Source organism: Isoptericola sp. NPDC055881 (assembly GCF_053615895.1).
Genome location: NZ_JBSHCR010000020.1, coordinates 1 through 56,682 on the forward strand (window position 1 = coordinate 1; position 56,682 = coordinate 56,682).

General features: G+C 74.7%; 50 protein-coding genes. 17 read left to right on the top strand and 33 right to left on the bottom strand.

Features of this window, described 5'->3' with window-relative positions:
• Window positions 1–161: 161 nt before the first annotated feature.
• The 3 genes from ACWGKI_RS08365 to pgsA all read right to left on the bottom strand — a co-directional run bounded on the left by ACWGKI_RS08365 (window position 162) and on the right by pgsA (window position 1,885).
• Window positions 162–509 (bottom strand): helix-turn-helix domain-containing protein, encoded by a 348-nt coding sequence (locus tag ACWGKI_RS08365; RefSeq protein WP_380242657.1) that lies wholly within the window; start codon window positions 507–509, stop codon window positions 162–164.
• 234 nt (window positions 510–743) lie between these two features.
• Window positions 744–1,286: a CinA family protein gene (locus ACWGKI_RS08370; RefSeq protein ID WP_452186190.1), complete on the bottom strand. Its 543-nt coding sequence runs from the start codon at window positions 1,284–1,286 to the stop codon at window positions 744–746.
• On the bottom strand, window positions 1,283–1,885 hold the full coding sequence (pgsA, locus tag ACWGKI_RS08375; RefSeq protein WP_380242661.1) for a CDP-diacylglycerol--glycerol-3-phosphate 3-phosphatidyltransferase: 603 nt from the start codon (window positions 1,883–1,885) through the stop codon (window positions 1,283–1,285). Before pgsA ends, ACWGKI_RS08370 begins: the two co-directional genes overlap by 4 nt.
• A gap of 127 nt (window positions 1,886–2,012) precedes the next feature.
• On the opposite strand from pgsA, the gene ACWGKI_RS08380 reads away from it, so the two are divergent.
• Window positions 2,013–3,311: a CapA family protein gene (locus ACWGKI_RS08380; protein WP_452186192.1), complete on the top strand. Its 1,299-nt coding sequence runs from the start codon at window positions 2,013–2,015 to the stop codon at window positions 3,309–3,311.
• 15 nt (window positions 3,312–3,326) lie between these two features.
• Here ACWGKI_RS08380 and ACWGKI_RS08385 read toward each other — a convergent pair whose 3' ends face one another.
• The 5 genes from ACWGKI_RS08385 to dapA all read right to left on the bottom strand — a co-directional run bounded on the left by ACWGKI_RS08385 (window position 3,327) and on the right by dapA (window position 10,817).
• Window positions 3,327–6,155, bottom strand: a complete 2,829-nt coding sequence (locus ACWGKI_RS08385) for a DNA translocase FtsK 4TM domain-containing protein (protein WP_452186194.1) — start codon at window positions 6,153–6,155, stop codon at window positions 3,327–3,329.
• 121 nt (window positions 6,156–6,276) lie between these two features.
• A complete protein-coding gene (gene add / locus ACWGKI_RS08390) occupies window positions 6,277–7,299 on the bottom strand; it encodes an adenosine deaminase (RefSeq protein WP_452186196.1) in 1,023 nt (340 codons plus the stop codon).
• Window positions 7,300–7,327: 28 nt separating this feature from the next.
• Window positions 7,328–8,086, bottom strand: a complete 759-nt coding sequence (locus ACWGKI_RS08395) for a DUF4328 domain-containing protein (RefSeq protein ID WP_452186198.1) — start codon at window positions 8,084–8,086, stop codon at window positions 7,328–7,330.
• 84 nt (window positions 8,087–8,170) lie between these two features.
• Window positions 8,171–9,856, bottom strand: a complete 1,686-nt coding sequence (locus tag ACWGKI_RS08400) for a ribonuclease J (protein ID WP_380243813.1) — start codon at window positions 9,854–9,856, stop codon at window positions 8,171–8,173.
• Window positions 9,857–9,878: 22 nt separating this feature from the next.
• The gene (gene dapA, locus ACWGKI_RS08405; RefSeq protein ID WP_380243814.1) at window positions 9,879–10,817 is read right to left on the bottom strand and encodes a 4-hydroxy-tetrahydrodipicolinate synthase; all 939 of its coding nucleotides are present in this window, start codon (window positions 10,815–10,817) and stop codon (window positions 9,879–9,881) included.
• Between the two features lie 156 nt (window positions 10,818–10,973).
• On the opposite strand from dapA, the gene ACWGKI_RS08410 reads away from it, so the two are divergent.
• The 4 genes from ACWGKI_RS08410 (at window position 10,974) to ACWGKI_RS08425 (ending at window position 14,101) form a co-directional block, all read left to right on the top strand.
• The gene (locus ACWGKI_RS08410) at window positions 10,974–12,440 is read left to right on the top strand and encodes an NAD-dependent succinate-semialdehyde dehydrogenase (protein ID WP_380243815.1); all 1,467 of its coding nucleotides are present in this window, start codon (window positions 10,974–10,976) and stop codon (window positions 12,438–12,440) included.
• Window positions 12,441–12,498: 58 nt separating this feature from the next.
• Window positions 12,499–13,209, top strand: a complete 711-nt coding sequence (locus ACWGKI_RS08415) for an AzlC family ABC transporter permease (RefSeq protein ID WP_380243816.1) — start codon at window positions 12,499–12,501, stop codon at window positions 13,207–13,209.
• Window positions 13,206–13,526 (top strand): AzlD domain-containing protein, encoded by a 321-nt coding sequence (locus ACWGKI_RS08420; protein WP_380243817.1) that lies wholly within the window; start codon window positions 13,206–13,208, stop codon window positions 13,524–13,526. The genes ACWGKI_RS08415 and ACWGKI_RS08420 overlap by 4 nt, the downstream gene beginning before the upstream one ends.
• Before the next feature lie 65 nt (window positions 13,527–13,591).
• A complete protein-coding gene (locus ACWGKI_RS08425) occupies window positions 13,592–14,101 on the top strand; it encodes an N-acetyltransferase family protein (RefSeq protein WP_452186201.1) in 510 nt (169 codons plus the stop codon).
• 72 nt (window positions 14,102–14,173) lie between these two features.
• Here ACWGKI_RS08425 and ACWGKI_RS08430 read toward each other — a convergent pair whose 3' ends face one another.
• Together ACWGKI_RS08430 and ACWGKI_RS08435 are read right to left on the bottom strand one after the other, a co-directional pair.
• Window positions 14,174–14,797 (bottom strand): response regulator, encoded by a 624-nt coding sequence (locus tag ACWGKI_RS08430; RefSeq protein ID WP_452186203.1) that lies wholly within the window; start codon window positions 14,795–14,797, stop codon window positions 14,174–14,176.
• Window positions 14,794–16,125, bottom strand: a complete 1,332-nt coding sequence (locus ACWGKI_RS08435; RefSeq protein WP_452186205.1) for a sensor histidine kinase — start codon at window positions 16,123–16,125, stop codon at window positions 14,794–14,796. The genes ACWGKI_RS08430 and ACWGKI_RS08435 overlap by 4 nt, the downstream gene beginning before the upstream one ends.
• A 157-nt stretch (window positions 16,126–16,282) precedes the next feature.
• Here ACWGKI_RS08435 and ACWGKI_RS08440 point away from each other — a divergent pair, with 157 nt between their 5' ends.
• Genes ACWGKI_RS08440 through ACWGKI_RS08455 form a run of 4 tightly spaced genes read left to right on the top strand, consistent with a single transcriptional unit; the run spans window position 16,283 to window position 19,983 of the window.
• On the top strand, window positions 16,283–17,377 hold the full coding sequence (locus ACWGKI_RS08440; protein ID WP_452186207.1) for an FtsX-like permease family protein: 1,095 nt from the start codon (window positions 16,283–16,285) through the stop codon (window positions 17,375–17,377).
• A 44-nt stretch (window positions 17,378–17,421) separates the two neighbouring features.
• Window positions 17,422–18,150, top strand: a complete 729-nt coding sequence (locus ACWGKI_RS08445; protein ID WP_452186209.1) for an ABC transporter ATP-binding protein — start codon at window positions 17,422–17,424, stop codon at window positions 18,148–18,150.
• A 4-nt stretch (window positions 18,151–18,154) separates the two neighbouring features.
• Window positions 18,155–19,375 (top strand): MFS transporter, encoded by a 1,221-nt coding sequence (locus ACWGKI_RS08450; RefSeq protein ID WP_452186210.1) that lies wholly within the window; start codon window positions 18,155–18,157, stop codon window positions 19,373–19,375.
• A 56-nt stretch (window positions 19,376–19,431) separates the two neighbouring features.
• On the top strand, window positions 19,432–19,983 hold the full coding sequence (locus ACWGKI_RS08455) for a hypothetical protein (protein WP_452186212.1): 552 nt from the start codon (window positions 19,432–19,434) through the stop codon (window positions 19,981–19,983).
• Here the strand turns inward: ACWGKI_RS08455 and ACWGKI_RS08460 are convergent.
• The 8 genes from ACWGKI_RS08460 to ACWGKI_RS08495 all read right to left on the bottom strand — a co-directional run bounded on the left by ACWGKI_RS08460 (window position 19,961) and on the right by ACWGKI_RS08495 (window position 29,456).
• On the bottom strand, window positions 19,961–20,437 hold the full coding sequence (locus ACWGKI_RS08460; protein WP_380243825.1) for a tetratricopeptide repeat protein: 477 nt from the start codon (window positions 20,435–20,437) through the stop codon (window positions 19,961–19,963). The genes ACWGKI_RS08455 and ACWGKI_RS08460 overlap by 23 nt on opposite strands.
• The gene (dapB, locus tag ACWGKI_RS08465) at window positions 20,434–21,213 is read right to left on the bottom strand and encodes a 4-hydroxy-tetrahydrodipicolinate reductase (RefSeq protein ID WP_452186214.1); all 780 of its coding nucleotides are present in this window, start codon (window positions 21,211–21,213) and stop codon (window positions 20,434–20,436) included. The genes ACWGKI_RS08460 and dapB overlap by 4 nt, the downstream gene beginning before the upstream one ends.
• A 48-nt stretch (window positions 21,214–21,261) precedes the next feature.
• Entirely contained in the window at window positions 21,262–22,590 is a 1,329-nt protein-coding gene (locus ACWGKI_RS08470; protein WP_452186216.1) for a M16 family metallopeptidase, read from the bottom strand.
• Window positions 22,591–22,597: 7 nt separating this feature from the next.
• A complete protein-coding gene (locus ACWGKI_RS08475; protein WP_380243828.1) occupies window positions 22,598–24,841 on the bottom strand; it encodes a polyribonucleotide nucleotidyltransferase in 2,244 nt (747 codons plus the stop codon).
• A 253-nt stretch (window positions 24,842–25,094) separates the two neighbouring features.
• A complete protein-coding gene (gene rpsO / locus ACWGKI_RS08480; RefSeq protein WP_380243829.1) occupies window positions 25,095–25,364 on the bottom strand; it encodes a 30S ribosomal protein S15 in 270 nt (89 codons plus the stop codon).
• Between the two features lie 156 nt (window positions 25,365–25,520).
• Complete coding sequence (locus ACWGKI_RS08485) at window positions 25,521–27,497, bottom strand: peroxidase family protein (protein WP_452186219.1); 1,977 nt, start codon at window positions 27,495–27,497, stop codon at window positions 25,521–25,523.
• A 287-nt stretch (window positions 27,498–27,784) separates the two neighbouring features.
• Entirely contained in the window at window positions 27,785–28,759 is a 975-nt protein-coding gene (locus tag ACWGKI_RS08490) for a bifunctional riboflavin kinase/FAD synthetase (protein WP_380244823.1), read from the bottom strand.
• 103 nt (window positions 28,760–28,862) lie between these two features.
• Window positions 28,863–29,456, bottom strand: a complete 594-nt coding sequence (locus tag ACWGKI_RS08495; RefSeq protein ID WP_452186221.1) for a TetR/AcrR family transcriptional regulator — start codon at window positions 29,454–29,456, stop codon at window positions 28,863–28,865.
• A 113-nt stretch (window positions 29,457–29,569) separates the two neighbouring features.
• Here ACWGKI_RS08495 and ACWGKI_RS08500 point away from each other — a divergent pair, with 113 nt between their 5' ends.
• On the top strand, window positions 29,570–30,688 hold the full coding sequence (locus ACWGKI_RS08500; RefSeq protein WP_452186223.1) for a hypothetical protein: 1,119 nt from the start codon (window positions 29,570–29,572) through the stop codon (window positions 30,686–30,688).
• A gap of 10 nt (window positions 30,689–30,698) precedes the next feature.
• Here ACWGKI_RS08500 and truB read toward each other — a convergent pair whose 3' ends face one another.
• The 7 genes from truB to ACWGKI_RS08535 form a co-directional block, all read right to left on the bottom strand.
• Window positions 30,699–31,667 carry a tRNA pseudouridine(55) synthase TruB gene (truB, locus tag ACWGKI_RS08505; protein WP_452186225.1) on the bottom strand — a complete coding sequence of 323 codons (969 nt, stop codon included), beginning with the start codon at window positions 31,665–31,667 and terminating at the stop codon, window positions 30,699–30,701.
• Between the two features lie 23 nt (window positions 31,668–31,690).
• Window positions 31,691–32,230 carry an orotate phosphoribosyltransferase gene (pyrE, locus tag ACWGKI_RS08510; protein WP_452186227.1) on the bottom strand — a complete coding sequence of 180 codons (540 nt, stop codon included), beginning with the start codon at window positions 32,228–32,230 and terminating at the stop codon, window positions 31,691–31,693.
• Window positions 32,231–32,260: 30 nt separating this feature from the next.
• Window positions 32,261–32,725: a 30S ribosome-binding factor RbfA gene (gene rbfA / locus ACWGKI_RS08515; protein WP_452186229.1), complete on the bottom strand. Its 465-nt coding sequence runs from the start codon at window positions 32,723–32,725 to the stop codon at window positions 32,261–32,263.
• Window positions 32,726–32,832: 107 nt separating this feature from the next.
• Window positions 32,833–35,712 carry a translation initiation factor IF-2 gene (gene infB / locus ACWGKI_RS08520; protein WP_452186230.1) on the bottom strand — a complete coding sequence of 960 codons (2,880 nt, stop codon included), beginning with the start codon at window positions 35,710–35,712 and terminating at the stop codon, window positions 32,833–32,835.
• Between the two features lie 184 nt (window positions 35,713–35,896).
• Window positions 35,897–36,241, bottom strand: a complete 345-nt coding sequence (locus tag ACWGKI_RS08525; RefSeq protein ID WP_452186232.1) for a YlxR family protein — start codon at window positions 36,239–36,241, stop codon at window positions 35,897–35,899.
• 15 nt (window positions 36,242–36,256) lie between these two features.
• Window positions 36,257–37,324, bottom strand: a complete 1,068-nt coding sequence (nusA, locus tag ACWGKI_RS08530; protein WP_380242988.1) for a transcription termination factor NusA — start codon at window positions 37,322–37,324, stop codon at window positions 36,257–36,259.
• A 2-nt stretch (window positions 37,325–37,326) separates the two neighbouring features.
• The gene (locus tag ACWGKI_RS08535; protein WP_452186234.1) at window positions 37,327–37,917 is read right to left on the bottom strand and encodes a ribosome maturation factor RimP; all 591 of its coding nucleotides are present in this window, start codon (window positions 37,915–37,917) and stop codon (window positions 37,327–37,329) included.
• Between the two features lie 190 nt (window positions 37,918–38,107).
• Between ACWGKI_RS08535 and ACWGKI_RS08540 the strand changes: the two genes are divergently transcribed.
• Window positions 38,108–39,226 (top strand): DUF4439 domain-containing protein, encoded by a 1,119-nt coding sequence (locus ACWGKI_RS08540; protein WP_380242984.1) that lies wholly within the window; start codon window positions 38,108–38,110, stop codon window positions 39,224–39,226.
• Window positions 39,227–39,263: 37 nt separating this feature from the next.
• Here ACWGKI_RS08540 and ACWGKI_RS08545 read toward each other — a convergent pair whose 3' ends face one another.
• The gene (locus ACWGKI_RS08545; protein WP_380242982.1) at window positions 39,264–41,069 is read right to left on the bottom strand and encodes a proline--tRNA ligase; all 1,806 of its coding nucleotides are present in this window, start codon (window positions 41,067–41,069) and stop codon (window positions 39,264–39,266) included.
• A 68-nt stretch (window positions 41,070–41,137) separates the two neighbouring features.
• Between ACWGKI_RS08545 and ACWGKI_RS08550 the strand changes: the two genes are divergently transcribed.
• Window positions 41,138–42,028: a DNA-formamidopyrimidine glycosylase family protein gene (locus ACWGKI_RS08550; protein ID WP_452186236.1), complete on the top strand. Its 891-nt coding sequence runs from the start codon at window positions 41,138–41,140 to the stop codon at window positions 42,026–42,028.
• Window positions 42,029–42,085: 57 nt separating this feature from the next.
• Here ACWGKI_RS08550 and ACWGKI_RS08555 read toward each other — a convergent pair whose 3' ends face one another.
• The 4 genes from ACWGKI_RS08555 to ispG form a co-directional block, all read right to left on the bottom strand.
• Window positions 42,086–43,276, bottom strand: coding sequence for a glycine C-acetyltransferase (locus ACWGKI_RS08555; protein ID WP_452186238.1), 1,191 nt, complete (start codon window positions 43,274–43,276; stop codon window positions 42,086–42,088).
• Window positions 43,277–44,362: an L-threonine 3-dehydrogenase gene (tdh, locus tag ACWGKI_RS08560; protein ID WP_452186240.1), complete on the bottom strand. Its 1,086-nt coding sequence runs from the start codon at window positions 44,360–44,362 to the stop codon at window positions 43,277–43,279.
• A gap of 161 nt (window positions 44,363–44,523) precedes the next feature.
• Complete coding sequence (locus tag ACWGKI_RS08565; RefSeq protein ID WP_380242973.1) at window positions 44,524–45,453, bottom strand: GNAT family N-acetyltransferase; 930 nt, start codon at window positions 45,451–45,453, stop codon at window positions 44,524–44,526.
• Between the two features lie 54 nt (window positions 45,454–45,507).
• A complete protein-coding gene (gene ispG, locus ACWGKI_RS08570; RefSeq protein WP_380242996.1) occupies window positions 45,508–46,650 on the bottom strand; it encodes a flavodoxin-dependent (E)-4-hydroxy-3-methylbut-2-enyl-diphosphate synthase in 1,143 nt (380 codons plus the stop codon).
• 228 nt (window positions 46,651–46,878) lie between these two features.
• On the opposite strand from ispG, the gene ACWGKI_RS08575 reads away from it, so the two are divergent.
• The 4 genes from ACWGKI_RS08575 (at window position 46,879) to ACWGKI_RS08590 (ending at window position 50,659) form a co-directional block, all read left to right on the top strand.
• Entirely contained in the window at window positions 46,879–47,775 is an 897-nt protein-coding gene (locus tag ACWGKI_RS08575) for an SIS domain-containing protein (RefSeq protein ID WP_452186242.1), read from the top strand.
• Window positions 47,772–48,722: an ROK family protein gene (locus ACWGKI_RS08580; protein ID WP_452186244.1), complete on the top strand. Its 951-nt coding sequence runs from the start codon at window positions 47,772–47,774 to the stop codon at window positions 48,720–48,722. Before ACWGKI_RS08575 ends, ACWGKI_RS08580 begins: the two co-directional genes overlap by 4 nt.
• Window positions 48,719–49,732 carry a 1-phosphofructokinase family hexose kinase gene (locus tag ACWGKI_RS08585; protein ID WP_452186246.1) on the top strand — a complete coding sequence of 338 codons (1,014 nt, stop codon included), beginning with the start codon at window positions 48,719–48,721 and terminating at the stop codon, window positions 49,730–49,732. The genes ACWGKI_RS08580 and ACWGKI_RS08585 overlap by 4 nt, the downstream gene beginning before the upstream one ends.
• Window positions 49,733–49,816: 84 nt before the next feature.
• On the top strand, window positions 49,817–50,659 hold the full coding sequence (locus ACWGKI_RS08590) for a class II fructose-bisphosphate aldolase (RefSeq protein ID WP_380242964.1): 843 nt from the start codon (window positions 49,817–49,819) through the stop codon (window positions 50,657–50,659).
• 28 nt (window positions 50,660–50,687) lie between these two features.
• On the opposite strand, the gene ACWGKI_RS08595 is transcribed toward ACWGKI_RS08590, so the two are convergent.
• A complete protein-coding gene (locus ACWGKI_RS08595) occupies window positions 50,688–51,473 on the bottom strand; it encodes a DeoR/GlpR family DNA-binding transcription regulator (RefSeq protein ID WP_380242961.1) in 786 nt (261 codons plus the stop codon).
• Window positions 51,474–51,617: 144 nt separating this feature from the next.
• Here ACWGKI_RS08595 and ACWGKI_RS08600 point away from each other — a divergent pair, with 144 nt between their 5' ends.
• A complete protein-coding gene (locus ACWGKI_RS08600) occupies window positions 51,618–54,008 on the top strand; it encodes a glycosyltransferase (RefSeq protein WP_452186248.1) in 2,391 nt (796 codons plus the stop codon).
• A 37-nt stretch (window positions 54,009–54,045) separates the two neighbouring features.
• Here the strand turns inward: ACWGKI_RS08600 and ACWGKI_RS08605 are convergent, their stop codons facing one another.
• Entirely contained in the window at window positions 54,046–55,368 is a 1,323-nt protein-coding gene (locus tag ACWGKI_RS08605; protein WP_452186250.1) for a M50 family metallopeptidase, read from the bottom strand.
• A 121-nt stretch (window positions 55,369–55,489) separates the two neighbouring features.
• Window positions 55,490–56,680 carry a 1-deoxy-D-xylulose-5-phosphate reductoisomerase gene (gene dxr / locus ACWGKI_RS08610; RefSeq protein ID WP_380242955.1) on the bottom strand — a complete coding sequence of 397 codons (1,191 nt, stop codon included), beginning with the start codon at window positions 56,678–56,680 and terminating at the stop codon, window positions 55,490–55,492.
• Between the last annotated feature and the right edge of the window lie 2 nt (window positions 56,681–56,682).

Below are 56,682 nucleotides of genomic sequence, written 5' to 3' on the forward strand. Positions count from 1 at the left end.
GGGGCCCGGGGGGGCCCCCCGCGGGGGGGTCGCCCCCAACTTTGGGGTGCCCCTCGCCCCCGGGGGCGGGCGGCCCCCCCGGGTAACTCCTGGCGCGGTCCCGGGGAGGAAAGCTCGCGGGACCGGCTCCGTGTGGCGCGCTGTGTCAGCCAACCTGAGTCTCAGCCGACCGGGGTGAGGTCCCCTCGCATCGCCTGGTCGGCGTCGCGCGACTCGCCGCGGCTGAGCATGCCGGCGAAGACGTCCGCCGGGATCGTGTCGGGGATGTGCAGCCCCTCAGCCACCGCGATGCGGTCGCTCACCTCGCGCAGCACGAGGGACATCGGCACGTCGAGGGCGTCACAGATCGACGCCAGCAGCTCCGACGATGCTTCCTTCTGTCCGCGCTCCACCTCGCTCAGGTAGCCGAGCGAGACTCTCGCGGCGGACGACACCTCACGCAGGGTGCGCCCCTGGCGCTGCCGCGCATCGCGCAGCACGTCGCCGATCTCACGTCGCAGTACGACCATCTCGCGCCCCCTCTCCGTGGCCGATCGTCCCGGGTTCGGTCCGGTCGTGACCGGGTTCCTCGTCCGTCCTGTCGTTCCCCTGACACCAGGGGTGGCACTACCGTACCGCGCGCGCGGCCCGCCCGGCCTGGTGTGGCGCGGATCGAGACTGGTTCGTGCCCTGTCGGTCATCACGCCAGCACAACGCGCGCACCCGGGGCCTTGTTCCCGAGGGCACAGGCCCCGACAGGCTCGTCACGCGTCCTTCACAGGAGCGCCTGCGGGCGTTCCCGCTGGTGCGGCACCCCAGGCGTCGAGCGTCAGGGCCAGCACGGCGCGGACCGCCGCAGACCGCACGGCGGGCCGGTCCCCCGGGAGGTCGAGCCGGCGCACCCGGTCGCCGGAGGGCGTGCTCACCGCGACGTACACCTCTCCCGGAGGGTGACCGTCCTGCGGGTCCGGTCCGGCGACACCGGTGGTCGCGAGCCCGACGTCGGACCCCAGCACCCGGCGGGCTCCGGCCGCCATCTGGGCGGCGACGTCCGGGTCGACGGGGCCGCGGCGGGCCAGCAGCGCAGGGTCGACGCCCAGCACCGAGGCCTTCAGGTCGGTGGCGTAGGCGACGACGCCGCCCCGCACCACGGCCGAGGCGCCCGGGACGTCGACGAGAGCGGCCACGACGAGGCCGCCCGTGAGCGACTCCGCAGCCGCGACCGTCCAGCCGCGGGCCCGCGCGCCGTCGAGCACCGCCGGCGCGAGATCCCCGGCGGGCATGGCGCCGGCCCGGCCGGCGCTCATGCCGCCCGGCGAGGACCGGCCTGCCGTCGGCCCTCGCCGAGCAGCCGCAGCCCCTGCACGAAGTAGTCGACCCCCGTCACGACGGTGACGACGATCGCCAGCCCGAGCACCACCCAGGCGACGACCAGCACCGCACCGGGCAGCGACGCCAGCGGCAGCAGGAACAGCGTGATCGCCACGGACTGCAGCACCGTCTTGAGCTTGCCGCCACGGGACGCCGGCATCACGGCGTAGCGCAGCACGACCATGCGCAGGACCGTGACCCCGAGCTCGCGCACGAGGATCACGGTGGGCACCCACCAGGGCAGCTCGCCCAGGGGCCAGCAGAGCAGGATCAGGGCAGTGCCGATGAGGGCCTTGTCGGCGATCGGGTCGAGCAGCTTGCCCAGGTCGGTCACGAGGTTGCGCGACCGGGCCAGATAGCCGTCCACCCGGTCGCTCGCGGCGGCCAGGACGAACACGCCGGTCGCGACCAGGCGCCACGTGACGGAGTCGCCGCCCTCCATGAGAAGGGTCCAGGCGAAGACGGGCACGAGCGCGATGCGCACGAGGGTCACCGCGTTGGCGACGTTCCAGGGCGAGGGCGCTTCGTTGACCACCGGAACACCCTATCGGCGCACCGGGCATGCGGGCGCGTCTCGCCCGCCCGGGAAGGACCGGGTGAACTCGGCGGACGTCCTCGCGGGGTGAGCGCACGCGCCACGGCGCCGGCAGTACCCTCCTGCCGTGCCCCACCACGCGTCCGACGACGGGCGCCCCACCCGCCGACGTCTCGTCGTCGCCGCCGGGTGCGGCGTGGTCCTCGGCGTGGCCGGGGCGTTCGGCCTCGGCGCCCTCTTCGGCGCCTCGCCGGGGGTGCCGGGCGCGGGGTCGACGCCCCCGGCGGCCCCACCGACATCCAGCGCGACATCCAGCCCGACATCGAGCCCGTCACCGCGGCCCGCGGTGTTCACGCTCCTGGCAGCGGGGGACGTGCTCCCCCACGGGCCGGTCGTGGACTCCGCGGGCGGCGGCCAGGACCCCGACTTCTCCCCGCTGCTCGCCGGCCTCGACCGCTGGGTGCGGGGTGCCGACCTCGCGCTGTGCCACCTGGAGGTCCCTGTGGCGCCGAAGGGGACCCTGCCGACGGGCTACCCGCTCTTCGGCGCACCGCCGGGGCTGCTGCGCGACCTGCACGAGCAGGGCTGGGACGGCTGCTCCACGGCGTCGAACCACTCGGTGGACCGCGGCTACCCCGGGGTGCGTGCCACGCTGCGACGTCTGGACGCGGAGGGCATGGGCCACGTGGGGACGGCGCGGAGCGCCGCGGAGCAGGACGCCCCCCAGCTGTACGTGCTCGAGCGCGCCGGCCGGGAGATCACGGTGGCGCACCTGGCGGCGACCTACGGGCTGAACGGCCTCCCGATGCCCGCGGACGCGCCGTGGGCGGTGAACCTCATCGACGCCGACCACCTCGTCGCCCAGGCGCGCGCCGCACGCAAGGCCGGCGCCGACGTCGTGGTCGTCAGCCTCCACGCGGGGACGGAGTACACCGAGACGCTCACCGACCAGCAGGAGGACGTGGTCCGTCGTCTGGCGCGGTCACGGCAGGTCGACCTGGTCATCGGGCACCACGCCCACGTGCCGCAGCGCATCGACCGGGTGGGGCGGGGGCCGGGCGGGCACGGCATGTGGGTGGCGTACGGCCTGGGCAACCTGCTGTCCAACCAGAGCAGCGCGTGCTGCGACGCCCGGACGAGCAACGGCGTGCTCCTCACCGCGACGTTCACCCAGGAGGCGCCGGACGAACCGACCCGGGTGTCGGCCCTGCGCTGGACCGGGACCACGGTGGACCTCGCCGCGGGCCACGAGGTCCACGTGCTGCCCGACGTCCTGGACGACCCGGCGAGCACGACCCTGTCCGGTGCGGAGCTCGGGGCACGTGCGGACCGGGTCGCCGACGCGGTGGGCCACGTCGCGCGCGAGCGGCGCCGACCCCCCGAGGCGACAGGCCTGCCCCCACGGGTCGTGCCGCACGGACGGTGACCGACCGGCGCGGACTCAGCGCCAGCCGTGCTCGGGGTCGGTGTCCGCGTCGTCGTGGTAGTCGGTGGCCACGGGCGGGGCGTGCCCGTCCGTGCCGTCCGCGTAGGGGTCGGCGGGAGCTCCGCCTCCCGCGGTGTCGGCGTCCTGGTCGTACGCCTGGGGCGTCTCCCCGCGGATCAGCGCGAGCGCCGAGGGCAGGTCGTCCGGCGTCACGAGCACCTCGCGGGCCTTCGACCCCTCGGACGGCCCGACGATCTCCCGCGACTCCAGCAGGTCCATGAGCCGGCCGGCCTTGGCGAAGCCCACCCGCAGCTTGCGCTGCAGCATGGACGTCGAGCCGAACTGCGTGGTCACGACCAGCTCGGTCGCCTGCAGCAGCAGGTCGAGGTCGTCGCCGATGTCCTCGTCGACCTGCTTCTTGGCCGCGGCCGGTGCGGTGACGTCCTCCCGGTAGACGGGCTTGAGCTGCGCCTTCACGTGCTCGACGACGCTGTGCACCTCGGACTCGGTGACCCAGGCGCCCTGCACGCGCATCGGCTTGGCCGCGCCCATGGGCAGGAAGAGGGCGTCACCCTGGCCGATGAGCTTCTCGGCCCCGGGCTGGTCCAGGACCACGCGCGAGTCCGCCAGCGAGGACGTCGCGAAGGCGAGGCGGGAGGGCACGTTCGCCTTGATGAGGCCGGTGACGACGTCGACCGAGGGCCGCTGGGTGGCGAGCACCAGGTGGATCCCGGCGGCGCGCGCGAGCTGCGTGATGCGCTGGATCGAGGCCTCGACGTCCCGCGGGGCGACCATCATGAGGTCCGCGAGCTCGTCGACGACGACCAGCAGGTACGGATAAGGGGCGATCTTGCGCTCGGATCCGGGCAGCGGCTTCACCTTGCCGGCGCGCACGGCGGAGTTGAAGTCGTCGACGTGCTTGTACCCGAAGGTCGCGAGGTCGTCGTACCGGGCGTCCATCTCGCGCACCACCCAGTCGAGGGCCTCCGCGGCCTTCTTGGGGCTGGTGATGATGGGCGTGATGAGGTGCGGGATGCCCTCGTAGATCGTCAGCTCGACGCGCTTGGGGTCCACCAGCACGAGCCGGACCTGCTCCGGCGTGGCCCGCATGAGGATCGAGGTGATCAGCGAGTTGATGAAGCTGGACTTGCCCGCGCCCGTGGCACCCGCCACCAGGATGTGCGGCATCTTCGCGAGGTTCGCGACGACGTAGCCGCCCTCGACGTCCTTGCCCACGCCCATGATCATCGGGTGCTCGGTGCGGCGGGCGGCCGAGGACCGCAGCACGTCGCCGAGGACGACGGTCTCGCGGTCGGAGTTCGGGATCTCGATGCCGATCGCGGACTTGCCCGGGATGGGCGACAGGATCCGCACGTCGGCGCTCGCCACCGCGTACGCGATGTTGTTCGACAGCGAGGTGATGCGCTCGACCTTGGTCTTGGCACCCACCTCCACCTCGTACCGCGTGACGGTCGGGCCGCGGGTGAAGCCCGTGACCTGCGCGTCGACGCCGAAGTCCTCGAAGACCTTCGTGAGGGACTCGACCACCCGGTCGTTCGCCGCGGACCGTGTCTTGTGCGGCGCGCCCTTGACGAGCGACTCCTCGTCGGGCAGCAGGTAGACGGTGTCGCCGTCGAGCATCGGCTGCTCGGCACGCCCCATCGGCGGCAGGTCGCCGGCCGGGGCCGCGGCCCCCTCGTCCGACCGGGTCACCGTGGTGGCGGCGCCGACCGCCTCCACCGGGGCGGTCGCGGGGGCCGCCCCGACGCGCTGGGTGGCCTTCCCCTGCCCGTTCCTGGCTGCCGCGCGTGCCTCGGCCGCCTCCTTCTCCAGGGTGGCCGCCTTCTCGAAGGCCTCGTCGCCCACGTACTCGTCGAGTCCCGCGGCCTCGGCGGCCTCCGCCGCGCGCTCGGCCTTCGTCTTGCGGGTGCGCTTCTTGCGCGGCGCGGGGTCGGTGCCGTCGTGCCGGGAGACACCCTCGGCGAGGGCGAGCCCGTCGTCGGCGGTCTCGTCCGGGTCGCGGTGGTTGCCCGTGAGCCGGTCGTACAGGCCACGCACCCGCTCCGGGATCCGGTGCACCGGCGTGGCCGTGACGACCAGCAGGCCGAAGAACCCGAGCAGCAGGAACAGCGGCACGGCGACCCACTCGGTCAGGCCCGTCACGACCGGCGTGGCCGCGAGATACCCGATGATGCCGCCTGCGTCCTGGAGGGCGGCGAACCCGTCGCTCGGCGCCGGCGTGCCCTCCGCGATCGCGACGAGCGCGCACACGGACACCACGAGGAAGGCGAGCCCGATGGCGACGCGGGAGTTCGCCTGGGCTCGCTCGGGGTGGCGCATGACGCGGAACCCGAGCCACAGGAGCAGCACGGGCACGGCCACGCCGGCCAGGCCGACGGTGCCGGCGACGACGGCGTGCACGACGGTGCCGAACGTGCCGGAGATCCCCCACCACTCCCGCGCGGCGACGATCAGCGCGAGGGCGATGAGGAAGAAGGCGACGCCGTCTCGGCGGTGCTCGGGTTCCAGGTCTCTTGCTCCCTTGGTGATGCTGCGGGTCAGGCTGCCGAGCCCGTGCGCGACGCCCAGGTACAGGCCCCGCACGGCGCGGACCGGCCAGGACGGCCCCGACCGCGCCGGACGGGCCGGACGGGCCGGTGCACGACGCCCGTTGCCGCCGCGGCCCGTGCCCTTGCCTTTGCCCGTGCTCTTGCCGGAACGGCCGGAGGACGAGCTGCGGGCGGGCGCACGCCGGGTCGGGGCGGCCACGGATGCGGTCCGCCCCGTTCTCGCCGTGCCCCGCGGAGTCCCGGTGATCCTGCGGGCGGGTGTCCGGGTCGCCATGATGCCCTCACGGTACCCGGGGTCCGGGCCGCGACGCCGCAGGTCCCGGGTGCGTGTTGCCGCCTCGGCCCGCGACGGGCACCCCGGCAGCGGCGCTCGGACCGATCCCCGCGAGAGCCGCTCAGCCTGCCGTGCGCCACTCCTCGACGGCCGCCAGGTGCCGCGCGACCTGCGCCGGTGCCAGGAAGGAGCCGCGGAAAGAGGCGGCGGCGAGGTCGGCGCGCTGGTCCCGCGTGAGCCCGAAGGCGGCCGTCACGGCGTCGTCGACCTCGTCGACGTAGCCCCCGAAGTACGCCGGGTCGTCGGAGTTCAAGGACACGGCGAGCCCGGCCGCGAGCATCGCCGGCAGCGGGTGGGCGGCGAGCGACGGCACCGCCTGCAGGCGGACGTTGGAGACGGGGCACACCGTGAGCGGCACCTGGTCCCGCACCAGGCGGTCGACGACGTCGGCGTCCTCCAGCGCGCGGATGCCGTGGTCCACGCGCTCCACGCCCAGCACGTCCAGCACCTCGGTGACGTGCCACGCCGGCCCCTCCTCGGCGGCGTGGGCCGTGCGGCGCAGCCCGTGCGCGGCGGCCTTCGCGAAGGCCGCCGCGAAGGGTGCCGCCGAGAACCCGACCTCGGTGGAGGCGAGGCCCACCCCCGCGACCGGTGCGTCCAGGGCCAGCAGGTCGTCGAGCAGCCCGTCCGCCTCCGTGGCGGGCCGGTGGCGCAGGAAGGCCGCGATCAGCAGACCGGAGACGCCGACCTCCGCCTCGCCCGCGGCCAGGCCCCCGGCGACGCCCGCCACCACCTCTTCCAGCGGCACGCCACGCGCGACGTGGGTCTGCAGGTCGACCATCAGCTCGGCGTGTCGCACGCCGCCCGCGGCGGCGCGCCGCAGGTACGCGACGGTGAGGTCCGCGAAGTCCTCCGCCGTGCGCAGCACCTGCGACGTCGCGTGGTAGAGGTCCAGGAACGACTGGAGGTCCGTGAAGTCGTAGGCCGCCCGGAGCGCGGCGGGGTCCGCGAACGGCAGCGGCACGCGGTTGCGCTCGGCGAGCGCGAACGCCAGCTCGGGCTCGAGGGTGCCCTCCAGGTGCAGGTGCAGCTCGGCGCGCGGCGGGCGCACCGGGGCTCTCGGGCTCGTCGGGATCGAGGTCATGCCAGGCAGGGTACGGCTCGCTCCTGGGTCAGAGGACCGGGGCGAGCCGGGTCTGCAGGCCCCGCGTGATCTCGTGGACCAGCCCGACCCACAGCGCGCAGGCGGCGGCTGTCGCCGCGAAGGAGATCCCCTCGAACACCGGGACGACCTCGGGATCCGTCGCGCGCAGGCCCATCGACACGAGCGACGCCTGGTTGGACGACCACAGCCCGACCAGCCAGCACGCCCACCACCACCCGAGCCGGCGCGACGCGGTGCCCCCGACGGCGGCCGCGCGCACGTCCCGCACCACCTGGTACGGGAACCAGAGGAAGACGAACGGCACGACCCAGCCCAGCCAGACCCACACGGGGCGTCGCACCTGCCGGACGCTCGGAGACAGGGCCGCCGCGAGCCGGCGACCCTGCTGGAGCCACAGGCACCCGACGACGAACATCGCCACCTGCACGGGGAACGCGAGCACCGCGAGCGAGTCGTACGGCGTCACGACGGTCATCAGCGACCTGCGCGCAGCGAGCGCGGCCTCGTAGGGCTCCACTGCCGCGAGCGAGGTGAGGAAGAAGCCGAGCTGCAGCACCGTCCAGACCACCGCCAGCACGGACGCCGCCGCTGCGAGACCCGTCGGGGCGCCGGCGAGCACGGCGGGCACCGTGGGCGCGGGGCTCGGCCCGGGTGGCGCCAAGGCGCCGTACCGCGGCTCCGGCCGGACGGACTGCGCCCGAGCCAGGGTCGAATGCTCCGGCGGCACCACGCCGGACGGCGGGGCGAACGGGTCAGGTCGGGTCATCGAGACCTCCGGGACGGCGGCGGGGCCGCGCCAGCATACTGGCGCGACCCCGTCGCTCGTCACCCCTGACCAGGGGGTATGCCGTCAGGCCTCCACGACCACCGGCACGATCATCGGGCGGCGGCGCAGGCGGCGGTTCACCCACTGGCCGATGACGCGACGCATCACCTGCTGCAGCTGGTAGGTGTCGGTGGCACCGCCCGCGATGGCGGTCTCCAGCGCCGCGACCACGTCGGGCTGGATCTCCTCGAACACCGCGGCGTCCTCGGCCATCCCGCGCGCGAGGATCTGCGGGCCGGCGAGCACCTTGCCCGTGGCGGTGTCCACGACCGCGAAGACCGAGACGAAGCCCTCCTCCGCCAGCGTCCGGCGGTCCTTGAGCTCGTTCTCGGTCACCGCGCCGACGGTCGAGCCGTCGACGAAGACGTACCCGCAGGGCACCGCACCCACGACGGACGCCTTGCCGTCCACGAGGTCGACGACCACGCCGTCCTCGGCGAGGACCACGCGGTCGGCGGGCACGCCCGTGCGGACCGCGAGCGCCGCGTTGGCCACGAGGTGGCGCACCTCCCCGTGCACGGGCATGACGTTGCGCGGCTTGAGCACGTTGTAGCAGTACAGGAGCTCGCCGGCGCTCGCGTGCCCCGACACGTGCACCTTGGCGTTGCCTGAGTGCACGACGCGCGCGCCGAGGCGGGTCAGGCCGTTGATCACCCGGAACACGGAGTTCTCGTTGCCCGGGATGAGGGACGACGCCAGGATCACGGTGTCGCCGTGGCCTACCTGGACCTTGTGGTCGCCGTTCGCCATCCGGCTGAGCGCCGCCATCGGCTCGCCCTGGGAGCCGGTGGACATGTAGACGATCCGGTCGTCGGGCAGGCTGGCGGCCTGCTTCAGCTCGATGAGGACGCCCGGCGGGACGTCGAGGTAGCCGAGCTCCGCGGCGATGCCCATGTTGCGCACCATGGACCGCCCGACGAGCGCGACCTTGCGCCCGTGGGCGTGGGCGGCGTTGAGCACCTGCTGCACGCGGTGCACGTGCGAGGAGAACGACGCGACGACGATCCGCTTCTCCGCCTGCGCGAAGGCGGCGTCCAGCGCCGGGCCGATCTCGACCTCGTTCGTGACGAAGCCGGGGACCTCGGCGTTGGTGGAGTCGACCATGAACAGGTCGACGCCCTTCTCGCCCAGCCGGGCGAACGCGCGCAAGTCGGTGATGCGGCCGTCGAGCGGCAGCTGGTCCATCTTGAAGTCGCCGGTGTGCAGCACGGTGCCGGCGCCCGTCGTGACGGCGACGGCCAGCGCGTCCGGGATCGAGTGGTTGACGGCGACGAACTCGCAGTCGAACACGCCGAACCGTGCGGTCTCGCCCTCGGCCACGACGCGCAGCACCGGCTTGATGCGGTGCTCCTTGAGCTTGGCGTCGACGAACGCGAGGGTCAGCCGCGAGCCGACCAGCGGGATGTCCCGGCGCAGCCGCAGCAGGTAGGGCACGGCGCCGATGTGGTCCTCGTGGCCGTGGGTGAGGACGATCGCCTCGATGTCGTCGAGGCGGTCCTTGATGTAGTCGAAGTCCGGCAGGATCAGGTCCACGCCGGGCTGGTGGTCCTCGGGGAAGAGGACGCCGCAGTCGATGACGAGCAGCCGCCCCTCGTACTCGAGGACGGCCATGTTGCGGCCCACCTCGCCCAGCCCGCCGAGGGCCACGATGCGCAGCCCCTTCGACGGCAGGGCGGGGGGCAGGGGAAGTTCGGGGTGAGGGTGGCTCACGAGGCCTCCAGGCCGGTCGGTCTTACGGAAGTGTGGTGGCGCCCGCGCGGACGCCGTCGTCGAGATAGCCGGCCGTGGCGAGGGCGCCGCGCACCAGCGCGACGTCGTCCTCGGTGGCGGCGGTGTTCGGCAGCCGCAGCTCGCGGTTGTCGAGGGCGCCGAGCGCCTCGAGCGCGGCCTTCGCCATCACGGCCTGCGCGCCGGCGCCGTTCAGCGCCTCGATCACGGGCAGGGTGGGGAGGAAGGCGGCGAGGGCGCCGGCGGTGTCGCCCGCGTCCCAGCGGCGCACGACCTCGGCGAACGCTCCGGCCACGACGTGCGCGGAGACGGAGACGATGCCGGCGGCGCCGACGGAGAGGAAGGGCAGGAGCAGGCTGTCGTCGCCGGAGTACCAGGCGAGCCCGGTCTCGGCGGCGAGGAGGGCGGCCGAGGCGACGTCACCGGTCGCGTCCTTCGTCGCGACGATCTTCGGGTGCCGCGCGAGGCGGGCGTAGGTCGGCGCCGCGATCCGCACGCAGGTGCGGCCTGGCACGTCGTACAGCATGACGGGCAGGTCGGTCGCGTCCGCCACCGTCACGAAGTGGCGGTACAGGCCCTCCTGGCTGGGGCGCGAGTAGTAGGGCGAGACGACGAGGAGGCCGTGCGCACCGGCCTCGGCCGCCTGCTCGGCCATGCGCACCGCGTGCACCGTGTCGTTGGAGCCTGCCCCCGCCAGGACGAAGGCGCGGTCGCCCACGGCGTCCACGACTGCGCGCACGAGGTCCGCCTTCTCGGGCGCGTGCGTCGTCGGCGACTCGCCGGTGGTGCCCGAGAGCACGAGCCCGTCGTTGCCCTCGTCCACCAGCCGCTTCGCCACCCGCGCCGCAGCGTCCAGATCGACGTCGCCCGAGGGCGTCATGGGCGTGACCATCGCGGTGAGGACAGCGCCGAAGGGGCGCGCGGCGGTGGGGGCGAGCGTCATGGGTCAACCGTACCGGGCGCGGCCGTGCGGGACGGACCGGTTCACCCGTCGAGCACCACCCGGACCTGCCGGCTCCGGGGGCAGCGTGGCGGAGAGCGAGCCGGGTCGTGCGACGTTCCCGTGTCGAGCAGGCCGCCCCCTGTGCATACTCGGGGCATGAGCTCGCTGTCCCCCGCGCTCGTCGCCCATCTGCCGACCGGCATGCTCGCCGACGGCCAGTGGACCGCGGCCGCGGGCGGCCGGACCTTCGAGGTGACCGACCCGGCCACCGGCGAGGTGCTGTTCGACGTCGCCGACGCCTCGCCCGAGGACGGGCGGCGGGCGCTCGCCTCGGCCGCGGAGGCCGCGCCGGCGTGGCGCGCGGTGGCGCCCCGGGAGCGCTCGGAGCTGCTGCGGGCCGTGTACGAGCGGATCGTCGCGCGCAGCGACGCCTTCGCCTCGCTCATCACGGCCGAGTGCGGCAAGCCCCTGGCGGAGGCGCGCGCCGAGGTCGTGTACGGCGCCGACTTCCTGCGCTGGTACGCGGAGCAGGCGGTCCGCACCGACGGCGTGGTCCGCACCGCGCCCGCCGGCACGAACCGCCAGCTCGTGCACCGGCGCCCCGTCGGCCCGGCGCTGCTGATCACCCCGTGGAACTTCCCCATCGCGATGGCGACCCGCAAGATCGGCCCGGCGCTCGCCGCCGGCTGCACGGTCGTGATCAAGCCCGCGCACCAGACCCCGCTCACCACCATGCTCGTGGCCGAGGTGATCCGCTCCGAGCTGGCCGACCGCGGCCTGCCGCGCGGCGTCGTGAACGTCGTCCCGACCGCCACCTCCGCCGACCTGGTCGCACCGCTCCTGGGCGACGACCGGCTGCGCAAGCTGTCGTTCACCGGCTCCACCGCCGTGGGCCGGGGCCTCCTGCAGCAGGCCGCGGAGCAGGTGCTGCGCACGTCGATGGAGCTGGGCGGCAACGCGCCCTTCGTCGTGTTCGCGGACGCCGACCTCGACGCGGCCGTGGACGGCGCCACCGTCGCCAAGCTCCGCAACGCCGGGCAGTCCTGCGTGGCGGCCAACCGCTTCCTGGTGCACGACTCGGTGGCACGGGAGTTCGCCCAACGGCTCGCCGACCGGTTCTCGGGGCTGCGGGTCGGGCGCGGCGACGCGGACGGCGTGGACGTCGGTCCGCTCATCGACGAGAAGGCGGTGGCCAAGGTCGCCGAGCTCGTCGACGACGCCTCCGGGCGGGGCGCGCAGGTGCTCACCGGTGGCGGGCGGCCCGACGGTCCCGGCACGTTCTTCGAGCCGACGGTGCTGTCCGGGGTCGGCCCGGACGCCCGGGCGGTGCGGGAGGAGATCTTCGGGCCGGTGGCGCCCGTGGTCGCGTTCGCCGACGACGACGAGGCGATCGCCCTCGCCAACGACACGGAGTACGGGCTGGCCGCCTACGCCTACACCACCTCCCTCGACCGCGCCCTGCGCGTCGGCGCCGAGGTCGACGCCGGCATGATCGGCATCAACCGGGGCATGGTGTCCGACGCGAGCGCCCCGTTCGGCGGCATGAAGCAGTCGGGACTCGGGCGCGAAGGGGGCGAGGCGGGCCTCGAGGAGTACCTCGAGACCGTGTACGTGGCCCTCTGAGCGGCGAGCACCGTCCGCGCGTTTCCCGCGGCACCGGGGCTCGTGGTCAACTACCGGCGTGACACGTGCAGCGCGACCGGACCCGGCGGTGCGGTCCGCCGTCCGCCAGGGGGCCTCGGTGGCCCTGGCGACCGGGCTCTACGGCATCTCCTTCGGGGCGCTGTCGGTCGTGGCGGGCGTGAGCGTGCCGCAGACGATGGTGCTGAGCCTGCTGCTCTTCTCCGGAGGCTCGCAGTTCGCCCTCGTCGGCGTGGTCGCCGCGGGCGGCTCCCCCGTCGCCGCGATCGCGACGTCGACGCTGCTGGGCGTGCGCAACACGCTGTACGGCGCGGTGGTGGCCCCGCTCCTGCAGGTGCGCGGCTGGCGGCGGCTCGCGGCGGCGCACCTCACGATCGACGAGTCGACGGCGGTGGCGGTCGGGCAGCGGGAGCGGGCGGCCACCCGGGCCGGGTTCTGGGTCACCGGGATCGGCGTCTTCGTCCTGTGGAACGCGTTCACGCTGCTCGGGGCTCTCGCCGGCGACGCTCTCGGCGACCCGCGCGCGTGGGGGCTGGACGCCGCGGCCGGGGCGGCGTTCCTCGCCCTCGTGTGGCCGCGCCTCGCGTCACGGCAGGCGCAGCTCGTGGCAGCGGTGGCCGTGGCGGTCACCGCCGCCCTCGTCCCCCTGGCGCCCGCCGGGGTGCCGGTGCTCGCGGCGGCGGCCGCCGCGATCGTCGTCGGGCTCGTCGCGGGCCCGCGCCCCGCAGACCACCGGGAGCAGGCCGCATGACCACCACGGTGCTGTGGGTGACCGTGCTGGTCGCCTCCCTGCTCAGCCTGGCGCTCAAGCTCGGCGGCCACCTCGTCCCCGAGCACTGGCTGGCCACCGAGCGGGTGCAGCGCACGTCGACGCTCGTCACGGTGGCGCTGCTCGTGTCGCTGGTCGTCGTCCAGACGTTCGCGGACGGCCAGTCGCTGGCCGTCGACGCGCGGGTGCCCGCGCTGGCCGTCGCCGCGATCGCGCTCGCGCTGCGCGCGCCGTTCATCCTCGTGGTCGTGCTCGCGGCCGCGACCGCCGCGGGGCTGCGCGCGCTCGGCTGGGGCTGACGCCACCGCGCCCGCCGTCACTCGCTCGCCGTCACTCCCTCGCCGTCACTCACTAGGGTGGCCCGATGGCACTCTTCCGCGAGACGGCCGACGTCTCGGTCCGCCCGGCCGTCCCCGGCGACGAGGACGCGGTGACCCGCGTCCAGGTGTCGGCGTGGCGCGCGACGCACGAGGTCGCGCTCGGCGACGGCGTCGTCGACGCGCTCGACACCGACACGATGCGCGAGCGCTGGGCGCGCGCCATCTCCGCGCCGCCCGGGCCGGGCTTCGCCGTCCTCGTCGCGCTCGACGGCCCCGCGGTCGTCGGCTTCGCTGCCGTCGGCCCGGGCCAGCTCGTCGCCCTCGAGGTGGAGCCGCAGCACCAGCGGGGCGGGCACGGCTCACGCCTGCTGTCGGCCGCGGTCGACCGGCTGCGCACCGACGGTGCCGAGGAGGTCGTCACCTGGGTGCTCGACGACGACTCCGCCCGCGAGCGCTTCCTCTCCTCGGCCGGCCTCGGCCCGGACGGCATGACCCGCACCCTGGCGACCGGCGTGCGGGAAGTCGTGGAGCGGCGCTGGTCGGCCGCCCTCTGAGGCCCGACCGTGTATGACGGGTGAAGGGCGACAGGTGACGGGTGAGCCTGTGCGCGACGCCCGGGCGGGTCGTCAGGCGAGGATGCCGCGCCGCCGCGCCTCGGCCACGGCCGCCGTGCGCGAGGTCACCCCGAGCTTGTCGTAGACGTGCGCCAGGTGGGACTTCACCGTGGCGCGCGTGAGGAACAGCGCGCGGGCGATCTCCTCGTTGCTGCGGCCGGCGGCGACGAGCCCCAGCACCTCGATCTCCCGCAGCGTCGGCGCGACACCGGGCGCGCGCAGGCGCCCCAGCAGCCGGCGCTGCACGGCCGGGCCGAGCACCGCCTGCCCCGTCGCCGCGGCGCGGACCGCCGCCGCGAGCTCGTCGGTCGGCGCGTCCTTGAGGAGGTACCCGGCGGCACCCGCCTCCACGGCGGCGAGGATGTCCGCGTCCGAGTCGTACGTCGTGAGGATCAGCACGGGCGGGCCGCCCAGGGCCACGACCTGCCGCGTCGCCTCGACGCCGCCCAGCCGGCCCTCGCCGAAGCGGAGGTCGACGAGCAGCACGTCGGCCGGCTCGCCGCGGCGCACCCGCGCCACGAGGTCCTCGGCACGCCCCAGCTCGGCGACCACCCGCACGTCGGGCTGAGCGTCGAGGACGGCGCGCAGCCCCGCGCGCACCACCGGGTGGTCGTCGGTCAGGACGACCTCGATCACGCCTCCTCCCCCGCGAGCTCCGCGGACGCGCCGGTCCTCGGCGGCGCGGCCGCGGGCACCGGCAGCTGGACCGCGAGCGCCGTCCCCCGACCCGGGGCGGACTCGACGCTCAACGTGCCGCCCAGCTCGGCCGCCCGCGAACGCATCGCGACCAGGCCGTAGCCGCCGGGCGCGTCGTCCTCTGCCCCGCGGCCTGCCCCACGGCCTGCCCCGCGGCCTGGCCCGGAGGTCGGCGCGAGCGATGCCGGGTCGAACCCGACGCCGTCGTCCACGACGTCGAGGGCGACGGCGTCGTCCAGGTAGCTCAGCGTCACGGCCGCCGCCTGCGCCCCCGCGTGCTGGGTGACGTTCGCGAGCGCCGACTGCGCCACGCGCAGCAGCGCGGTCTCGACCGGCGTGCCGACAGCCCGCGGCGCGCCGGTGACCGTGACCGTCACGGCGACGTCACCCCGGTCCGCGGTGCGCCCGGCGACGCGGCGCAGCGCGGCCGCCAGCGCGGTCTCCCCCGCCCCGGCGAGATCGGTGGGGGCGAGGTCGCGGACGAACCGGCGGGCCTCGGCGAGGTTCTCGCGCGCGACGTCGCGGGCCCGGTCGATCCCGTCGCGGGCGGCGGCGTCGTCGCCGCCCACCTGGGCGCGTGCCGCGCGCAGCAGCAGCTCGATGGCCGAGTAGCCCTGCGCCAGCGTGTCGTGGATCTCGCGCGCGAGGCGCTCGCGCTCGCCGGCGACGGCGCGGTCGCGCTCGGCGTCGGCCAGGTCGGCGCGCGTGGCCCGCAGCTCGGCGAGCATGCGCTGCCGCTCCTGCGCCTCGCGCACCAGCGCCTCGAGCCCGAGGACGACGCCGACGGCGACCGCACCGCCCAGCAGCGGCCCGAGCACCGCCCCGACCACGAGCGTGCCCGACCACCAAGCCCAGGCGGCGACCGCGGCTCCCGCCGTGAGGACCACCGCGACGACGCCACGGTGCGGGCCGAGCACGTGCATCTGCAGCAGCATCAGCGGGAACGCCAGCCACAGGGCCCCCGGTGCCGCGGCCGCCAGCGCGAGCCACAGCAGGCCCAGCGCCAGCATCCACGCCCCGCCGGGCCACCAGGCGCCGCGCGGTGCGCCGACCGGCCGGTCGACGACGTGGACCCGCGCCCGGCCGACCGCGTAGAGGGCGAGCAGCGCGGCCGCGAGCAGCACGACCGTCAGCACCCCGCCGCGCGACCCGCCCGACACCAGCACCTGGCCGACGGAGAACAGCACGAGGCCGCCGACGAGCACGTCGAGACCGACCTGCAGCCCCCGGGTCGTCGCGAGCGCGGGGTGGGCGGGGCGGGCGGGCATGCCTTCACCGTAGCCACGGTGGTGCGCCACGCATCGGCCGAAAGGTGGAGCCGCACCTCCACCTCGCGGCGGCGGCCGACCGGCCGCGGGCCGGATCCCCAGGACGCGGCCGGACGGCAGCCTCGAGGGGTACTCGTCCCCGCACCCGGAGGTCCCTGTGTTCGTCGCCCTGCGCGACCTGCGCCACGCCCGTGGCCGGTTCGCCCTCGTGTCCGTCGTCGTCGTCCTCGTCACGTTCCTCGTGACCTTCCTCGCCTCTCTCACCGCGGGGCTCGCTCGGGAGTCGACGTCCGTGATCACCGACCTGCCCGTCGACCACGTCGCGCTCTCGGTGCCCGACGGCGCCGCGGTCGACCTCGCCGCCTCCCAGGTGGACGCAGACGACGTCGCTGCTTGGGAGGCGCAGCCCGAGGTGACGGCCGCCGAGCCGCTCGGCATCGCCACGACGCGCGCCACGCTCGGCGCGGGGGCGGGCGGCGTCTCCGTCACCGTCCTCGGCGTGCGGCCGGGGTCGGGCCTCGTGCCGGACGGTGCGGACGTGGGTGCCGGGCGGGTGGTGCTGTCGGCCGGGGCCGCCGAGGACCTCGGTGCGCGTGGCGGCGACACCCTCGTGGTCGCGTCCCAGCACCTGCGGGTCTCGCGCGTCGTGCCGGACGACGCCTCCTACGCGCACACCCCCGTGGTCTGGACGACCCTGGACGACTGGCAGGCGGTCGGCGCCGGGCCGGCCGACGCCGGGGCCGGCGACGTCGCGACCGCCATGGCGCTCAGCGACAGCCTCGACGACGACGCCGTGGCGGCGGTCGCGGAGGCCACGGGGACCGTCGTGCTCACTCCCCGCGAGGCCCGCACGGCGGTCGGCTCCTTCGCCGCAGAGAACGGCTCGCTCACCACCATGCAGGCGTTCCTCCTGGCGATCTCCGCGCTCGTCGTCGGGGCCTTCTTCACCGTCTGGACCGTGGGGCGCAGCGGTGACGTCGCCGTCCTCAAGGCCCTCGGCGCGTCGACGGGCTACCTGCTGCGCGACGCGATCGGGCAGGCCGTCGTGGTCCTCGTGGGCGGCGTCGCCCTGGGCACCCTCCTCGCCGCCGGCTCGGCCGCGCTCCTGCCCTCGGCCGTCCCGGTGGTCGTCTCCGTCGCCACCACCGTGCTGCCCGCGGCGCTGCTCGTCGTCCTCGGTGTCGCAGGGGCAGGGCTCGCCGTCGCGCGCATCACCCGCGTCGACCCGCACGCCGCGCTCGCCGCCCGCTGACCGCTCCGCTGCCCCCTGCCCCGCAACCTCTCCGGGAGACCACCATGGACCTGCACCTCGACCGCCTCACGCTCGTCTACCCCGACGGCTCCTCGACCCTCACGGCCGTCGACGACGTCTCGCTCACGGTGCCCGCAGGCACGACGACGGCCCTCGTCGGCCCGTCCGGCTCGGGCAAGTCCAGCCTGCTCGCCGTGGCCGGAGGCCTCACCCGCCCGACGTCCGGCACCGTGACGTTCGGCGCGTGCCCCGACGCGCCCGTGCTCACCCCCACGACGACCGTCGCGGAGGCCACCCGGGTGCGGCGCGACCACGTCGGCATCGTGTTCCAGCAGCCGCAGCTGCTGCCGTCCCTGACGGCCGTCGAGCAGGTCGAGCTGCTCGCCCACCTCCGCGGCGCACGACCCTCCGCCCTGCGCGCCCGTGCCCTCGAGCTGCTCGACGCCGTCGGGCTGGCCGACCAGGCGCGGCGTCGCCCCGCACAGCTCTCGGGCGGCCAGCGTCAGCGCGTGGCGATCGCGCGCGCCCTGGCGACGACGCCGGACGTGCTGCTCGTGGACGAGCCCACCTCCGCGCTCGACCACGACCGCGGGCTGGCGGTCGTCGAGCTGGTCACCTCGCTCGGACGCGAGTGTGGCGCCGCCACCGTGCTGGTCACGCACGACGAGTCGACGCTCGGCCCGGTGGACGCCGTCGTCCGGCTCGTCGACGGCCGGGTCGACCCCGGGCGCGCGGACGCCCCCCTCGCCGCCGGGGCACCGGTGGCAGGATGAGGCGGTGCCCCTCCCCTCCGGCCCCGCACCCGGCCCGGCCCGTGAACCCGCCTCGTCACCGACGCGCACCGTCCGTGACGCCGCGGCCGGGATCGCGGTGCTCGGCGTCGCCAACTTCGTCGCGATCACGACGGAGGTGCTGCCGGTGGGCCTGCTGCCGCAGGTCGCGCGGGGCGTCGGGGTCAGCGAGTCCACGGCGGGGCTGCTGGTCACGGTGTACGCGTTCGTCGTCGCGGCGTGCGCGGTCCCGCTGACGGTCGCGACCCGGTCGCTGGCCCGCAAGCCGCTGCTGCTCGTCACCCTCGCCACCTACGCCCTGAGCAACCTGCTGGTCGCCGTGGCGCCGTCGTACGCCGTGGTGGCGGGGGCGCGGGTGCTCGGCGGGCTCGGGCACGCGGTCTTCTTCTCCGTGTCGATCGCGTACGCCGCCCGGCTGGTCAGCCCCCTCTACACGGGACGCGCGCTGACGCTCGTCACCGCCGGGGGCACCCTGGGCTTCGTGCTCGGCGTGCCTCTGTCGACGTCGCTCGGCGCCGCCGTGGGCTGGCGCTGGTCCTTCGGGGTCCTCGCGGCGGTCTGCGCCGTGACGGCGCTCCTGGTCGCGCGCCTCCTGCCGTCGGTCGCGGTCGAGACCGCCCCGCCGCGCGACGCGGCGGCCGCCCGCCAGGGGCGTGCCCGGCTCGGGCTCGTCGTCGGCACCAACACCGTCCTCTTCGGCGGGCAGTACACCGTCTACACGTACATCTCGGTGCTGCTGCTGGCCGCCGGGCTGTCGGAACCCGCCGTCGGGCCGGCGCTGCTGGTGTTCGGGGCGCTCGGTCTGGTCGGGCTGTGGGGCGCGGCCCGCTACCTCGACCACAGCCCTCGCGCCCTGACGATCGTCGCGATGGCGACGATCGCCGTCGCGCTCGTCGCACTGGCGCTCGCGCTGCCGGCCACCGCCGGGGTGCTCGTCGCGGCGGGCGTGTGGCTCGCCGCGTTCGGGGCGATCCCCGCCACCTTCCAGGCCGCGGCGCTGCGCACGCAGGGCGCGACGCCCGACATCGCGGGCGCCTTCGTGAACGCGACCTCCAACTTCGGGATCGGGCTCGGCGCAGCCGTCGGGGCCGTGGTGGTGGCCGGCCCCGGCCCCCAGGCCCTCGCGCTGACGGGCGCAGGCATCGTCGCCGTCTCCCTGGTCGCGGTGCTCGTGGCCCGCCAGGCGTTCCCCCGCCGGGCGTCGTAGCGGGACCGTCACGACGCCGTGACGCGCCCGTAGCACCGCGGTGCGACGGTGGACGCATGGACCACCCGGGCGGAGCGACGACACCTCGGCCGCCGATCGTCACCGACTACTTCGCGGCACCCAACGACGCGGTCGCCGCGACGGTGGTGCACCAGGAGGCGGGTCCCTCGGTGGTCGCGCGCGGCTCCGGGCAGCCGCTCTTCGACACGGTGCGGCTCCCCGCGGTCGAGCCGTTCGTCGTGCTCGGGCGGATCGCGGCGGCCCTCTGCGGCCGTCCCTACGCGGAGGTCACGGCACACCCGCGGCACGGCGCCGTCGTCGACGGTGCGGACGAGGGGCCGTGGGTGGTGACGGTGTCCGACGAGCTGGCCCACGCCCTCGCCGCGACGCCCCCGGAACGGCTCGCCGCCGTGGCCCGATCCCACGCGAGGCTGTCCGGCCCGGTCCCGGCCGACCTGCTCGTGCCGGCCCTCTTCGCGCTGGGTGAGCTGGCCGACCGTGCCGGTCGGGTGCGCCACGACCTCTACTGCTGGACGCGGCTGACGCCGCCCTCCAGCCGCCGTCCCGCGATGGCCGGCGCGTCCGTCAGGACGCGGCGCCCGGCGTGAACAACGACGACGCGCGGCGCAGCGCCTCGCGCGCCCGGCGCCGGTCCCCGGCCGCGTCGTAGGCGAACGCCAGCTGGTACCAGGCCTTCCAGCTCTCCGGGTCCTGCTCGACGGCGTCGCGACGCACGTCGAAAGCCGCGTCGGCCGCCGCACGGTCGATCCGGCCGCCGGGCGAGCGCGGCAGGTCGTCCACGGGCAGCTCGCCCGCCGCGGCCAGGACGTCGGCCATCTGCTGCACCCGGGTCGCCAGGCGGTACTCCCGGGCGATGAGCACGATGACCAGCAGCGGGATGACGAGCACCGCCACGCCGATGGCGACGAGCACCGGCTCGCCGACGCGGATCATCGCCACGCCGCGACCGGCGATCGCCCAGATGTACAGCGCGAGCAGCGCGGTGACGACGACCGCCCCGACCAGCCCGCGCGGCAGCCGCCGGCGCGGCGCCTCGCTCACGACAGGTCCAGCACGTTCTCGAGACCGACGGTCAGCCCGGGCCGGGACACGACCTCGCGCACGGCGAGCAGCACGCCCGGCATGAAGGAGGCCCGGTCGAACGAGTCCTGCCGGATCACCAGCTGCTCACCGACGTTGCCGAACAGGATCTCCTCGTGCGCGACGAGCCCTCGCAGCCGGACGGCGTGCACGCGTACGCCGTCGACGTCGGCCCCGCGTGCCTCGAGGCCCGACTCCGTCGCGTCCGGCATCGCCGCGAGACCCGCCTCGGCCCGGGCCCGCGCGATCGCGGCCGCCGTGTGCCGTGCGGTGCCCGACGGCGCGTCCACCTTGTCGGGGTGGTGCAGCTCCACCACCTCCGCAGACTCGAAGTAGCGCGCGGCCTTGGCCGCGAACGTCATCGCCAGCACGGCGGACAGGCCGAAGTTCGGGGCGATGAGCACGCCCAGCCCGGACTGGCCGGCGGCCTCCCGCTCCGCGTTGACGCGTCCCAGGTGCTCGGTGACGCGTCCCCGGGACTCGTCGTCCCAGCCGGTGGTGCCGACGACCACGTGGGCGCCGGCGTCCAGGACGGCGTGCACGTTGCCCTCCGTCGCCGCCGGGACGGTGAAGTCGACGACGACGTCCGCGCCGGCCAGGCCGGCGGCGTCCACGGTGTCGGTCGCGTCGAGCCGCGCGACGAGCTCGAGCCTCGCCGCCTCGTCGACGGCACGGCACACGGTGGCACCCATGCGCCCCGCGGCACCGAGCACCGCCACGCTGAGGGTCTTGCTCATGGGATCAGGTCTCCGATCTCGTTCTTCACGGTCCCGGCGGGTCGCCGGTCAGTCGCCGAACGGCCCGACGCGGACCACGGAGCGCGGGCGCGCCGCCAGGTCGGCCGCGAGCTCGCGCACGTCGTCGGCCGTCACGGCCCGGACCCGCTCGAGCGACTCCTCGAGGCTGAGGAGCTCGCCGTACACCAGCTCGGCCTTGCCCAGGCGGCTCATCCGCGACCCCGAGTCCTCGAGGCCGAGCACCAGCCCGCCCGACAGCTGGCCGATGCTGCGCTCCAGCTCGGCGGTCGTGATGGGTTCGCCCGCCATGCGCTCCAGCTCCGCGACGAGCAGCTCGGTGACCTGGTCGACCTTGGCCGGCGAGCAGCCCGCGTACAGGCCGAAGGTGCCCAGGCCGCCGTGGCCGGAGGCGAACGAGTACGTGGTGTAGGCCAGCCCGCGCCGCTCACGCACCTCCTGGAACAGGCGCGACGACATGCCGCCGCCCAGGACGGCGTTCAGCACGGACAGCGTGAAGCGACGGTCGTCCGTCGCTGCGAGCCCGGTGGACCCGATGATGACGTTGGCCTGCTCCACCTGGCGTCGCACGGTCAGCTCGACGCCTTCGACCGGGACGCCGCCCTGGTCCGCGGCCGTGGCACGCCGGGCGCGCGGCGTGGCTCCGGCGGCGAGGTCCCAGCCGCCGGAAGCGAGCGCGTCCGTGACCTGCGCGACGAGCGCGTCGTGGTCCACGCCGCCCGCCGCCGAGACGACCAGCGTCTCGGGCCGGTAGTGCCAGCGGTAGTGCTCCCAGACCGCGTCGCGCGGCACGGCGCGGATCGTGTCCGGCGTGCCGCCGATCGGGCGGCCCAGGGGGTGGGAGCCCAGCACCGCGGCGGAGAACTCCTCGTGCACGACGTCGCCCGGGTCGTCGTCGTTCATCGCGAGCTCTTCGAGGATGACGCCGCGCTCGGTCTCGAGCTCGCCCTCGTCGAGGCGGGCCGACGTCACCATGTCGGCGATCACGTCGACCGCCATGGGCAGGTCGGCGTCGAGCACGCGCGCGTAGTAGCAGGTGTGCTCCTTGCCGGTGGCGGCGTTGGCCTCGCCACCGACGGCGTCGAACGCCTCGGCGATGTCCATCGCGGACCGCCGGGGCGTCCCCTTGAACAGCAGGTGCTCGAGGAAGTGGGTCGAGCCGAAGTGCCCGTCGGTCTCGTCGCGCGAGCCCACACCGACCCAGGCGCCCACCGTCGCCGAGCGCAGGCCCGGCATCGTCTCGGTGAGCACACGAACACCGCCGGGCAGGACGGTGCGACGGATCGTCGCCCCGTCCTGCCCGGCGGTCAGGTCGGCACCGGGCTCGCCCGCGGGGACGAGCGGGAGGTGCCAGGTCATCAGAGCGTCAGGCCTCCGCGGGCGCGTCGGCGCCGGACTCGGCGGCCGGCGCGTCGTCGGCCTTCTCGTCCTCGGTGACCGCGACCAGCGACAGCTTGCCGCGCGGGTCGATCTCACCGATCTCGACCTGGACCTTCTGGCCCACGGACAGCACGTCGTCGACGTTCTCGACGCGCTTGCCGCCCACGAGCTTGCGGATCTGGCTGATGTGCAGCAGACCGTCCTTGCCCGGCGAGAGCGAGATGAACGCGCCGAACGACGTCGTCTTGACGACGGTGCCGACGAAGCGCTCGCCCACCTCGGGGACGTGCGGGTTGGCGATCGCGTTGATCGCCGCGCGGGCGGCCTCGGCCGAGGGGCCGTCGGTGGCGCCGATGTAGACGGTGCCGTCGTCCTCGATGGAGATGTCCGCGCCCGTCTCCTCCTGGATCTGGTTGATCATCTTGCCCTTGGGCCCGATGACCTCGCCGATCTTGTCGACCGGCACCTTCACCGAGATGACGCGCGGAGCGTTGGGGCTCATCTCGTCCGGGACGTCGATCGCCTCGGCGAGGACCTCCAGGATGGTCAGGCGCGCGTCGCGGGCCTGGGTCAGCGCGCCGGCCAGGACCGACGCGGGGATGCCGTCGAGCTTGGTGTCGAGCTGGATGGCCGTGACGAACTCGCTGGTACCGGCGACCTTGAAGTCCATGTCGCCGAACGCGTCCTCGGCGCCCAGGATGTCGGTCAGGGCGGCGTAGCGGGTCTCACCGTCGACCGTGTCGGAGATGAGGCCCATCGCGATGCCGGCGACCGGCGCCTTCAGGGGGACGCCCGCGTTGAGCAGCGACAGCGTCGAGGCGCAGACGGAGCCCATCGAGGTCGAGCCGTTGGAGCCCAGAGCCTCGGACACCTGGCGGATCGCGTAGGGGAACTCCTCGCGGCTCGGCAGCACGGGCACCAGGGCCCGCTCGGCGAGCGCGCCGTGCCCGATCTCGCGACGCTTCGGGCTGCCGACGCGGCCCGTCTCGCCCGTGGAGAACGGCGGGAAGTTGTAGTTGTGCATGTAGCGCTTGCGCGTGACCGGCCCGAGCGAGTCGATCTGCTGCTCCATGCGCAGCATGTTCAGCGTGGTGACGCCCAGGATCTGGGTCTCGCCGCGCTCGAACAGGGCGGAGCCGTGCACGCGCGGGATGACCTCGACCTCGGCCGACAGCGTGCGGATGTCCGCGAGCCCACGACCGTCGATGCGGACACCGTCGGTGAGGACGCGCTGGCGGATGAGCTTCTTCTGCAGGGCGCGGTACGCGGCCGACAGCTCCTTCTCGCGACCCTCGAAGGCCTGCGCCGTGAGGGCGCTGACCATGCCCGCCTTGATCTCGTCGAGGCGGTTCTCGCGGTCCTGCTTGTCGGCGATGGCGAGCGCGTCGCCCAGCGCCGGCGCGACCTCGGCCTCGACGGCGGCGAACGCGTCGTCCTGGTAGTCGAGGAAGACCGGGTACTCCTGGACCTCCTTGGCGGCCTGCGCCGCGAGCGAGGCCTGCGCCTCGCAGAGGGCCTTGAGGAACGGCTTCGACGCCTCGATGCCCTGGGCGACGACCTCCTCGGTCGGCGCGGCGACGCCCTCGCTCTTGATGAGCTTCCAGGCGTCGTCGGTGGCCTCGGCCTCGATCATCGCGATCGCGACGTCGTCCCCGACGATGCGGCCGGCCACGACCATGTTGAACACGGCACGCTCGAGGTCCGAGTACTTCGGGAACGCGACCCACTGGCCGTCGATGAGCGCGACGCGGACGCCGGCGACCGGGCCGGAGAACGGCAGGCCGGAGATCTGGGTGGACGCCGACGCGGCGTTGATCGCCAGCACGTCGTACGAGTCGTCCGGGTGGATGGCCAGGACGTCGATGACGACCTGGACCTCGTTGCGCAGGCCCTTGACGAACAGCGGGCGCAGCGGACGGTCGATGAGGCGGCAGGCGAGGATCGCCTCCGTCGAGGGGCGGCCCTCGCGGCGGAAGAACGAGCCGGGGATCTTGCCGGCGGCGTACTGCCGCTCCTCGACGTCCACCGTCAGCGGGAAGAAGTCGAACTGGTCCTTGGGGTGCTTGCCGGCCGTCGTGGCCGACAGCAGCATCGTCTCGCCGTCCAGGTACGCGGCGACGGAGCCGGCAGCCTGGCGGGCGAGGCGGCCCGTCTCGAAGCGGACGGTGCGGGTGCCGAAGCGGCCGTTGTCGATGACGGCCTCGGCGAACTGGATCTCGGGACCCTCCACGGGTGCCCTCCTTGATCTCGAGGGCGCCGCCACGGCTCGGCGGTCTTCGATCGAGGCCCACGGAGCCGGCCCGGGATCCGGGCGGTTCGGGGGGCCACTACCGAGGACCGGACGAGAATCCGGCGGCGCGGTGGTGGCGTGACGGGCGATCGCCCGTCATCGTCGGTCGGTGTCGTGTCGACCTCGTGCCGACAAGGACATCACACCAGACCAGCCCGGCCCCTGCGAGAGGGGACCGGGCTGGCAGGCGGTGTCAGCGGCGCAGGCCGAGGCGCTGGATCAGCGCGCGGTAGCGCTCGATGTCGACCTTCTGCAGGTAGCCCTGCAGGCGGCGGCGCTGGCCGACGAGGAGGAGCAGGCCACGACGCGAGTGGTGGTCGTGCTTGTGCTCCTTGAGGTGCTCGTTCAGGTCGTTGATGCGCTGGGTGAGCAGCGCGATCTGCACCTCGGGCGAGCCGGTGTCGCCCTCGTGAGTGGCGTACTCGGTGATGATGGACTGCTTGGTGGCAGCGTCGAGCGGCATGGCTCTCCTTCGGTGTCGTTGCGCGGTGCTCCGGGACTCGTTCACCGGGGCGCTCTGGATCCGCGGCCGTTCGTACGGCCCCACCATGCTACCAGCGCGCCGCCCGCCGGGCTCCGGCGGGCGGCGCGACGTGGGCCACGACACAGCGGGGAGGGCTCAGTCGCCGTCGTGCCCCGCCGGACGCCCGTCGACCTGACGGAACGTGGTGCCGTCGTCGAGGGTCAGGACTCCCGCGAAACGGAGCAGGTCGCCGATCGTCGTGATCATCCTCCCGCCGTCGATGCGCACGCCCTGCGACGGGTTCCACCCGGTGCTGAGGAACGAGTCCGGGTCCGCCTTCAGCAGGTAGACGAAGGTCTCGCACAGGATGCGGCTGCCGACGTCGCCCAGGAAGTTGCCGTTCCCCTGGATCTCCGCCTCCTTGAGGACGTAGTACCACAGGGGCGTGCCGTCGAGCTCCGCCAGCGCGTCCTTGACCCCCTGGGAGGCGCCGCGCGCGAGCTGCTCGGGCGTGAGCGGCGGGACGTGCAGGGCTCGCGCCACCGCCTCGCCCGTCGGCAGCGACAACCAGTACCCGCGCAGCAGGTTGCGCTGCGCGAGCTGCTTGAGCAGCGCGCTGACGCCGGGCGGCAGGCCCGGGTCGTTGCCCTCCTTGAGCATGGTGGACAGCCCGGCGGCCAGGAACGGGTCGATCTTCGCCGCCGAGCGCCGCCGGTCGGGGTCCCCCTTGTCGACGAACCGCGCCCAGTCGATCGGCCAGTTCGACGGCAGGACCTCGCCGCGCGGCGCACCGGTCGGGACCAGGCCGCCTCCCCCGGTGAACTCGAACAGCTGCACGAGGCTCCCGAACGCGGCCCGGGGAGGCGCCGCCGCCGGCACCACCTTGCCGAAGTTGAGGTTGAAGTCGTAGCCGTTGCGCACCATCGAGTGCCCGAAGCGGAACGCCGCGACGGCGAACTCGAGGGGCATCGCGACCTTGCGCCGGGGCCGGAACAGCAGCGACGGCTCCACGAGGACCTCGTCGAGCACCCCCGGCTTGGTGAGGGTGCGCAGGTAGTCGTGGACGACGAGCCACTGGTAGTGGTGCTGGGTGAGCCGCTGCGCCCGGTCGAAGACGGCCCGCTCGTCGACGGTGAGCCACGGCTCGGTGCGGCGGACCCAGTCGACCACCGCGTTGTGGAACCGGATGAACCCCAGGTGGAGCTGGGCGACGACGAGGTTCTCGTCGTTGCGGCCGTCCGGGATCTTCGCGGAGCCGGGCGCAGGCCGGTCCGCCGGCGGGACGGTGAGCGCCGCGACCTCCGCGGACGAGAACCGCGGCAGGTCCCGCTGCGGGTCGTCGCCCGGGGGGACGAGCGCGAAGCCGGGGATCGCCGCGGTCGCCACCCGTCCGAGCGCGAGCTTGGCCGGGTCGGTCGTGGCGTAGGCGGCCTCGCTGCGCGTGGTCCGCCGGCCCGGCTCGCCGGGGAACCGCGGCCCGCTGCCGTACAGGCTGTCGAGGTTGAGGAAGGGGTGCCGCCCGTTGTGCAGGCTGCGGACCACCACCTCGGGCGGGAACGCCGTGAAGGGCTCGGCGACGATGTCCCCCAGCACGAGGTCGCCGGGCCGGGGCCGCTCCCCCGGCGCGGGCCGCTCGTCCGGTCCGTTCGTGTTGAGGGTGATGTCGTGGTCGATGAACTGGCCCCAGTACGTGTAGACCGCCGGGATCGTGGAGTCCAGCGCAGGGTTCGGCGGCCCGGGCGGCTCGATCATCCCCGCGCCGAGCTTCTTCAGGGCCGCGACGACCGTGTCCACCGTGGCGTTCCTGATCGGGCCGTCCGGCGGGGTGCCGCCGGAGGTGACCGGCAGGTGCGCCGCGGGGAAGTGCCCACGCAGGTCACGGAAGAGGTAGTCGAACGAGGTCGTCGCCTCGAACCGCTCCTCCACGATGTCCCGCAGCACCGCGAGCTCCGTCTCGTGCAGCAGCGGCGCCGGCGACGACCCCGGGTCGGCGTCCGGCCGCGGACGCGGCCGGGGGTGTGGTCGGACCTGGCCGCCGTGGCGCACGCTGCGCACGGTGCGGCCGACGGGGTCCGCATGGACGTCACGCCCGGGCTCGGGCGCTTCCTGCTCGATGGTCGGCTGAGCCACCATGGCTCTGCCCCTTCCGGGAGACGCGGGCTCCGGGCGCGCGCTGGCCCGGCGCAGGGGCACGCCCCGGGCCGCCGAGGGAGGCGGCCCGGAGCCGTGCTGCGACGCAGGCACCACCATGGAGCTGGGGAGGGCGGTACCCACGCCGCGACGGGGCCGTGAGGTCGCCCCCTGGCCCACGGCCGGGCGTCGCCCGGTCCGTCACGCCAGGAGGGAGGGCCCACGTCGGGGCCCGTGACCGACCGCGCGCGCTTTCACCCGCTCCCCCGTGCCCGGGCGCGGTCCCGACGTCAGCCCAGGATCTCGCGCGCCCGCTCGACGTCGGCGTGCATCTGCTCGACGAGCGGCTCGATCCCCTCGAAGCGGAGCGTCGGGCGCAGCCGTTCGACGAGCTCGAGCACCACGGTCTCGCCGTACAGGTCCAGGTCGTCGCGGTCGAGGACGTACGCCTCGACGCGCCGCTCGACGCCGTCGAAGGTCGGGTTGGTGCCCACGGAGATCGCGGCGGGCAGGTCGGCGTCCGGGTCGGGCGGCACGGCGGCGGCGAGCTGAGGTCGCAGGAGCCGCCCGGCGTACACGCCGTCCGCGGGCACCATGCCCTCGGCGTGGCCGAGGTTCGCCGTCGGGAAGCCGAGCTCGCGCCCGCGGGCGTCGCCGTGCACGACCGTGCCGCGCACGCGGTGCGGCCGGCCCAGCACCTCGGCCGCCTGGGCCACGTCACCCTCGGCCAGCAGCGCGCGCGCCGCCGACGAGGACCAGCGCTCGCGCGCGCCTCGGGCGCCCGGCGCGCACTCGCCGACGTCGTCGACGGCGACGACCTCGAAGCCGTGCGTGCCGCCGAGCTCCACCATCGTGGCCAGCGTGCCGACGTTGCCCTTGCCGAAGCGCACGTCGTGGCCCACGACGACGCTGCGCGCCCCCAGCCCGCCGGTGAGGTACCGGGTGACGAACTCCTCGGGCGTGAGCGCGGCGAGATCGAGGGTGTAGGGCACCACGAGGACGGCGTCGACACCCGTGCGGCTCAGCAGGTCGAGACGGTCGTGCAGGCCGGTCAGCAGCTCGGGGGCGGTGTCCGGGCGGTGCACCCGGGCGGGGTGCGGGTCGAAGGTGAGCGCCACGGCGAGACGGCCGTCGGCGCGGGCGAGGTCGACCAGACGACCCAGGACGGCCTGGTGGCCGCGATGGACGCCGTCGAAGTTGCCGATCGTGACGACCGACGGGCCGAACCCGTCGGGGACCTGGTCCAGGCCCGTGAACACCTGCACGCGTCGCGCTCCGTCTCGTCGATGGTCGGCCGTCGGAACCCGCTCCGGGTGCCGACCGTCAAGGATAGACCGACACCACCCGCACGGACGGACCCACCCGGGCTCAGCGCGGCAGCACGGCCGCGGCGGACCGGAGGTACCGGTCGGGGTCGAAGTCGTCGAGCATGGCGCGCTGCACGAGGTAGCCCTGCGCCAGGCCCAGCATCACGGGCAGCAGCAGCTCGGCCGCGGCGTCCGGGTCGCCCGCGCACAGGTCCGGGCGGGTGGCGTACCACGCGCGCAGCGCGCCGTGGAGGACACCCTGGATCGCCGAGACGACCTCCTGGACGACGTCGTGGATCATCTCGTCCACCGTCGACTCCGCCCAGAGCTGCACGATCACCCGGTTGTCCTGGATGTCGCGCGTCATGCCGCCCATCAGGAGGGTCAGCACCTCGACGGGCGACGGCGGGACCCCGTCGCGAGCGGCGGCCTCGAGCTCGGTGCCGCGGCGGGACAGCACCTCCTCCGCGACAGCGGCGAACAGCGCGCGCTTGCCCTCGTAGTGACCGTAGATCGCGCCGGCGGACAGACCCGACTCGGCGACGACGTCCGAGATGGACGCCCGCTGGTAGCCCTTGGCCGTGAAAGCGCGCAGGGCGGCGGCACGGATCTGCGCGCGGCGCGCGTCCCGGTGCGCCTCGGTCACTCGCGGCATCGGACCCCTTCCTCAGGACGACGGCGGACGGTTGACAAGTCTAGGGACCAGGGCGCAGTCTCTCTATAAAGAACGAACATTCGTTTTTTATGACTCTACGCCCTGGAGGCCTCATGCCGCCCACCACCGCCCCTGCCACCGCGCCCCGCGCCGCAGCACCTCGGCCCACGCCCCACACCCCGTGGGGCCGCGTCCTGGGCCTCGCTCTCGGTGTCGCCGCCGTCGTCGGCGTGCTCGTCCTCGCCTTCTCCTGGCCGGCGGTCACGGCCGAGCCGAAGGACGTCCCCGTCGCCGTCGCCGGACCGGAGCAGGCAGTCGCCGCGCTCGGCGCCACCTTCGAGGAGACGCAGCCCGGCGTCGTCGACCTGCTGCCGGTGGACGACCGCGACGCCGCGGTGGCCGCAGTCGAGTCCCGCGACGCCTACGGCGCGATCGTGCTCGGCGACGCGCCCGAGGTGCTCACCGCCTCGGCCGCGAGCCCCGTGACGAACCAGCTCCTCACCGCGGCCGCGAGCCGGCTGCAGGCCGGGCTGACCCAGCAGGCGGTCGCGAGCGGGGCGGACCCGTCCGTCGTGCCCACGGTCACGGTGACCGACGTCGTACCCCTGTCGCCCGACGACCCGCGCGGCACCGGGCTCGCCGCAGCGCTCTTCCCGCTCGTGCTCGGCGGGATCGCCGGCGGTGTCGGCATCTCGCTCCTCGTCGTGGGCGCGATGCGCCGCGTGCTCGCGGTGGCCGTGTACGCCGTCGTGGGCGGCGTCGTCCTCGTCACGATCCTGCAGTCGTGGTTCGGTGCGCTGCAGGGCGCCTGGTGGGCCAACGCCGGCGCCGGCGCACTGGCGCTGGCGGCCGTGGCCGCGCCGATCACCGGGTTCGTGGCCCTGCTGGGGCGGGCGGGGATCGCGGTCGGCGCCGTCACGATGATGCTGATCGCGAACCCGATCTCCGGCGCCACCATGCCGCCCGAGTTCCTCCCGTGGCACTGGGGGGCGATCGGCCAGTGGTTCCCGCCCGGCGCCGGCGCCACCCTGCTGCGCGACCTCTCCTACTTCCCGTCCGCCGACGTCGCGCAGGCGTGGCTCGCCCTCGGGCTGTGGGTGGCGGCCGGTGTCGCGCTCTCGCTCGTGGGGCACCTGCGCACCGCCGGCGGCGTCGAGCCGGACGCCGAGGCCGCCCGCGACGAGGAGCTGGAGCGCGCCGCCCGCCACGGCGCGCCCGTCCTGCAGGGCTGACGTCCTCTCGTCAGCCCCCCGCCGGGGCGAGGACCAGGACGGGCTTCGCCAGGTCCTCGCCCCGGCGCCGCGTGTCCTCCAGGAGCGCGACGAGCGCGCCGTCCGGCCCGATCGCCGCCACGGTCCCCCGCACGCCGGTGGGCGCCACCCACTGCCCGTACCCGAGGGCGCGCGCCTCGTCGGCGCCGAGGTCGCGCACGGGGAAGGTGGCACGGGCCGCGTCCGCGAGCGGCAGCGTCGCGAGGACGCCGTCGGAGTCCGCCTGCGCCTCCAGCTCCTCCAGCGTGCTGGCGCCCGACAGCGCGTACCCGCCCACCCGGGTACGGCGCAGGGCGGTGAGGTGCCCACCCGTGCCGAGGGCCGCGCCGAGGTCGCGTGCCAGCGCGCGCACGTACGTCCCCGAGGACACGACGACGGTGACGTCGACGTCGAGGACCGCGACACCTTCGTCCGTCGTCGCCGCACGGGAGCCGAGCACCTCGAAGCGGCTCACCCTGACCGGCCGTGCGTCGAGGACCACGTCCTCCCCCGCCCGGGCGCGCGCGTAGGCGCGCTTCCCGTCGACCTTGATGGCGCTCACCGTGGTGGGCACCTGGCGGATGTCGCCGGTCAGGGCCGCGAGCTCCCGCGACAGGTCGTCCTCGGGCACGCCCGAGCCGACCCCCGCTGCCGCGACGACCTCGCCCTCGGCGTCGTCCGTCGTGGTCGCGACCCCGAGCCGGATCGTGGCGTCGTAGGCCTTGTCGGCCCCCACCACGTAGGTGAGCAGCTTCGTGGCACGTCCTACCCCGACGACGAGCACGCCTGTCGCCATCGGGTCCAGCGTGCCGGCGTGGCCGACCTTGCGCGTGCCCGCCAGGCGGCGGCACCTCCCGACCACGTCGTGGCTCGTCCAGCCGGCAGGCTTGTCGACGACGAGGAACCCGTCGGGCGCGGTCGGGCGGCGGGGTGGCGGCGCGGGGCGCTCGGTCGCGGTCATCGGGTCTCCGTGGTGGTCGTGGGTCAAGCGCGGGCGGCGTCGAGACGGCTCTTGGTGAGGACCGCACGCAGCTCGACGCCCAGGTCCGCCAGCGGCGAGGTCCCGGCCGGGCTACGGTCGATCGCGCACACCACCGTCTCGACGACGGCTCCCTCGGCGCGCAGGGCCAGCGTCGCGTCGCGGACCGCGCCGCCCGTCGTCACGACGTCCTCGACGAGCGTCACGCGGCGGCCGGCGACCGCCGGCCCCTCCGCGAGCTTCGCCGTGCCGTAGCGCTTGGCCTCCTTGCGCACGAACAGCGCAGGGTGGCCGGTCAGGGAGCTGAGGACGGTCACGAGGGGCACCCCGCCGAGCTCCAGCCCTCCGAGCAGGTCCGTGTCCGCGGGCACCAGGGGCATCAGCTGCGCCGCTACGCGGGCGAGCAGCGCCGGGTCCGACTCGAACAGATACTTGTCGAAGTACTCGGACGCCACCTGCCCGCTGCGCAGGGTGAACGTCCCGGTGAGCCGGCAGGCCCGGTGGACGTCGCGGGCCAGGTCAGGGTCCTCACCGTGCACGGTCATGACCCCATCCTGGCCCACGGCGCCGGCAGGTCAGGACTCGGCGTCCTCGTCGTCCTCGTGCGGCTTGCGGTACGGGTCGGACTCGCCGGCGAACCCCTTGCCCTCGCGCAGCGCCGCGAGCTCGGCGTCGCGCCGGCGCGCCTCCAGGAGGGCGGCGTCCAGGTGCGCGGCGTTCTCCGGCATCGAGTCCAGGAAGAACTCGATCGTCGGCGTGAGCCGGACGCCGGTCTGCTTGCCCACCTCCGAGCGGATCACACCCTTGGCGCTCTCCAGCGCCGCGGCGGTGCCGCTGCGCTCCTCGTCGGTGCCGAGCACCGTGTAGAACACCGAGGCGTTCTGCAGGTCGCCCGTGACGCGCACGTCGGTCACGGTGACGAACCCGAGGCGCGGGTCCTTGATCCGGGTGTCGAGCAGCTGCGCGACGATCTCCTTGATGCGGTCCGCCAGCTTGCGGGCGCGCGGGTTCTCCGGCCTGTCGGCCTTCTGACCAGGCATGCGTGTGTCTCTCTTTCTCGACGCCGACGGCGCCCCGCCCCCGCCCGTGCTCGTGTCGAGGCTGGGTGGGGCGAGGCGCCGTCGGGCTGTACCTTGCGGCGCGACGATCAGGCGCGCGGCTTCTCGCGCATCTCGAAGGTCTCGATGATGTCACCCTCGGTGATGTCGTTGAACGACCCGAGGCCGATACCGCACTCGAAGCCCTCGCGGACCTCGGTGACGTCGTCCTTCTCGCGACGCAGCGACTCGATCGTGAGGTCGTCCCCGACGATCTTGCCGCCACGCAGGACGCGCGCCTTGGTGTTGCGGCGGATGGTGCCCGACCGGATGATCGAGCCCGCGATGTTGCCGAACTTCGAGGAACGGAAGACCTGGCGGATCTCCGCGGTGCCCAGCTGGGCCTCCTCGTACTCCGGCTTGAGCATGCCCTTGAGCGCTGCCTCGACGTCCTCGATCGCCTGGTAGATGACCGAGTAGAACTTGACCTCGACGCCCTCGCGGTCCGCGAGGTCCTCGACACGCTCACCGAACTTCACGTTGAAGCCGATGATGATCGCGTTGTCGACCGTGGCCAGGTTGACGTCGTTCTGCGTGATCGCACCGACACCGCGGTGGATGACGCGCAGCTCGACCTCGTCGCCGACGTCGATCTTGAGCAGCGCGTCCTCCAGCGCCTCGACGGCACCGGAGACGTCGCCCTTGAGGACCAGGTTGAGGGTCTCGACCTTGCCCTGCTCGAGCGCCTTGGTGAAGTCCTCCAGGCTGATGCGCTTGCGGCGCTTGGCGAGGAGGGCCGCACGCTCGGCGGCCTCGCGCTTCTCGGCGATCTGACGCGCGGTGCGCTCGTCCGGCGCCACCAGGAAGGTGTCGCCGGCGCTCGGCACGGACGCGAGGCCGAGCACGAGCACCGGACGTGCCGGGCCTGCCTCGGTCACGGCGTTGCCGTGCTCGTCGAACATGGCGCGCACGCGGCCGTGGGCCGTGCCCGCGACGATCGCGTCACCGACCTGCAGGGTGCCCGACTGGACGAGGACGGTCGCGACGGCGCCGCGGCCCTTGTCGAGGTTGGCCTCGATGGCCACGCCTCGGGCGTCCTTGTCCGGGTTCGCCCGGAGGTCCAGCGAGGCGTCCGCGGTGAGCAGGACGGCCTCGAGGAGCTGGTCGATGCCCTGGTTCTGCTTGGCGGAGACGTCGACGAACATCGTGTCGCCGCCGTACTCCTCGGCCACCAGGTTGTACTCGGTGAGCTGCTGGCGGATCTTGTCGGGGTTGGCCCCCTCCTTGTCCACCTTGTTCACCGCGACCACGATCGGCACGTTCGCCGCCTGGGCGTGGTTGAGCGCCTCCACCGTCTGCGGCATGACGCCGTCGTCGGCGGCGACCACGAGGATCGCGATGTCCGTCACCTGGGCACCACGGGCACGCATGGCGGTGAACGCCTCGTGACCCGGGGTGTCGATGAAGGTGATCGGGCGGTCGATGCCCTCGTGCTCACGACGCACCTGGTAGGCGCCGATGTGCTGGGTGATGCCGCCGGCCTCGCCCGAGACGACGTCGGTCTGGCGGATCGCGTCGAGAAGACGCGTCTTGCCGTGGTCGACGTGACCCATGACGGTGACGACGGGCGGACGCGCCATGAGGTCCTCGTCCGACTCGTCGGCCTCCTCGGCCTCCAGGTCGATGTCGAAGGACCCGAGCAGCTCGCGGTCCTCCTCCTCGGCCGACACCATCTCGATGACGTAGCCGAGCTCGGACGCCAGGGTGCCGAACGTGTCCTCGTCCAGCGACTGCGTCGCGGTCGCCATCTCACCGAGGTGGAACAGCACCGTGACCAGGCTGGCGGGGTTGGCGTCGATCTTGTCGGCGAAGTCGTTCAGGGACGAGCCGTGCCGCAGGCGGACGACGGTCGAGCCGTTGCCGCGAGGGACCTGCACGCCGCCGAGCGACGGCGCCTGCATCTGCTCGAACTCCTGGCGCTTCGCGCGCTTCGACTTCCGCCCGCGCACGGGGCGCCCGCCGGCGCGACCGAACGCACCCTGCGTGGAGCCACGACCGGCACCGCCGCGACCGCCGGGACGGCCGGCGAAACCGCCGCCACCACCCGGACGGAAACCGCCGCCACCACCGGCGTTGCCGCCGGGGCCGCCACCACGACCGCCGCCACGACCGCCGCCCGAGGGCGCCGGGCGCTCGCCCGGACGCGGCATGGAGGTACGGCCCGGCATCATGCCCGGGTTCGGACGCGCGCCGCCGCCGGGGCGGGGCGCCGCCGGACGCGGGCCGCCGGGGCGGGGACCGCCCGGACGGGGACCGCCAGGACGCTCGCCCGAGCGCTCGGGCGCGGCCTCGCCGCGGTCCGGGCGCTGGCCGGGGCGCGGCATGCCCTGGCTCGACGCGAACGGGTTGTTGCCCGGGCGCGGGGCACCGCCACCGGGGCGCTGCCCCTGGCGGGGCATGCCCTGGCTCGAGGCGAACGGGTTGTTGCCGGGGCGCGGCGAACGGCCACCCTTGCCGTCGCGGCTGTCGCGGCCGTCGCGGCCGTCTCGGCCGTCACGCTGCTCGCGCGCGGCGGGCGCCGGCTTCGGCGCCGCGGGGCGCGGACCGGGGGTCGGTGCGCCGGGGCGCGCGCCGGACGGCTTCTCCGGGGCGGGCTCGGCGGTCGCGGCCGGCGTCGCGTCCGCGACCGGGGCGGCAGGCGCCTCGGCTGCGGGCGCGGGGGTCGCCTTCGGGGCAGGCTTGGGGGCCGGCTTCGCCGGGGCGGACTTCTGCTCGGCGCGCGGCGCCGCCGCCTTCGGCTCGGCAGCCTTGGCCCCCGAGGACGCGGGGGCCGCGTCCTGGTACTTGCTGCGCATGGCTCGCTCGACCGGTGCCTCGAGCGTCGAGGACGCCGACCGGACGAACTCGCCCGCCGACTTCAGGTCGGCGAGCAGGGTCTTGCTCTCCACCCCGAGCTGCTTGGCCAGCTCGTGTACGCGGATCTTCGCCACAACTCTCCTGTCTCGGCCCTCCTGCGAGACAGGGAGGACCGTCGTTAGTACTGAGTACTCATCGCACGGAACTCATCGGGTGCCCATCGGCTTCTGACCCGCTTCCTTGTCGACTTCGATGGATGCGGCCGAGCAAGCTCGGTCGCGACAGCCCGGCCGCCTGAGACGGCACGGGCCGGAGGACTCAACGTTCCCGCTGCTCCAGATGATCCCGGACGCCCGAGAGGTCGAGCGGACCCGTGACACGCAACGCGCGCGGCACGGCCCGACGACGCTCGGCGAGCGCCAGGCAGGCGGGCGTCGGATGGATCCAGGCGCCACGCCCCGGCAGGGACCCTCGCTCGTCGGCCACGAGGTGTTCCTCGTGACCCGACCGCTCGAGCACCAACCGCAGGAGAGCGGACCGCTGGTCACGCTCCCGGCACCCGACGCACGTCCGTACCGGACCGGAGATCTCCGGAGGGGTACGTGGGGAGGCCGAGGGCTGGGCGCGTGACCCGGTCCCCGACAGTCTAGCGCGACGGCCCACCTGTCGTGACCGGCCTCAGCCCTCGGCCCCGCGGGACACCGCGGCGCCACCTGCGTCGTCACCGGCCGCCGTGCCCTCCGCGGGGGCGGCCTCGTCGGACCGGATGTCGATCCGCCAGCCCGTGAGCTTCGCGGCGAGACGGGCGTTCTGGCCCTCCTTGCCGATCGCCAGGGAGAGCTGGTAGTCGGGGACCACGGCACGCGCGGCCTTCGCGTCGGCGTCGACGACGGTGACGGAGGTCACACGAGCCGGCGAGAGCGCGTTGGCCACGAAGCGGGCGGGGTCGTCGCTGTGGTCGACGATGTCGATCTTCTCGCCGTGCAGCTCCGCCATGACGGCGCGCACGCGGGCGCCCATCGGGCCGATGCAGGCCCCCTTGGCGTTGAGGCCCGCCACCTTGGACCGCACCGACACCTTGGAGCGGTGCCCCGCCTCCCGGGCGATCGCCGTGATCTCGACCGCGCCGTCCGCGATCTCCGGCACCTCGAGCTCGAAGAGCTTGCGGACCAGGCCGGGGTGGGTCCGGCTCAGGACGACCTGCGCGCCCTTCATCCCGCGGGACACCTCGACGACGTACGCGCGCAGCCGCTCGCCGTGCACGTACTCCTCCGTCGGCACCTGCTCGTGGGGCGGCAGCACGGCCTCCGTGCCGCCGACGTCGACGAGCACGACGCGGGGGTCGCGGCCCTGCTGGATGACGCCCGCGAGGACCTCGCCCTCCTTGCCGCGGAACATGCCCAGCACCTGGTCGTCCTCGGCGTCCCGCAGACGCTGCACGATGACCTGGCGGGCGGTGGCCGTGGCGATGCGGCCGAAGTCGGCCGGCGTGTGGTCGAACTCGGGGCCGAGCTCGATCGTCGGACGCGCGTCCGGGTCCTCGGGGTCGGGCGTCCGGATCTCCTCCCGCGCCCACACCGTCACGTGGCCGGACTTGCGGTCCACCTCGACGCGGGCGTGCTGGTATGCGTCCGGCGTGCGGTGGTAGGCCGACAGCAGCGCCTGCTCGATCGCGGCCACGAGGACGTCGAGACTGATGTCCCGCTCCCGCTCCAGCAGCCGGAGCGTGCTCATGTCGATGTCCATCGTCAGCCCTTCTCGTGACGGGCGTCGCCCGTGGTGTCGTCCTGCGCGTCGTCGTCCGCGCCCGTGTCCGTCTCGTCCGGCGCCTCGTCGAGGCGCTTGAGCTCGACCTCGATCTTTCCCTTGCGCACGTCGGCGACGGCGAGGCGCGTGCCGTCGTCCAGGACCAGCGCGGGCCCGCGGTCGTCGCCCGCAGCGTCCTCGACCTCGACCAGGCGCCCCTCGGCCGTCGTGCCGTCGTGCAGCCGGAGCGCGACCAGGCGGCCGCGGGCGCGCTTGAAGTGGCGCAGCTCGGTCAGGGGCCGCGACGTGCCGGGGGTGGAGGTCTCCAGCGTGTAGGCACCCGGGACCACGTCGTCGGCGTCCAGGGCCGCGGAGATCGCGCGTGCCACCTCGCCCAGGGTGTCGGAGTCGAGGCTGCCCAGCGCGTCCTCGGAGAGGTCCACCGTGACGCGCACGACCGACTTCGCGCCGGCCTGCGTCACGACGACGTCCTCCAGGTACAGGTCCGCCGCCTCGACCGCGGGGGCCACGACCCGCCGCACCGCCTCGGCCTTCGACCCGGCCGCCGTCGTGCGGCCGTGCTGCGCTGCCATCGCTGCCTCCCGTGGGTCACGTCGTTGAACTGCCGTGTGCTCCCGCGCCGGGACGTCCCGCGGCCGGTGTGTCGTTGTGTGCAGCGTCCAGCGTAACGAACGACGGGCCCCGTTCGCGCCGCACGGCGTGCCCGGCCGCACGGAGGAACGTCACACCGGCGACCCCGCGCGCGTGGCATCATCGGCCACGATGGAACCGCAGCCCGCCCCCGCCCGGACCACCGCCCCCGCCGCGGGCACGGTCACGGCCCGGCGCCGCCCCCGGACGGCCGCCGCCGGCGCGGTCCTCGCCGTCGGGCTGCTGGCCGGCTGCGGCGTCCGTCTCGAGGCGCCGCCGGCGGCGGAGCCGGTCCCCGACGCCCTCGAGGTGGTGCGGCGCACGGCCGTCTCCGACGCCCTCCTGGTGGCGGACGGTGCCGAGGCGGCGCTCGTGGAGGTCCCGGCCGACCGGGAGCGCCTCGTCGGCGAGCTGACCCGCATCGCCGCGGACTCCCGCGTGCAGGCGGAGGCGCTGGGCGGCGAGTACGACTCCGGGCTGGCGACGGACGAGCCCACCGGCACGCAGTCCTCCGAGGCGGACGAGGTCGCCCCCGCCGACGTCGTCAAGGCCCTGGAGGACGCCGCCGCGCGCTCGCGCACCGCCGCCGGCACCACGACCGACGGCCCGCTCGCGCGCCTGGTCGCGTCCGTGGGGGCCGCGCAGACGGTCTCGGCCGAGCGGCTCGCGGCGCTCACCGACGCGAAGGGCCCCGACGTGACCGTGCCCCGGGTCCCCGCCCCCACCGGGGCGGGTCGCGCCGCGGAGGACGCCTCTCCCTCGCCCAGCGGGTCGGACGACGGTGCCGCGACGGCGGAGCGGGAGGGCGAGGAGCGCGACGGCGTGGTGCCGGAAGGCCTGACGGCGCACGACCTGAGCACCCTCGTGGTCTCCGAGGACGCGGCACGCTACGCGCTGCAGCTGCGCGCCGCGATCGGCTCCGGCGACAGGCGGGAGCGCCTCCTGGCGCGCGTCGTGCAGCACGGCGACCGGGCGGACGGCTGGGCCGCCGTCGCGGGGACCCAGGCCACGGGCCAGGACCCTCGCCGAGCCGCGTACGCCGTGCCCCGGGTCGCCGAGCTCGGCGACAAGGGCCTGGTGCTCGACCTCGAGAACGACCTCGCCACGGACTACGCGACGCTCGTCGGGACGACGACGGCGGGTACCCGGGGCGTGCTCGTCGACCTGCTGGTCGACTCCGCCGTCACGCTCGACGACTGGGGCGCCGACCCCGTGCCCTTCCCCGGCCTGCCGGAGCAGGCCGGGGACTGACGCCCGGGAACGGCGCCGCGGGCCGAGCCCGAAGGACTCAGCGGGCCAGCAGCGCGGCGACCTTGTCCGTCACGACCCGTGCGGCATCGGCCACGGGCACCTGCTCCGAGGTGCCGGCGCGGGGCCGGACCTCCACCACGCCGTCGGCCAGACCACGGCCGACCACGACGATCAGCGGCACGCCGAACAGCTCCGCGTCGGCGAACTTCACGCCGGGCGAGACCTTGGGACGGTCGTCGTAGACGACCTCCACACCTGCGTCGGCGAGCTCCGTGGCGAGCTTCTCGGCGGCGTCGAACACCTCGGCGCCCTTGCCCGTGGCCACGAGGTGGACATGGGCCGGGGCGACCTGGATCGGCCAGGCGAGGCCCTTGTCGTCGTGGTTGCCCTCGGCGATCGCGGCGACCGCGCGGGTCACGCCCACGCCGTACGAACCCATCGTCACGGTGACGGCCTTGCCGTTCTCGTCCAGCACCTTGAGGTCGAGCGCCTCGGCGAACTTGCGGCCCAGCTGGAACACGTGGCCCATCTCGATGCCGCGTGCCGTCTCGAGGGTCCCGTCGCCGTTCGGGCAGGGGTCGCCCGGACGCACCTCGGCCACCTCGATCGTGCCGTCCGCCGTGAAGTCCCGCCCCGCCACGAGGTCGACCACGTGCTTGCCGGGCTCGTTGGCGCCGGTCACCCAGCGCGTGCCCTCGACCACGCGGGGGTCGAGCAGGTAGCGGATCTTCGACGTCCCCTCCTCGCCCAGCGCGCCGGGACCGATGTACCCCTTGACCAGCTCCGGGTGCGCGGCGAAGTCGGCCTCGCCGAAGGGCGTGAACTCCGCCGGGTAGAAGGCGGCCTCCATGCGCTTGACGTCGACCTCCCGGTCGCCGGGGACGCCGATCGCGACGGCCTCGGAGGTGCCGTCCGGGTGGTCCAGGCGGAACAGCACGTTCTTGAGGGTGTCCCCCGCCTGCCAGGGCCGGTCGTCGCGGGGGAACCGCTCGTTGAGGTGGTCGACGAGCGAGTCGATCGTCGGCGTGCCGGGGGTGTCCTCGGCGTGCGCCGCGGCCGTGCCCTCGTAGGGGACCGGGTCCGGCACGGGGGCCTTCGCCGCCTCGACGTTCGCGGCGTAGCCGCAGGCGCGGCACTCGACGTACGTGTCCTCGCCGATCGCCGACTTGGCGAGGAACTCCTCCGACTTCGAGCCGCCCATCGCCCCGGCGTGGGCCGAGACGATGACGTACTCGAAGCCGAAGCGGTCGAAGATCCGCTGGTAGGCGGCGCGGTGCTTCGCGTAGCTGGCGTCCAGCCCGGCGTCGTCGACGTCGAACGAGTACGAGTCCTTCATGATGAACTCGCGGCCGCGGATGAGGCCCGCGCGGGGGCGCGCCTCGTCGCGGTACTTGTTCTGGATCTGGTACAGCGCCAGGGGCAGGTCCTTGTACGAGGAGTACAGGTCCTTGACCAGGAGGGTGAACATCTCCTCGTGCGTGGGCGCGAGGAGATAGTCGCTCTCCTTGCGGTCCTTCAGCCGGAAGATGTTGGGCCCGTACTCGGTCCAGCGGCCGGTGGCCTCGTAGGGCTCCCGCGGCAGCAGCGCCGGGAAGTGCACCTCCTGCGCGCCGATCGCGTCCATCTCCTCGCGCACGACGGCCTCGACCTTCGCCAGGACCCGCAGGCCGAGGGGCAGCCACGTGTAGATGCCGGGCGCGGCGCGGCGGATGTAGCCGGCGCGCACGAGCAGCCGGTGGCTCGCGACCTCGGCGTCGGCCGGGTCCTCGCGCAGCGTGCGGACGAAGAGCTGGGACAGGCGGAGCAGGTCGCCCTGGGGCCTGCGGGCGGACACGATCGACATGGGGGCAAGCCTAGCGGCGCCGAGGCCCTCCCCTGGTCGCCGTCGGACCGGGCTGGCAGCATGGCCGCATGCCCGAGCTTCCCGAGGTGCAGGCGTTGGCGACGTTCCTCGACGAGCGCACGTCCGGCCGCCGTATCGCCGCGGCCGACGTCGCGGCCATCGCCGCGCTGAAGACGTTCGACCCGCCCGTCACCGCCCTCGTCGGGCGGGAGGTCGCCGGCGTCGCCCGGCACGGCAAGTGGGTCGACCTCACGGCCGAGGGGGACGACGGCGCGGTCCACCTGCTGTTCCACCTCTCGCGCGGCGGCTGGGTGCGGTGGTCGGACCAGGCGCCCACCACCCCCGTGCGGCCGAGGATGGGGGGCTCGTCGCGCGGTCCGGCGCTGGCGCTGCGGGTGCGCCTGGACGACGGCGCCGGCTTCGACCTCACCGAGGCCGGCACCCGCAAGCGGCTGGCGGTGTACGTGGTGCGCGACCCGCAGGAGGTGGAGCAGGTCGCGACGCTCGGCGTCGACCCGTTGTCGCCGGAGTTCACCGTGGACGCGCTCGCCGCGCTGATGCAGGACAAGAACCAGCAGGTCAAGGGCCTGCTGCGCGACCAGCGGGCCATCGCCGGCATCGGCAACGCCTACTCCGACGAGATCCTGCACGTGGCGCGCACGTCCCCGTTCAAGCTCACGCGGTCCTTCACCGCGGCGGAGGTCGCGGCGCTGCACGAGGCCGTCGTGACGACCGTGCGCGACGCCGTCGCCGCGTCGTCCGGCAAGCCCGCGAAGGAGCTCAAGGACGCCAAGCGGGCGGGCATGCGCGTGCACGGCCGCACCGGCGAGGCCTGCCCCGTGTGCGGCGACGTCGTCCGCGAGGTCAGCTTCGCCGACCGGTCGCTGCAGTACTGCGCCACGTGCCAGACCGGCGGGCAGGTGCTGGCCGACCGGCGGATGTCGAAGCTGCTGAAGTAGCACCGCCGGGACCGACCGCGGCAGCTCCGGCGACCGCCTCGGCCGACGGCGACCGCCTCAGCCGGCGGCGACCGCCTCCCGCGACGCCACGAAGGCGCCGACGCAGGTGCGGACCTGCTCGGGCGTGTGCGCGGCGGACAGCTGCACCCGGATGCGCGCCTCTCCGCGGGGCACCACCGGGAAGCTGAACGCGGTCACGTACACCCCGCGCTCCCCCATGGCCTCGGCCATCCGCGCCGCAAGGACGGCGTCGCCGAACATCACGGGCACGATCGGGTGCTCGCCGGGCAGGAGGTCGAAGCCCGCCTCCGTCATGAGCCGCCGGAACAGCTCCGCGTTCTCGCCGAGGCGCGCGCGCAGGTCGGCGGACCCCTCGACGAGGTCGAGCGCCGTGGCGGTGCCCGCCACGATCATCGGCGCGAGCGTGTTGGAGAACAGGTAGGGCCGCGCGCGCTGCCGCAGGAGGTCCACGATCTCCTGGTGCGCCGCGACGTAGCCGCCGGAGGCCCCGCCCAGGGCCTTGCCGAACGTCCCCGTGAGGATGTCGACCCGGTCGGCGACACCGCACAGCTCGGGCGTCCCGCGCCCGTGGTCGCCCATGAACCCGACCGCATGGGAGTCGTCGACGAGCACGAGCGCCGAGTACCGGTCGGCCAGGTCGCAGATCTCCTGCAGGGGCGCGAGGTAGCCGTCCATGGAGAAGACGCCGTCGGTGACGATCACGACGTGCCGCGCGCCGCCGTCGCGTGCCGCGCGCAGCTGGTCCTCGAGGTCCGCCATGTCGCGGTTGCGGTAGCGGAAGCGGGCCGCCTTCGACAGCCGGATGCCGTCGATGAGCGAGGCGTGGTTGAGCGCGTCGGACACGATGGCGTCCTCGGCGCCGAAGAGCGTCTCGAACACGCCGCCGTTCGCGTCGAAGCACGACGAGAACAGGATGGCGTCGTCCGTCTCCAGGAAGCCCGCGAGCCGCTGCTCCAGCTCCCGGTGCTGGTCCTGCGTGCCGCAGATGAACCGCACGCTGGCGAGGCCGTAGCCCCAGGTGTCCAGGGCGTCGCGCGCGGCCGCGAGGATGCGCGGGTCGTCTGCCAGGCCGAGGTAGTTGTTGGCGCAGAAGTTGAGCAGGTCCGCGCCGTCGGCGCGGATGCGGGCGCCCTGCGGCCCCGCGATCCCGCGCTCGTGCTTCGTCAGGCCCGCCCGCTCGATCTCCTCGAGCTCGCCCGCCAGGTGCTCCCGGAACGCCCCGTACATCTACGCCTCCGCTCCCGTGGCCGCCCCGAGGGGCGCCCCGTCCGTCCAGTCCGTCCAGTCGAGCACGACCTTGCCGCCGTGCGCCGAGGCCGCAGCCTCGAAGCCTTCGCGCCACCGGCTCGCGGGGAGCCGGTCGGTGACGACGGACGCGATCGCCGTGCGCAGCGTCTCGCTCGTGCGCAGCATCGCGTCCATCGCCTGCCACGTCTCGAACATCTCGCGGCCGTAGATGCCCTTGAGGGTGAGCATGTGCGTCACCACGGTGCCCCAGTCCACGGCGATCGGGCCCGACGGGAGGCCGAGCATCGCGATGCGACCGCCGTGGTTCATGTTCGCGATCATCTCGGGCAGCGCGCTCGGGGCGCCGCTCATCTCGAAGCCGACGTCGAACCCCTCGCGCAGCCCCAGCTCCCGCTGGGCGTCGGCGACGCGCGCGGTGCGCACGTCCAGGGCGGCGTCCGCACCCATCGCGCGCGCCATCTCGAGCCGCGCCGGGCTCACGTCGGTGCCGACCACGAGGTGCGCGCCGGCGTGCCGGGCGACGGCGATCGCCATGAGGCCGATCGGGCCGCAGCCGGAGACGAGGACGTCCTCCCCGATCACCGGGAACGCGAGGGCCGTGTGCACGGCGTTGCCGAGCGGGTCGAAGACGGCGGCGACGTCCAGGTCGACGCCCGCGTGGTGCACCCACACGTTGGTCGCGGGCAGCACCACGAACTCGGCGAACGCGCCGTCGCGGTGCAGGCCCAGGCCCTGGGTCCGGATGCACATCTGCCGGCGCCCGGCGCGGCAGTTGCGGCACGTGCCGCACACGATGTGGCCCTCGCCCGACACGATGTCGCCGACGGCCACGTCGTGCACGAGCTCGCCGACCTCCACGACCTCGCCGACGAACTCGTGCCCGGGCACCAGCGGCGCGGTGATCGTCGAGGCCGCCCAGTCGTCCCAGCGCTCGATGTGCAGGTCCGTGCCGCAGATGCCGGTGCGCAGCACGCGGATCTTCACGTCGCCGATCCCCGCCTCCGGCTCCGGCCGGTCCACGAGCTCGAGCCCGGGTCCCGGACCCGGCTTGTAGAGCGCCTTCACCCTGCGACCTCCGTCGCCAACGTCGTCGTCACGGCTGCACCCTCTCACGCATCGGCAGGAACGCCGCCGACCCTAGACCGAAGATGACTCAAACCACAATCTTCCGATCAGGAACGAGCATTCAGGGACGAGGCTTGCCGCGCGGCGCGCCCAGGACGTGGCTAGAAGAGGACGGTCGTGAAGGTGCCGACCTGCTCGAAGCCGACGCGGCGGTACGTGGCGAGCGCCGGGGCGTTGAAGGCGTTCACGTACAGGGACACGACGGGGGCGACCTCGCGCCGCGTCGCGACCACGACCGCCGCCATGCCGGGCGCCGCCAGCCCCTCGCCCCGGCGTGCGGGGTCCACCCACACGCCCTGGACCTGGGCCACGCCGCCCGCCACGGCACCGAGCTCGGCCTTGAAGGCCACGACGCCGACGGGGTCGGCCGCGTCCACCCGCACGAACGACCTGCCCTCCGCGACCAGCGACCGCACGCGCAGGGCGTAGGCGCTGCCGGGGGACGCGGCGGGCACGTACCCGACCTCCTCGGCGAACATGCGCACGCACGCCGGCAGCACCACGTCGACCTCGGCCAGGGTCGACCGCCGCACGGCCGGGTCGGGCTCGACGTCGGGGTCGCGCGCGATGGCGAGGGACGGCTGGTCGGCGCGCACCTCGCGCGCCGGGGGCCAGAACGGGGCGAGCAGCTCCCAGAGCGCGAGGGCGGCGGTCCGCTCCCCCACGACGGACGACGACCGGCGCCCCTGCGCGCGAGCGAGGGCGGCGAACGCTGCCACCGCGTCGTCGGCGTCGGACCCGGACAGGCCGGGGGCCAGGACGGGCACGAGGTTGGCGCCCGACCAGCAGACCGCGACGAGCGGGCCGACGGCGGGGAAGCCCCAGACCTGCCCGCCGGCGGCCGCGAGGCCGACGTCGGCGGCGGCCTCCAGGCGCGACGCCGCGAGCACGGAGGTCACCGGGTCCTGCGCACACAGCGCGCGGGCCTCCGCGAGGTCCTGCTGGCCGAGCAGGCGGGCGCGCGGGCGGCGCGCGTCGAGCCCCCGCGCAGGCTCGCCGCGCGGGCGCACCACCGGTCGCCAGCCGCCCATCACGCCCCCTTCGCCGCCGCGGGCCCCGTCCTCATCGTGCCTGCCGCGGCGCCGTCAGCCGACCGAGACCACGGGGGCGCCGGCCTGGGCGTCGTTCTCGGGGGCGGGCATCGACTCCGCGATGCGCATCGCCTCCTCGATGAGCGTCTCGACGATCATCGCCTCCGGCACGGTCTTGATGACCTCGCCCTTGACGAAGATCTGGCCCTTGCCGTTGCCGGACGCGACACCGAGGTCGGCCTCGCGCGCCTCCCCCGGGCCGTTCACGACGCAGCCCATGACCGCGACGCGCAGCGGGACCGTCATGCCCTCGAGGCCGGCCGTGACCTTCTCGGCGAGCGTGTAGACGTCCACCTGCGCGCGGCCGCACGACGGGCACGAGACGATCTCGAGCTTGCGCGGGCGCAGGTTGAGCGCCTGCAGGATCTGCGTGCCGACCTTGACCTCCTCGACCGGCGGCGCCGACAGCGACACGCGGATCGTGTCGCCGATGCCCTGGCTCAGCAGGGCGCCGAACGCGGTGGCCGACTTGATCGTGCCCTGGAACGCCGGGCCGGCCTCGGTGACGCCGAGGTGCAGCGGCCAGTCGCCGCGCTGCGCGAGGAGCTGGTAGGCCCGCACCATGACGACCGGGTCGTTGTGCTTCACGGAGATCTTGAAGTCGTGGAAGTCGTGCTCCTCGAAGAGGGACGCCTCCCACACGGCCGACTCCACCAGGGCCTCGGCGGTGGGCTTGCCGTACTTCTCCAGCAGCCGCTTGTCGAGCGACCCGGCGTTGACGCCGATCCGCAGCGACACACCGGCGTCGGAGGCCGCGCGGGCGATCTCCTTGACCTGGTCGTCGAACCGGCGGATGTTGCCCGGGTTCACCCGCACCGCGGCGCAGCCCGCGTCGATCGCGGCGAACACGTACTTGGGCTGGAAGTGGATGTCGGCGATGACGGGGATCTGCGACTTCTTCGCGATGGCGGGCAGCGCGTCGGCGTCGTCGGAGGTCGGGACGGCGACGCGCACGATGTCGCAGCCCGCGGCGGTGAGCTCGGCGATCTGCTGCAGCGTCGCGTTGATGTCCGTGGTCGGGGTGGTCGTCATGGACTGGATGCTGATCGGCGCGTCCCCGCCGACGGCTACCTTGCCCACCTGGATCTTGCGGGACTTGCGCCGGGGGGCCAGCGTGGGAGCGGGCGGGGTCGGCATGCCGAGGTTCACTGCAGTCACGGTGCCAGTATCGCGCGTCCGGGCGCGGGTACCGCACCCGGGGACCGGACGCGCACCAGATCGCCGCATCCGCTGCGCACCGCGGACATCCGACCCGGTGCGCCGGATCGCCGGCGGGGGCGGCTGAGACCCTGCCGAGTGCGACCATTAGTGCTCGTTTCATGGCAGACTTGATCACGTTCACGCAAACGCCAGGAGGCCAAGGACATGACCGGATTCCACGTCACCGCCGAGATCGCCAGCCAGCCGGACACGTGGCGGCGCACGGCGGCCGTCGCCCGCGAGCACGCCGACCTGCTCCCCGCCGCCGGGGCCCGCGTCGCCGTCGTCGGGTGCGGCACCTCGTGGTTCGTCGCCCAGGCCTATGCCGCTCGACGCGAAGAGCTCGGCCTCGGGGAGACCGACGCGTTCGCCGGCAGCGAGTTCCCGTACGGGCGCCGCTACGACCTGGTCGTCGCGGTCACCCGCTCGGGCACCACGACGGAGATCCGCGAGCTGCTCGGCCGCGTGCGCGGCACGCAGCCCACGCTCGCGATCGTGGGCGACCCGGCGTCCCCCGCCGTCACGGAGGCCGACCGCGCCGTCGTCCTGGACTTCGCGGACGAGACGTCGGTCGTGCAGACCCGCTTCGCCACCTCCGCCCTCGGCCTGCTGCGCGCCGGGCTCGGCGACGACCTCGAGGCCCTGGCCGACGCGGCCGAGCCCGCCGTGGCGGAGCCGCTGCCGGCCGAGTGGGTCGGGCGCCGCCAGTACGTCTTCCTCGGCCGCGGCCCGGCCGTCGGCGTCGCGAACGAGGCCGCCCTCAAGATGCGGGAGGCGTCGCTCGCCTGGGCCGAGTCGTACCCCGCGATGGACTACCGGCACGGGCCGATCTCGGTCGCCGACGAGACCAGCGTCGTCTTCCTGCTCGGCGAGGACGTGCCCGGCCTCGCCGACGACGTCGCGCGCACCGGCGCGCTCGCCGTCCGCCTGGACGAGGACCCGCAGGTCGCCCTCGTGCGCCTGCAGCGCCTCGCCGTCGCGAACGCCGAGCACCAGGGGCTCGACCCCGACGCCCCGCGCAACCTCACCCGCTCGGTCGTCCTGGACCCCGCGGCCTCATGACCGGCGCACCCGCGGGCCCGGACCCGGGCTCGCTCGTCGTCGCGCTCGACGTCGGCGGGACCGACGTCAAGGCGGTGCTCGCGAGCCGGGACGGGGTGCTCGAGCGGCGCACCGTCCCCACGCGCGCGGACGGCGGACCCGACGCGGCGGTCCGCTCCGTCCTCGACGTGGTCGCCGACCTGCGCGCCGTCGCACCCGTCGGGGGCGAGGTCGCGGCGGTCGGGCTGGCCGTCCCGGGTGCCGTGGACGACGAGCGCGGCCTCGTGGTCCAGGCGGAGAACCTCGGGTGGACCGACCTCCCGGTGCGCGACCTCGTCGCGGAGGCGACCGGGCTGCCCGTCGGCTTCGGGCACGACGTGCGCGCCGGGGCGCTCGCCGAGTGGCGGTACGGCGCCGCGCGCGGCGCGGCGGACCACGCGTACCTGTCTGTCGGCACGGGGATCGCCGCCGCCCTCGTGCTGCGCGGCGAGCCCTACGTCGGAGGCGGGTACGCGGGCGAGGTCGGCCACGGCGGGACGCAGGGCGGTGCGCCGTGCCCCTGCGGCGGGCGCGGCTGCCCCGAGACCGACGCCTCGGCCGCGGGGATCGCGCGCCACTACCGCGAGCGCACCGGTGCCGCGGCGGCCGACGTCCGCGGGTCGGCCGAGGTGCTGCGCCGCGCGCAGTCGGGCGACGACGTCGCACGCCAGGTCTGGGACCACGGCGTGGAGCGCCTCGGCGGCCTCGTCGCCGACCTCGTCCGCGTGCTGGCGCTCCCGCTCGTCGTCGTCGGCGGCGGGATCGTCCGCGCCGGGGACGACCTCTTCGACCCCTTGCGCGCCGCGGTGGCCCGCCACCTCACGTACCACCCGGTCCCCCGGGTGGTACCCGCGCTGCTCGGCGCCGACGCCGGCGTCCGAGGTGCGGAGCTGCTCGCCTGGGACGCCGTGCCGCAGGGGCGCCCGTGACCCGCGTCGTCGCCGTCACCCCGAACCCCGCCTGGGACGTGACCTACGGTGTCGACCAGCTGCTGCCGGGCGAGTCCCTGCGGGTGCGGACGGCCACGGGGCGCGCGGGGGGCAAGGGCGTGAACGTCGCACGCGTCGCGCGCACCCTCGGCCGTCCCTCCCTCGTCGTGACCACGGCGGGCGGCCCGCTCGGCGCCGCGTTCCGGGACGACCTGGAGGCCGCGGGCCAGGACGCCCTGCTCGTGCCCGTCACCGGGCCTACCCGGCAGAGCGTCACGGTCGTGTCGGCCGACGGCGCCCACCCCACGGTCCTCAACGAGCCCGGTGCTGCGCCGTCCGGCGCGGAGTGGTCGGCGCTCGTCGACGCCGTGGCCCGCGCCGCCGCGCCCGGCGACGTCGTCACGGTCTCCGGCTCCCTGCCCCCGGGCACGACGCAGGACCGGTTCGCGGACCTGCTCGGCGCGGCGCGCGGCACCGGCGCTCTCGTGATGGTCGACACGTCCGGTCCCGCGCTGCGCTGGGCCGCGCAGGCCGGGGCCCACCTGCTCAAGCCGAACCGCGCCGAGCTCGCCGACGCGACCGGCCTCTCCGACCCCGCCGACGCCGTGGCCGCGCTGCAGCGGCTCGGTGCCGGCGACGTCGTGGTGACCGACGGCGCCGCCGGGATGACGGCGTACACGCCTGGCGCCGGCGGCCCCCGGGTGGTCGCCCGTGCCCGGCTGTCCGGTCCGCCACTGGCCGGCAACCCCACAGGGGCCGGCGACGCCGCGGCCGCAGCCCTCGCCGTGGGTCTCGCCGAGCAGGGCCCTGCGAGCGGCCCTGAGCGCGGCCCTCAGCACAGCCCGCAGGAAGGTCCTCGGCACCACCCTCAGGACGGCCCGGCCGGACTCGGCCCGGACCTGCTCGCCCTCGCCGTCGCCGCGTCCGCGGCCGCGGTGCTGCGCCCCGTCGCGGGCGACGTCGACCCCGCCGACGTGGCGGCGCTCCGCACGCGTGTCGTGCTGACCTGACACGTCCCACCCGCAGCGTGCCGGGACCCACCCGGTCCCCGCCCGCCCCGTCCCCCTCCGTCCACCCGCAGAATCGAGACCCTCGTGCCCCTCGTCACCACCGACGTGCTCCTCGCCCCCGCCCGCGCCGCCGCCCGGGGCGTCGGCGCGTTCAACGTCGTCCAGCTCGAGCACGCGGAGGCGTTCGTCGCCGCCGCGGAGCGCGTCGGCACGGGCGTCGTGCTGCAGGTCAGCCAGAACGCGGTCAGGTACCACGGGTCGCTCGCCCCGGTCGGCGCGGCGTGCCTCGCCCTGGCCCGCGCCTCGGCCGCGCCCGTGGCCGTGCACCTCGACCATGCGGACGACCGCGCGCTGGTGGCCGAGGCGATCGACCTCGGGTTCACGTCGGTGATGTACGACGGCTCGGCGCTCGCCTACGACGACAACGTGGCCTCGACCGCCGAGGTGGTGCAGGCCGCGCACGCGGCCGGCGTGGTCGTCGAGGCCGAGCTCGGGGAGGTCGGCGGCAAGGACGGCGTGCACGCCCCCGGCGTGCGGACGGACCCGGACGAGGCGGCGGCGTTCGTGGCCGCGACCCGGGTGGACGCGCTCGCGGTCGCCGTCGGGTCGTCGCACGCGATGACCGACCGCACCGCCGCCCTCGACCTCGACCGGGTCGCCCGCCTGCGCCAGGCCGTGGACGTCCCCCTCGTCCTGCACGGGTCCTCGGGGGTGCCCGACGACGAGCTGGTGCGCGCCGTGCGCGCCGGCATGACGAAGATCAACGTGTCCACGCACCTCAACGGGGTGTTCACGCGCGCGGTGCGCGACCGCCTGGACGCGGACCCCCGCCTGGTCGACCCGCGCAAGTACGTCGGCCCGGCCCGGGACGCCGTGGCCGACGAGGTGGCTCGCCTGCTGCGCCTGTTCGGCGGCGCACCGGCCTGACGGGCCGCCCGGGCACTCCCGGCGCGGGTCAGACGACGGCCACCTCGATGCCCACGTCCCGCAGCTCGGCCACGCGCCCCGGGTCCGCCTCCGTGGTCGTGACGACGAGGCCGATGGACCCCGGGTCGACGAACGGCGCCAGCGCGCGCTCACCGAGCTTCGTCGAGTCGGCGACGACGACCGTGCGGCGCGCCGCCCGGCCCATCAGACGGCTGATCTCCGCCTCTCCCTCGTGGAACGCCATCCCCCCGTGCTCGGCGTCGAGCGCGTCCACCCCGAGGAACGCCACGTCGATCGTCACCTGGGTGAGCGTGTGCACGGCGAGCGGGCCGACGAGCTCGTAGGAGCGGGTGCGCGCGGTGCCACCGGTCACGATGATCCGCACGTGCGAGCGCACCGTGAGGTCGTGCGCGATGTTCACCGCGTTCGTCACGACGGTCAGACGCTCGCCGTCCCGCAGCCCCTGCAGGTCGGGGTCGGTGGCGATGCCCTCCGCGACCATCGTGGTGGTCGTGCCGCCGTTGAGCCCCACGACGTCACCCGGCTGCAGCAGGGACACGGCGTGCGCCGCGATCCGGTGCTTCTCGTCGGCCCGCCGCGCGGTCTTGTAGCGCAGCGGGAGGTCGTAGGCGACGGCCGTGGTGCGTGCCCCGCCCCGCGTGCGGGTGACGAGCTGCTGGCTGGCCAGCTCGACGAGGTCGCGCCGGACGGTCGCGGGCGACGCGTCGAGCTCGGTGACGAGCTCCTCCACGGTGACCTCGCCCCGCTGGGCGGCGAGCTCCAGGATGCGCGTGTGGCGGCTGTGCCGTGTCATCGGTCCCCGTCCTCGCTCCGGGCACGACGCGCCGGGCGGCACGGTGCCGCTCAGGACACTACTGGACGAGCCCGGGCCGGTCGCGGACGCTGCCGTGACCCCGGACGCGATCCCCTACCCTGTGCGATCCCCTACCCTGTGCCGGTGCTCTCGCTGTCCGGCCTGATCCTGGTGGTCACCGTCGCCCTCCTCCTGCCCGCCACCGGCCTGGTCCTCGTGACCGGTCGACGGCGCCGTCGCCGCCACGCCGAGCCTCGGCCGGCCGCCACGGTCGTCGCGGTCGCCTTCGGGCTCGCGCTCGCCGGCGGTGCCCTGGCGCTCCTCCTCGGGGCGCCGCCCGCGCGCGCCGCCGTCGCCGCCGCCGTCGTGGGCGGGTCGGTGCTCGTGTGGTGGCCTGCCGGCCGGTCGTGGGCCGTGCGCGGCCTGACCGCCTGGGCGCTCAGCGTGCTGGCCTCCGTGTCGTTCCTCACGTACACCGGCGTCTGGACCCTCACGGCGGACCTCTCCCCGGTCGCCACGGTCGGGAGCGGCCTGCTGTGGCTCGTCGAGGCCTTCGTGGCCCTCATCGGCCTGGGCCACCTGTGGGAGTTCGTCGACGTCCTCACCCGCAGGCAGTGGCCGGCGTCGGTGGACCCGCGGCACCTGGCGCCGGGGACCGCCCGGCCGTTCGTGAGCCTGCACGTGCCGACGCACGACGAGCCGCCGGACATGGTGGTGGCCACCTTGCGGCAGCTGCTGCAGCAGCGGTACGACGCCTACGAGATCCTCGTGATCGACAACAACACGACCGACGAGGCCCTCTGGCGCCCCGTCGAGGCGTTCTGTGCGGCGCACGAGCGCCTCACGTTCCTGCACGTCGAGAACCTCGAGGGGTTCAAGAGCGGCGCGCTCAACCTCGCGCTGCGGCACACCGACCCGCGCGCGGAGATCATCGGCATCATCGACGCCGACTACCTCGTCGAGCCGGACTTCCTCGCGGACTGCGCCCCGATGTTCGCCGACCCGGAGCTGAGCTTCCTGCAGACCCCGCAGGACTACCGGGACTGGGACGTCTCCGCGTACTTCCGCCGCCTGTACTACTCGTACTCCTACTTCTTCGACGTGTCGCAGGCCAGCCGCAACGAGCGCAACGGCGCGATCTTCGGCGGCACCATGGGGCTCATCCGGAGGGACGCGCTCGAGGGCCAGGGCGGCTGGGACGAATGGTGCATCACCGAGGACGCCGAGCTCTCGCTCCGGCTGCTGCGCGCCGGCGGGCGCGGCATGCACGTGGACCGCTCCTACGGGCGCGGGGTGATGCCGCTGACCTTCGAGGCGCTCAAGCGCCAGCGCTTCCGGTGGTGCTTCGGTGGCATCCAGATCCTGCGCATGCACTGGCGCTCCCTGCTGCCCGGGCGCGCGACGCCGGCCAACCGGCTCACCCTGGCCCAGCGGTGGGCCTACCTGGTCGGCGGGCTCCAGTGGTTCGGCGACGTGGCCTCGGTGGTCTTCACCGGCTTCCTGCTCCTCGGGGCGGCCGACGCCGTCCTGGGGGCGGGCACGGTGGTGCGGCGCCTGTCCGACGTGCTCGTCCTGTGCACCGTGGTGCTGGTGGCGCTCGGACTGAGCCGCGCCGTCGTGCTCACGCGTCGCAGCTCCGGCGCCCGGTGGCGGGACGCGCTCGGGGCGTTCGGGCTGTGGGTCGCGCTCGGCTGGGTGGTGGCGTCCGCGTCCGTGCGCGGGCTGTTCGCCCGGGAGGGCGTCTTCCTGCGCACCCCCAAGCAGCGGGGCACCCTGAGCGTCGCCTTCGCGCTGCGCGCGAACCTCACCGAGCTCGTCGTCGGAGTGGTCGCCCTCGCCGTCGGTGCCGTGGCGGTCGCGCAGGGCACGGTCTCCGCGGGTGCGGTGGGCGCCCTGCTCTGCCTGCAGGGGGTGGGCTTCCTCCTGGCGCCGTACAACAGCATCGCCGCCCTCCGCAGCCACCTGCCCGAGGAGCTGGCCCGCCGCCGGCGCCGCGGTCTCACGTCGTGGGAGACCGCCTGGTGGGGCGGGACGGTCGCCGTGGGCGTCGCGATGGCCGCCGTCATCGCGGTCACGGTGTGGCCCTCGGAGCTCCCCGATCGCCCGTCCGTCCCGTCCGCCCTCCGGGCGGCTCGGGTGCCCACCGACGAGATCTTGCCCGACACGGACCTGGCGGGGCCGAAGGACCCCGCTGCCGCCGACGAGGCCGCCGACCCGGCGAGCACGACGGACGACGCCGGCACGGACGAGGTCCACCCGGACGCGACCGACGACGCCCCTGCCCCGGACGTCGAGCCGGCGGACGACACCGAACCCACGACCGGGCCGACGACCGAGCCCACGACCGGGCCCACCCCGACGCCGTCGGACGAGCCCGCAGGCACGCCGACGCCGACCACGGCTGACCTTCCCGGGAACGGGACGACCCCCACCCAGGCGTCGCAACCCACCCCGTCGAACCGTCCGACGGATCCTCAGGCCTCGAGGGGCGGGCCGACCACCAAGCCGACCGCGCCGCCCGGGAAGGCGTCCTGACACGGCGTGCTCACCGGGCGTCCTCAGCCGGCGGAGCTCAGCCCCAGCGCACCGGGTCGACGACGTCGGCGACGATGAGGACGGCGCCCGTCCCGACCAGGACCACGAACATCACGTAGGCCACGGGCATCATGCGTGCGACGTCCGCCGGGCCGGGGCGCGGCAGGCCGCGCAGACGTGCCACGGTCCGCTTCGCGCCCTCGTACAGCGCGTTGACCACGTGCCCGCCGTCCAGCGGCAGGAGCGGGATGAGGTTGAACATGAAGAGCGCCACGTTCAGCGACGCCAGCACGCTCAGCACCAGGGAGAGCGTCGTCAGGAGCGGTCCGTCAGCCGCGATCACGTCGACGATGACCCTGCTCACGCCGACCGGACCCATCACTCCATCCGCCGACCGGGGCTCGTCGGTGAAAGCCTGTTCCGCCACCTTGACGACCTGCACCGGTAGCGTCGCGATGACCGCCGCGGTACCGGAGACCTGCTGCCAGACCGCCTCGGGGACGGTCGACAGCGGCAGCGGCTCGTACTCCTGCGTCGGCGTCACCCCCAGGAAGCCCGCGGTCTCGGTCACCGGCTGCCCGTCCGCGCCGACCTTCGCGACACCGTCCGCGTCCACGACCGGCACCTGCCGGTCGGCCGTCGTGACGGTCAGCGGCACGCGCGCGCCGTCGCGCTCCACGACGACCGGGACCTCCTGGTCCGGGGAGTCGGCGATCATCCCGGAGAGCTGGTCCCACGACGTGACCGCGGTGCCGTCCCACTCGACGATCTCGTCGCCGGCCTGCAGGCCCGCGGTGGCAGCGGGCGACGGCGTGGCGCCCTCGCCGCACACGGGCGCGCCGTCGGCCGTCGTCGACGTCGGCGTGCACTCGCTCACCGCACCGACCGTCGTGGTGATGGTCTGGGCGCCGATCCCCACGAGGACGACGAACGTCAGCACCACGGCGATGAGGAGGTTCATCACCGGGCCGCCGAGCATCACGACGAGCTTCTTCGGCGTGGACAGCCGGTAGAAGGCGCGGTGCTCCTCCCCGGGGCGGATCTCGCTCACGGACGCGTCGCGCGCGTCGGCGATGACCTGCCCGAAGAAGCCGCCGCCACGGCGGGCGCCGTCCGGCGCCGGCGGCATCATGCCGACCATCCGCACGTAGCCGCCCAGGGGGATCGCCTTGACGCCGTACTCGGTCTCGCCCTTGGTGCGCGACCAGAGCGTGGGCCCGAAGCCCACCATGTACTGGCTCACCCGCACGCCGAACTTCTTGGCGGGCACCATGTGGCCCACCTCGTGCAGGCCGATGGAGACGGCGAGGCCCATGACCATCACGGCGATGCCGATCACCCAGGCAAGAATCTGGTCCACGGTCACGAGCCTAGGTCACCGCTGGGCGGGCCCGGCACAGGTCGACATCAGGTCGACACCAGGGCGACTCCAGGTCGACTCCGGGGCGACACGGGCCGGCGCTGCTCGCGCTCAGCCCTCGTCAGGACCGCGCGAGGATCTCGTCGGCACGCGACCGCGCCCAGCGTTCGGTGTCCTCGACGGCGTCGAGCGTGACGTCGGCGGCAGCGACGCCGTCGTGCTCGCCCAGCACGCGCTCCACCGTCTCGACGATGTCGAGGAAGCCGATCCGGCCGGCGAGGAAGGCCGCGACGCCCTGCTCGTTCGCGGCGTTGTAGACCGCGGGGTGGGTGGCCGAGGCGGCAGCGGCTGCCCGGGCCAGCCCGACGGCGGGGAACGTCTGCTCGTCGAGCGGCTCGAACGTCCACGAGGCCGCACGCGTCCAGTCGCAGGGCGGCGAGACGACGTCGAGGCGGTCCGGCCACGACAGCCCGAGGGCGATCGGCAGGCGCATGTCCGGCGGCGACGCCTGCGCGATCGTGGACCCGTCGTGGAACTCGACCATCGAGTGCACCACCGACTGCGGGTGCACGACCACCGTGATGTCGTCCACCGGCACGTCGAACAGCAGGTGCGCCTCGATGAGCTCGAGCCCCTTGTTCATGAGCGACGCGGAGTTCACGGTCACGACGGGTCCCATCGACCACGTGGGGTGGTCGAGGGCCTCCGCGGCCGTCACCTTCTTGATGTCGTCGCGGCTGCGGCCGCGGAACGGCCCGCCGGACGCCGTGAGCACCAGGCGCCGCACCTCGTCGCGGGCCCCGCCGCGCAGCGCCTGCGCGATCGCGGAGTGCTCGGAGTCGACCGGCACGATCTGTCCCGGCGCGGCGGCGGCCTTGACCAGGGAGCCGCCCACGACGAGCGACTCCTTGTTCGCCAGCGCGAGCGAGGAACCCCCCGCGAGCGCCGCGAGGGTGGGGCGCAGGCCGACGGAGCCCGTGATGCCGTTGAGGACGACGTCGGCGCCCCGCCCCGCGAGCTCGGTCGCCGCGTCCGGTCCGGCGAGCACCTCGACGCCGCCCGCCGACGCGCCGAGGCGCGCGCCCAGCGCCGCACGCAGGTCGTCGGCGCGGCCGGCGTCGGCGACCGCGACGGCGCGCGCACCGACGGTGGCGACCTGGTCGGCCAGCAGCGCGACGTCCGTCCCGCCTGCGCTGAGCGCCTCCACCCGGAACCTGTCGGGATGCGCCAGCACGACGTCGATCGCCTGCGTCCCGATCGATCCGGTGGATCCGAGGAGGGTGACGGTACGGGGCGCGGAGGCTGCGGACATGT

Bases quoted from the DNA above. Each gene is read 5' to 3' on its own strand.
- ACWGKI_RS08495 (WP_452186221.1), bottom strand. From the start codon at position 29,456: ATGCCGCGAGTGACCGAGGCGCACCGGGACGCGCGCCGCGCGCAGATC.
- ACWGKI_RS08535 (WP_452186234.1), bottom strand. From the start codon at position 37,917: ATGGCAGCGCAGCACGGCCGCACGACGGCGGCCGGGTCGAAGGCCGAG.
- pyrE (WP_452186227.1), bottom strand. From the start codon at position 32,230: ATGACCGTGCACGGTGAGGACCCTGACCTGGCCCGCGACGTCCACCGG.
- add (WP_452186196.1), bottom strand. From the start codon at position 7,299: ATGACCTCGATCCCGACGAGCCCGAGAGCCCCGGTGCGCCCGCCGCGC.
- ACWGKI_RS08370 (WP_452186190.1), bottom strand. From the start codon at position 1,286: ATGAGCGCCGGCCGGGCCGGCGCCATGCCCGCCGGGGATCTCGCGCCG.
- ACWGKI_RS08365 (WP_380242657.1), bottom strand. From the start codon at position 509: ATGGTCGTACTGCGACGTGAGATCGGCGACGTGCTGCGCGATGCGCGG.
- ACWGKI_RS08580 (WP_452186244.1), top strand. From the start codon at position 47,772: ATGACCGGCGCACCCGCGGGCCCGGACCCGGGCTCGCTCGTCGTCGCG.
- rpsO (WP_380243829.1), bottom strand. From the start codon at position 25,364: ATGCCGCTCGACGCTGCCACCAAGCAGTCCATCATCACCGAGTACGCC.
- ACWGKI_RS08455 (WP_452186212.1), top strand. From the start codon at position 19,432: ATGGACCACCCGGGCGGAGCGACGACACCTCGGCCGCCGATCGTCACC.
- rbfA (WP_452186229.1), bottom strand. From the start codon at position 32,725: ATGCCTGGTCAGAAGGCCGACAGGCCGGAGAACCCGCGCGCCCGCAAG.
- ispG (WP_380242996.1), bottom strand. From the start codon at position 46,650: ATGCCGACCCCGCCCGCTCCCACGCTGGCCCCCCGGCGCAAGTCCCGC.
- ACWGKI_RS08470 (WP_452186216.1), bottom strand. From the start codon at position 22,590: ATGACCTGGCACCTCCCGCTCGTCCCCGCGGGCGAGCCCGGTGCCGAC.
- ACWGKI_RS08595 (WP_380242961.1), bottom strand. From the start codon at position 51,473: ATGACACGGCACAGCCGCCACACGCGCATCCTGGAGCTCGCCGCCCAG.
- ACWGKI_RS08435 (WP_452186205.1), bottom strand. From the start codon at position 16,125: ATGCCCGCCCGCCCCGCCCACCCCGCGCTCGCGACGACCCGGGGGCTG.
- dapB (WP_452186214.1), bottom strand. From the start codon at position 21,213: ATGAGCAAGACCCTCAGCGTGGCGGTGCTCGGTGCCGCGGGGCGCATG.
- ACWGKI_RS08555 (WP_452186238.1), bottom strand. From the start codon at position 43,276: ATGTACGGGGCGTTCCGGGAGCACCTGGCGGGCGAGCTCGAGGAGATC.
- ACWGKI_RS08420 (WP_380243817.1), top strand. From the start codon at position 13,206: ATGACCACCACGGTGCTGTGGGTGACCGTGCTGGTCGCCTCCCTGCTC.
- ACWGKI_RS08575 (WP_452186242.1), top strand. From the start codon at position 46,879: ATGACCGGATTCCACGTCACCGCCGAGATCGCCAGCCAGCCGGACACG.
- dapA (WP_380243814.1), bottom strand. From the start codon at position 10,817: ATGACGCTCGCCCCCACCGCCGCGCGCCCCTTCGGCGCTGTCCTCACC.
- ACWGKI_RS08540 (WP_380242984.1), top strand. From the start codon at position 38,108: ATGGAACCGCAGCCCGCCCCCGCCCGGACCACCGCCCCCGCCGCGGGC.
- ACWGKI_RS08550 (WP_452186236.1), top strand. From the start codon at position 41,138: ATGCCCGAGCTTCCCGAGGTGCAGGCGTTGGCGACGTTCCTCGACGAG.
- ACWGKI_RS08565 (WP_380242973.1), bottom strand. From the start codon at position 45,453: ATGGGCGGCTGGCGACCGGTGGTGCGCCCGCGCGGCGAGCCTGCGCGG.
- ACWGKI_RS08445 (WP_452186209.1), top strand. From the start codon at position 17,422: ATGGACCTGCACCTCGACCGCCTCACGCTCGTCTACCCCGACGGCTCC.
- truB (WP_452186225.1), bottom strand. From the start codon at position 31,667: ATGACCGCGACCGAGCGCCCCGCGCCGCCACCCCGCCGCCCGACCGCG.
- ACWGKI_RS08395 (WP_452186198.1), bottom strand. From the start codon at position 8,086: ATGACCCGACCTGACCCGTTCGCCCCGCCGTCCGGCGTGGTGCCGCCG.
- ACWGKI_RS08500 (WP_452186223.1), top strand. From the start codon at position 29,570: ATGCCGCCCACCACCGCCCCTGCCACCGCGCCCCGCGCCGCAGCACCT.
- dxr (WP_380242955.1), bottom strand. From the start codon at position 56,680: ATGTCCGCAGCCTCCGCGCCCCGTACCGTCACCCTCCTCGGATCCACC.
- ACWGKI_RS08545 (WP_380242982.1), bottom strand. From the start codon at position 41,069: ATGTCGATCGTGTCCGCCCGCAGGCCCCAGGGCGACCTGCTCCGCCTG.
- ACWGKI_RS08410 (WP_380243815.1), top strand. From the start codon at position 10,974: ATGAGCTCGCTGTCCCCCGCGCTCGTCGCCCATCTGCCGACCGGCATG.
- ACWGKI_RS08485 (WP_452186219.1), bottom strand. From the start codon at position 27,497: ATGGTGGCTCAGCCGACCATCGAGCAGGAAGCGCCCGAGCCCGGGCGT.
- nusA (WP_380242988.1), bottom strand. From the start codon at position 37,324: ATGGACATCGACATGAGCACGCTCCGGCTGCTGGAGCGGGAGCGGGAC.
- ACWGKI_RS08425 (WP_452186201.1), top strand. From the start codon at position 13,592: ATGGCACTCTTCCGCGAGACGGCCGACGTCTCGGTCCGCCCGGCCGTC.
- ACWGKI_RS08385 (WP_452186194.1), bottom strand. From the start codon at position 6,155: ATGGCGACCCGGACACCCGCCCGCAGGATCACCGGGACTCCGCGGGGC.